62 protein-coding genes and 2 tRNA genes (1 of these 64 only partly in view) are annotated in these 54,680 nt (G+C 68.7%); 24 read left to right on the forward strand and 40 right to left on the reverse strand.

Going from position 1 to position 54,680, the window contains the following annotated elements:
* Window positions 1–18: 18 nt before the first annotated feature.
* The 11 genes from pth to NTM_RS12935 all read right to left on the reverse strand — a co-directional run bounded on the left by pth (window position 19) and on the right by NTM_RS12935 (window position 9,573).
* Window positions 19–597 carry an aminoacyl-tRNA hydrolase gene (gene pth, locus NTM_RS12885; protein WP_163766504.1) on the reverse strand — a complete coding sequence of 193 codons (579 nt, stop codon included), beginning with the start codon at window positions 595–597 and terminating at the stop codon, window positions 19–21.
* Window positions 598–609: 12 nt separating this feature from the next.
* Window positions 610–1,269, reverse strand: coding sequence for a 50S ribosomal protein L25/general stress protein Ctc (locus NTM_RS12890; RefSeq protein WP_163766505.1), 660 nt, complete (start codon window positions 1,267–1,269; stop codon window positions 610–612).
* 144 nt (window positions 1,270–1,413) lie between these two features.
* The gene (locus NTM_RS12895; protein WP_104864130.1) at window positions 1,414–2,280 is read right to left on the reverse strand and encodes an oxidoreductase; all 867 of its coding nucleotides are present in this window, start codon (window positions 2,278–2,280) and stop codon (window positions 1,414–1,416) included.
* 21 nt (window positions 2,281–2,301) lie between these two features.
* The gene (locus NTM_RS12900; RefSeq protein WP_163766506.1) at window positions 2,302–2,970 is read right to left on the reverse strand and encodes an LpqN/LpqT family lipoprotein; all 669 of its coding nucleotides are present in this window, start codon (window positions 2,968–2,970) and stop codon (window positions 2,302–2,304) included.
* Window positions 2,967–3,311, reverse strand: a complete 345-nt coding sequence (gene arsC, locus NTM_RS12905) for an arsenate reductase (glutaredoxin) (RefSeq protein WP_163766507.1) — start codon at window positions 3,309–3,311, stop codon at window positions 2,967–2,969. The genes NTM_RS12900 and arsC overlap by 4 nt, the downstream gene beginning before the upstream one ends.
* A complete protein-coding gene (locus NTM_RS12910) occupies window positions 3,312–4,292 on the reverse strand; it encodes a ribose-phosphate diphosphokinase (RefSeq protein ID WP_104864127.1) in 981 nt (326 codons plus the stop codon).
* Between the two features lie 102 nt (window positions 4,293–4,394).
* Window positions 4,395–5,846, reverse strand: coding sequence for a bifunctional UDP-N-acetylglucosamine diphosphorylase/glucosamine-1-phosphate N-acetyltransferase GlmU (glmU, locus tag NTM_RS12915; protein WP_104864126.1), 1,452 nt, complete (start codon window positions 5,844–5,846; stop codon window positions 4,395–4,397).
* Between the two features lie 104 nt (window positions 5,847–5,950).
* Window positions 5,951–6,022 (reverse strand) — tRNA-Gln (locus NTM_RS12920).
* An 85-nt stretch (window positions 6,023–6,107) separates the two neighbouring features.
* Window positions 6,108–6,557 (reverse strand): GreA/GreB family elongation factor, encoded by a 450-nt coding sequence (locus NTM_RS12925; RefSeq protein ID WP_104864125.1) that lies wholly within the window; start codon window positions 6,555–6,557, stop codon window positions 6,108–6,110.
* An 89-nt stretch (window positions 6,558–6,646) separates the two neighbouring features.
* Window positions 6,647–7,936 (reverse strand): NAD(P)/FAD-dependent oxidoreductase, encoded by a 1,290-nt coding sequence (locus NTM_RS12930; RefSeq protein ID WP_163766508.1) that lies wholly within the window; start codon window positions 7,934–7,936, stop codon window positions 6,647–6,649.
* Between the two features lie 125 nt (window positions 7,937–8,061).
* The gene (locus NTM_RS12935) at window positions 8,062–9,573 is read right to left on the reverse strand and encodes a PucR family transcriptional regulator (RefSeq protein WP_163766509.1); all 1,512 of its coding nucleotides are present in this window, start codon (window positions 9,571–9,573) and stop codon (window positions 8,062–8,064) included.
* A gap of 109 nt (window positions 9,574–9,682) precedes the next feature.
* On the opposite strand from NTM_RS12935, the gene NTM_RS12940 reads away from it, so the two are divergent.
* Window positions 9,683–10,276, forward strand: a complete 594-nt coding sequence (locus NTM_RS12940; RefSeq protein WP_083144176.1) for a TetR/AcrR family transcriptional regulator — start codon at window positions 9,683–9,685, stop codon at window positions 10,274–10,276.
* Between the two features lie 4 nt (window positions 10,277–10,280).
* On the opposite strand, the gene NTM_RS12945 is transcribed toward NTM_RS12940, so the two are convergent.
* Entirely contained in the window at window positions 10,281–10,787 is a 507-nt protein-coding gene (locus NTM_RS12945) for a hypothetical protein (RefSeq protein WP_163766510.1), read from the reverse strand.
* Window positions 10,788–10,897: 110 nt separating this feature from the next.
* On the opposite strand from NTM_RS12945, the gene mfd reads away from it, so the two are divergent.
* Together mfd and NTM_RS12955 are read left to right on the forward strand one after the other, a co-directional pair.
* Complete coding sequence (gene mfd, locus NTM_RS12950) at window positions 10,898–14,497, forward strand: transcription-repair coupling factor (protein ID WP_163766511.1); 3,600 nt, start codon at window positions 10,898–10,900, stop codon at window positions 14,495–14,497.
* 38 nt (window positions 14,498–14,535) lie between these two features.
* Window positions 14,536–15,474 (forward strand): nucleoside triphosphate pyrophosphohydrolase, encoded by a 939-nt coding sequence (locus NTM_RS12955; RefSeq protein ID WP_163766512.1) that lies wholly within the window; start codon window positions 14,536–14,538, stop codon window positions 15,472–15,474.
* Between the two features lie 69 nt (window positions 15,475–15,543).
* Here the strand turns inward: NTM_RS12955 and efeB are convergent, their stop codons facing one another.
* Genes efeB through efeU form a run of 3 tightly spaced genes read right to left on the reverse strand, consistent with a single transcriptional unit; the run spans window position 15,544 to window position 18,918 of the window.
* The gene (efeB, locus tag NTM_RS12960) at window positions 15,544–16,869 is read right to left on the reverse strand and encodes an iron uptake transporter deferrochelatase/peroxidase subunit (RefSeq protein WP_163766513.1); all 1,326 of its coding nucleotides are present in this window, start codon (window positions 16,867–16,869) and stop codon (window positions 15,544–15,546) included.
* Window positions 16,850–18,010: an iron uptake system protein EfeO gene (gene efeO, locus NTM_RS12965; RefSeq protein ID WP_163766514.1), complete on the reverse strand. Its 1,161-nt coding sequence runs from the start codon at window positions 18,008–18,010 to the stop codon at window positions 16,850–16,852. The genes efeB and efeO overlap by 20 nt, the downstream gene beginning before the upstream one ends.
* Window positions 18,007–18,918 carry an iron uptake transporter permease EfeU gene (gene efeU / locus NTM_RS12970; protein WP_163766515.1) on the reverse strand — a complete coding sequence of 304 codons (912 nt, stop codon included), beginning with the start codon at window positions 18,916–18,918 and terminating at the stop codon, window positions 18,007–18,009. The genes efeO and efeU overlap by 4 nt, the downstream gene beginning before the upstream one ends.
* 180 nt (window positions 18,919–19,098) lie before the next feature.
* Here efeU and NTM_RS12975 point away from each other — a divergent pair, with 180 nt between their 5' ends.
* The 5 genes from NTM_RS12975 to NTM_RS12995 all read left to right on the forward strand — a co-directional run bounded on the left by NTM_RS12975 (window position 19,099) and on the right by NTM_RS12995 (window position 23,369).
* A complete protein-coding gene (locus NTM_RS12975) occupies window positions 19,099–19,848 on the forward strand; it encodes a lytic transglycosylase domain-containing protein (RefSeq protein WP_163766516.1) in 750 nt (249 codons plus the stop codon).
* A 74-nt stretch (window positions 19,849–19,922) separates the two neighbouring features.
* Complete coding sequence (eno, locus tag NTM_RS12980; RefSeq protein ID WP_083144115.1) at window positions 19,923–21,212, forward strand: phosphopyruvate hydratase; 1,290 nt, start codon at window positions 19,923–19,925, stop codon at window positions 21,210–21,212.
* A 3-nt stretch (window positions 21,213–21,215) separates the two neighbouring features.
* Window positions 21,216–21,926 carry an FtsB family cell division protein gene (locus tag NTM_RS12985; RefSeq protein WP_163766517.1) on the forward strand — a complete coding sequence of 237 codons (711 nt, stop codon included), beginning with the start codon at window positions 21,216–21,218 and terminating at the stop codon, window positions 21,924–21,926.
* Window positions 21,919–22,413, forward strand: coding sequence for a DUF501 domain-containing protein (locus tag NTM_RS12990; RefSeq protein WP_163766518.1), 495 nt, complete (start codon window positions 21,919–21,921; stop codon window positions 22,411–22,413). The genes NTM_RS12985 and NTM_RS12990 overlap by 8 nt, the downstream gene beginning before the upstream one ends.
* Window positions 22,410–23,369 carry a Ppx/GppA phosphatase family protein gene (locus NTM_RS12995; protein ID WP_163766519.1) on the forward strand — a complete coding sequence of 320 codons (960 nt, stop codon included), beginning with the start codon at window positions 22,410–22,412 and terminating at the stop codon, window positions 23,367–23,369. Before NTM_RS12990 ends, NTM_RS12995 begins: the two co-directional genes overlap by 4 nt.
* Before the next feature lie 86 nt (window positions 23,370–23,455).
* Here NTM_RS12995 and NTM_RS13000 read toward each other — a convergent pair whose 3' ends face one another.
* Window positions 23,456–23,923: a DUF4383 domain-containing protein gene (locus NTM_RS13000; RefSeq protein ID WP_163766520.1), complete on the reverse strand. Its 468-nt coding sequence runs from the start codon at window positions 23,921–23,923 to the stop codon at window positions 23,456–23,458.
* Window positions 23,924–24,004: 81 nt separating this feature from the next.
* Entirely contained in the window at window positions 24,005–25,876 is a 1,872-nt protein-coding gene (locus NTM_RS13005) for a propionyl-CoA synthetase (RefSeq protein WP_163766521.1), read from the reverse strand.
* A 37-nt stretch (window positions 25,877–25,913) separates the two neighbouring features.
* Between NTM_RS13005 and NTM_RS13010 the strand changes: the two genes are divergently transcribed.
* On the forward strand, window positions 25,914–26,786 hold the full coding sequence (locus tag NTM_RS13010) for an alpha/beta fold hydrolase (protein ID WP_163766522.1): 873 nt from the start codon (window positions 25,914–25,916) through the stop codon (window positions 26,784–26,786).
* A 73-nt stretch (window positions 26,787–26,859) separates the two neighbouring features.
* On the opposite strand, the gene NTM_RS13015 is transcribed toward NTM_RS13010, so the two are convergent.
* Genes NTM_RS13015 through NTM_RS28960 form a run of 7 tightly spaced genes read right to left on the reverse strand, consistent with a single transcriptional unit; the run spans window position 26,860 to window position 34,927 of the window.
* Complete coding sequence (locus NTM_RS13015) at window positions 26,860–27,555, reverse strand: response regulator (RefSeq protein ID WP_163766523.1); 696 nt, start codon at window positions 27,553–27,555, stop codon at window positions 26,860–26,862.
* A complete protein-coding gene (locus tag NTM_RS13020) occupies window positions 27,552–30,113 on the reverse strand; it encodes a DUF4118 domain-containing protein (protein ID WP_170311976.1) in 2,562 nt (853 codons plus the stop codon). The genes NTM_RS13015 and NTM_RS13020 overlap by 4 nt, the downstream gene beginning before the upstream one ends.
* Window positions 30,070–30,936 carry a potassium-transporting ATPase subunit C gene (locus NTM_RS13025; RefSeq protein WP_163766525.1) on the reverse strand — a complete coding sequence of 289 codons (867 nt, stop codon included), beginning with the start codon at window positions 30,934–30,936 and terminating at the stop codon, window positions 30,070–30,072. Before NTM_RS13025 ends, NTM_RS13020 begins: the two co-directional genes overlap by 44 nt.
* 1 nt (window position 30,937) lies before the next feature.
* Entirely contained in the window at window positions 30,938–33,067 is a 2,130-nt protein-coding gene (gene kdpB, locus NTM_RS13030) for a potassium-transporting ATPase subunit KdpB (protein WP_163766526.1), read from the reverse strand.
* Complete coding sequence (kdpA, locus tag NTM_RS13035; RefSeq protein ID WP_163766527.1) at window positions 33,064–34,737, reverse strand: potassium-transporting ATPase subunit KdpA; 1,674 nt, start codon at window positions 34,735–34,737, stop codon at window positions 33,064–33,066. The genes kdpB and kdpA overlap by 4 nt, the downstream gene beginning before the upstream one ends.
* Complete coding sequence (locus NTM_RS28825; protein ID WP_110781761.1) at window positions 34,737–34,838, reverse strand: potassium-transporting ATPase subunit F; 102 nt, start codon at window positions 34,836–34,838, stop codon at window positions 34,737–34,739. The genes kdpA and NTM_RS28825 overlap by 1 nt, the downstream gene beginning before the upstream one ends.
* A complete protein-coding gene (locus NTM_RS28960; RefSeq protein WP_104864105.1) occupies window positions 34,820–34,927 on the reverse strand; it encodes a potassium-transporting ATPase in 108 nt (35 codons plus the stop codon). Before NTM_RS28960 ends, NTM_RS28825 begins: the two co-directional genes overlap by 19 nt.
* A gap of 212 nt (window positions 34,928–35,139) precedes the next feature.
* Here NTM_RS28960 and NTM_RS13045 point away from each other — a divergent pair, with 212 nt between their 5' ends.
* A complete protein-coding gene (locus NTM_RS13045) occupies window positions 35,140–35,811 on the forward strand; it encodes a type III PLP-dependent enzyme domain-containing protein (RefSeq protein WP_163766528.1) in 672 nt (223 codons plus the stop codon).
* A 9-nt stretch (window positions 35,812–35,820) separates the two neighbouring features.
* Here NTM_RS13045 and NTM_RS13050 read toward each other — a convergent pair whose 3' ends face one another.
* The gene (locus NTM_RS13050) at window positions 35,821–36,081 is read right to left on the reverse strand and encodes a hypothetical protein (RefSeq protein WP_104864244.1); all 261 of its coding nucleotides are present in this window, start codon (window positions 36,079–36,081) and stop codon (window positions 35,821–35,823) included.
* Between the two features lie 77 nt (window positions 36,082–36,158).
* Window positions 36,159–36,434 carry a DUF4235 domain-containing protein gene (locus NTM_RS13055; protein WP_104864243.1) on the reverse strand — a complete coding sequence of 92 codons (276 nt, stop codon included), beginning with the start codon at window positions 36,432–36,434 and terminating at the stop codon, window positions 36,159–36,161.
* Between the two features lie 104 nt (window positions 36,435–36,538).
* Here NTM_RS13055 and NTM_RS13060 point away from each other — a divergent pair, with 104 nt between their 5' ends.
* Complete coding sequence (locus NTM_RS13060) at window positions 36,539–37,030, forward strand: DUF6328 family protein (RefSeq protein WP_163766529.1); 492 nt, start codon at window positions 36,539–36,541, stop codon at window positions 37,028–37,030.
* Window positions 37,031–37,142: 112 nt separating this feature from the next.
* Window positions 37,143–37,940 carry an SDR family oxidoreductase gene (locus tag NTM_RS13065; protein WP_163769471.1) on the forward strand — a complete coding sequence of 266 codons (798 nt, stop codon included), beginning with the start codon at window positions 37,143–37,145 and terminating at the stop codon, window positions 37,938–37,940.
* Window positions 37,941–37,947: 7 nt separating this feature from the next.
* Here the strand turns inward: NTM_RS13065 and NTM_RS13070 are convergent, their stop codons facing one another.
* Entirely contained in the window at window positions 37,948–38,655 is a 708-nt protein-coding gene (locus tag NTM_RS13070) for a pyrimidine reductase family protein (protein WP_163766530.1), read from the reverse strand.
* Complete coding sequence (locus NTM_RS13075) at window positions 38,652–39,092, reverse strand: flavin reductase family protein (RefSeq protein WP_232079924.1); 441 nt, start codon at window positions 39,090–39,092, stop codon at window positions 38,652–38,654. The genes NTM_RS13070 and NTM_RS13075 overlap by 4 nt, the downstream gene beginning before the upstream one ends.
* A gap of 172 nt (window positions 39,093–39,264) precedes the next feature.
* Here NTM_RS13075 and NTM_RS13080 point away from each other — a divergent pair, with 172 nt between their 5' ends.
* The 3 genes from NTM_RS13080 to NTM_RS13090 all read left to right on the forward strand — a co-directional run bounded on the left by NTM_RS13080 (window position 39,265) and on the right by NTM_RS13090 (window position 41,870).
* A complete protein-coding gene (locus NTM_RS13080) occupies window positions 39,265–40,446 on the forward strand; it encodes a zinc-dependent alcohol dehydrogenase (protein WP_163766532.1) in 1,182 nt (393 codons plus the stop codon).
* Between the two features lie 77 nt (window positions 40,447–40,523).
* On the forward strand, window positions 40,524–41,546 hold the full coding sequence (locus NTM_RS13085; RefSeq protein ID WP_163766533.1) for a DNA topoisomerase IB: 1,023 nt from the start codon (window positions 40,524–40,526) through the stop codon (window positions 41,544–41,546).
* Between the two features lie 66 nt (window positions 41,547–41,612).
* Complete coding sequence (locus NTM_RS13090; protein ID WP_104864100.1) at window positions 41,613–41,870, forward strand: DUF7218 family protein; 258 nt, start codon at window positions 41,613–41,615, stop codon at window positions 41,868–41,870.
* A gap of 19 nt (window positions 41,871–41,889) precedes the next feature.
* Here the strand turns inward: NTM_RS13090 and NTM_RS13095 are convergent, their stop codons facing one another.
* Entirely contained in the window at window positions 41,890–42,069 is a 180-nt protein-coding gene (locus tag NTM_RS13095; protein ID WP_104864099.1) for a hypothetical protein, read from the reverse strand.
* A gap of 111 nt (window positions 42,070–42,180) precedes the next feature.
* Here NTM_RS13095 and NTM_RS13100 point away from each other — a divergent pair, with 111 nt between their 5' ends.
* The 6 genes from NTM_RS13100 (at window position 42,181) to NTM_RS13125 (ending at window position 44,922) form a co-directional block, all read left to right on the forward strand.
* Complete coding sequence (locus NTM_RS13100; RefSeq protein ID WP_104864098.1) at window positions 42,181–42,804, forward strand: flavodoxin family protein; 624 nt, start codon at window positions 42,181–42,183, stop codon at window positions 42,802–42,804.
* 27 nt (window positions 42,805–42,831) lie between these two features.
* Window positions 42,832–43,143 (forward strand): EGFR-like transmembrane domain-containing protein, encoded by a 312-nt coding sequence (locus NTM_RS13105; RefSeq protein WP_163766534.1) that lies wholly within the window; start codon window positions 42,832–42,834, stop codon window positions 43,141–43,143.
* Window positions 43,144–43,504: 361 nt separating this feature from the next.
* The gene (locus tag NTM_RS13110; protein ID WP_161499477.1) at window positions 43,505–43,648 is read left to right on the forward strand and encodes a hypothetical protein; all 144 of its coding nucleotides are present in this window, start codon (window positions 43,505–43,507) and stop codon (window positions 43,646–43,648) included.
* A gap of 217 nt (window positions 43,649–43,865) precedes the next feature.
* Window positions 43,866–43,939, forward strand: a tRNA-Leu gene (locus tag NTM_RS13115).
* 155 nt (window positions 43,940–44,094) lie between these two features.
* On the forward strand, window positions 44,095–44,316 hold the full coding sequence (locus NTM_RS13120; RefSeq protein ID WP_163766535.1) for a hypothetical protein: 222 nt from the start codon (window positions 44,095–44,097) through the stop codon (window positions 44,314–44,316).
* A 66-nt stretch (window positions 44,317–44,382) separates the two neighbouring features.
* Entirely contained in the window at window positions 44,383–44,922 is a 540-nt protein-coding gene (locus tag NTM_RS13125; protein WP_163766536.1) for a GvpU-like protein, read from the forward strand.
* Here NTM_RS13125 and NTM_RS13130 read toward each other — a convergent pair.
* The 7 genes from NTM_RS13130 to NTM_RS13160 form a co-directional block, all read right to left on the reverse strand.
* The gene (locus tag NTM_RS13130; RefSeq protein WP_163766537.1) at window positions 44,919–45,179 is read right to left on the reverse strand and encodes a hypothetical protein; all 261 of its coding nucleotides are present in this window, start codon (window positions 45,177–45,179) and stop codon (window positions 44,919–44,921) included. The genes NTM_RS13125 and NTM_RS13130 overlap by 4 nt on opposite strands.
* Complete coding sequence (locus NTM_RS13135) at window positions 45,179–45,481, reverse strand: hypothetical protein (protein WP_163766538.1); 303 nt, start codon at window positions 45,479–45,481, stop codon at window positions 45,179–45,181. Before NTM_RS13135 ends, NTM_RS13130 begins: the two co-directional genes overlap by 1 nt.
* A gap of 524 nt (window positions 45,482–46,005) precedes the next feature.
* Entirely contained in the window at window positions 46,006–46,143 is a 138-nt protein-coding gene (locus NTM_RS13140; RefSeq protein WP_163766539.1) for a hypothetical protein, read from the reverse strand.
* A 104-nt stretch (window positions 46,144–46,247) separates the two neighbouring features.
* Entirely contained in the window at window positions 46,248–47,105 is an 858-nt protein-coding gene (locus NTM_RS13145) for a hypothetical protein (protein WP_163766540.1), read from the reverse strand.
* A gap of 49 nt (window positions 47,106–47,154) precedes the next feature.
* Window positions 47,155–48,138, reverse strand: a complete 984-nt coding sequence (locus tag NTM_RS13150; protein ID WP_163766541.1) for a hypothetical protein — start codon at window positions 48,136–48,138, stop codon at window positions 47,155–47,157.
* A 322-nt stretch (window positions 48,139–48,460) separates the two neighbouring features.
* On the reverse strand, window positions 48,461–49,486 hold the full coding sequence (locus NTM_RS13155) for an NADPH:quinone reductase (protein ID WP_163766542.1): 1,026 nt from the start codon (window positions 49,484–49,486) through the stop codon (window positions 48,461–48,463).
* A gap of 52 nt (window positions 49,487–49,538) precedes the next feature.
* Window positions 49,539–50,438: an oxygenase MpaB family protein gene (locus NTM_RS13160; protein ID WP_179963929.1), complete on the reverse strand. Its 900-nt coding sequence runs from the start codon at window positions 50,436–50,438 to the stop codon at window positions 49,539–49,541.
* A 208-nt stretch (window positions 50,439–50,646) separates the two neighbouring features.
* Between NTM_RS13160 and NTM_RS13165 the strand changes: the two genes are divergently transcribed.
* The gene (locus tag NTM_RS13165) at window positions 50,647–51,042 is read left to right on the forward strand and encodes a nitroreductase family deazaflavin-dependent oxidoreductase (protein ID WP_163766543.1); all 396 of its coding nucleotides are present in this window, start codon (window positions 50,647–50,649) and stop codon (window positions 51,040–51,042) included.
* A gap of 14 nt (window positions 51,043–51,056) precedes the next feature.
* Here NTM_RS13165 and NTM_RS13170 read toward each other — a convergent pair whose 3' ends face one another.
* Window positions 51,057–51,851 (reverse strand): M15 family metallopeptidase, encoded by a 795-nt coding sequence (locus NTM_RS13170; RefSeq protein ID WP_163766544.1) that lies wholly within the window; start codon window positions 51,849–51,851, stop codon window positions 51,057–51,059.
* Between the two features lie 132 nt (window positions 51,852–51,983).
* On the opposite strand from NTM_RS13170, the gene NTM_RS13175 reads away from it, so the two are divergent.
* Entirely contained in the window at window positions 51,984–52,532 is a 549-nt protein-coding gene (locus NTM_RS13175) for a molybdopterin-binding protein (protein WP_163766545.1), read from the forward strand.
* A 91-nt stretch (window positions 52,533–52,623) separates the two neighbouring features.
* Window positions 52,624–52,848: a hypothetical protein gene (locus NTM_RS13180; RefSeq protein WP_163766546.1), complete on the forward strand. Its 225-nt coding sequence runs from the start codon at window positions 52,624–52,626 to the stop codon at window positions 52,846–52,848.
* A gap of 43 nt (window positions 52,849–52,891) precedes the next feature.
* Here NTM_RS13180 and NTM_RS13185 read toward each other — a convergent pair whose 3' ends face one another.
* The 3 genes in view from NTM_RS13185 to NTM_RS13195 are tightly spaced (at most 27 nt apart) and all read right to left on the reverse strand, a layout consistent with a single transcriptional unit that may run on beyond the window.
* Entirely contained in the window at window positions 52,892–53,434 is a 543-nt protein-coding gene (locus NTM_RS13185; protein ID WP_163766547.1) for a cupin domain-containing protein, read from the reverse strand.
* Between the two features lie 27 nt (window positions 53,435–53,461).
* A complete protein-coding gene (locus NTM_RS13190; RefSeq protein ID WP_163766548.1) occupies window positions 53,462–54,166 on the reverse strand; it encodes a nitroreductase family protein in 705 nt (234 codons plus the stop codon).
* A 16-nt stretch (window positions 54,167–54,182) separates the two neighbouring features.
* Window positions 54,183–54,680, reverse strand: the 3' portion of a protein-coding gene (locus NTM_RS13195) for an HD domain-containing protein (RefSeq protein ID WP_163766549.1). Its footprint extends 144 nt past the window's final position; the window shows 498 of its 642 coding nt (coding positions 145–642); the start codon falls outside the window, past its right edge; the stop codon is at window positions 54,183–54,185.

The raw sequence follows: 54,680 nt of genomic DNA on the forward strand, positions 1-54,680 counted from the left end.
GGCGAAACAGGGGGAGCGTCAGCCCCAGGCGTGCACGGTGTTCTGCGCCGGCTCCAGGCCGAGTTCGAGGAGCAACTCGGTGGCGTCGGCGGACTGCTCGATGATGGTGCCGAGTTCGGGACGCTCGCGGGAGTTGAACGGCTCCAGCACGAAGCTGGCACCGGACTTCTGTCCCGGGGGCCTGCCGATGCCGACCCGGATGCGCTGAAAGTCGTTGCTGCCCAGCGCTGAGCCGACCGAGCGCAGACCGTTGTGGCCCGCCACGCCGCCGCCTGCCTTGAGCCGGATTCGGCCGAAGTCGATGTCGAGTTCGTCGTGGATGATCACGACGTCGGTGACGGGGATCGAGTAGAACTTCGCGAGCGGACCGACCTGTCGACCGGACTCGTTCATGTACACCCGCGGTTTGGCCAGGACCACCGAGCGGCCGGCGAGCCGCCCGGTGGCCACTTCGGCACCGGATTTCTTGTGCACCTTGAACGTCTCGCCCATGCGGTCGGCGAGGACGTCGGCCACCATGAACCCGACGTTGTGCCGGGTGGTGGCGTACTGCGGTCCGGGGTTGCCCAGGCCGACCACCAGGATGGGTTCGGCCATGACCGGGTTCGCCTACTCGGCGGACTCGGCCGCGTCGCCCTCGGCCTCGCCCTCGGACTCGGCGCCCTCGGCAGCCTCGTCGCCCGCCTCGCCGGCACCCTCGCCCTCGAGCTCCTCGGAGGTCGGCGCCGCGACGACGTTGACGACCAGCACCTCGGGATCGGTGATCAGCGTGACGCCGGACGGCAGCTCGACCTGGCCGGCCAGGATCTGGGTGCCCTCCTCGGCGCCCTCCACCGACACGGTGAACTGCTCGGGGATGGACTGGACGTCGGCCTCGATCTCGATGGTGTTGGCGTCCTGGGTGACGAGCGTGCCGGGCGCGGCGTCGCCTTCGACGGCGACGGGGACCTCGACGGTCACCTTCTCGCCGCGGCGCACCACGAGCAGGTCGGCGTGCTGGATGTTGCGGCGGATCGGGTGGATCTCGATCGACTTGGTCAGCGCCAGCTGCTCGGTGCCGTCGATGTCGAGGGTCAGCACGGCGTTGGTGCCCGCGTGGCGCAGCACGGCGGCGAAGTCACGCGCGCTGAGCGCGAGGTGCTGCGGTTCGGTGCCGTGGCCGTACAGCACGACGGGGACGAGGCCCTCACGGCGGGCGCGACGCGAGGCGCCCTTGCCGGTGGCGGTGCGGACCTGTGCGGTCAGGTTGTTGGGGGCGTTCTTCGCCATTGGTCTGTGCTCCTGTGCCGGTGATTCGGTATCGGGCACGGCCAGGGTTGCACACCAGAAATGCTGGTTCCCGTCGATAACGGTGGTCCTGCAGAGCAAGCCACCCTCGCCGTGACGCGTCCGCAAGGGTAGCTCAGCGACGGCCTACAACGGAAATTCGGTGCCGGTGAGCTGCTCGGACAGCGTCCACAACCCCGCGGCCTTGGCCCGGTCGCGCGCCAGCGGACTGCGCCAGGTGGGGCCGGACGGCCCGCGGGTGGAGTACTTCGGCCCGATGAAGCTGTCCCCGGGCAGGTCCTGGGCCACGGCGAACAGGGTCTGCCGCGCGCCGAAGTCGGCGTCGGTGGCGATCAACCGGTTACCGAGGCCGGTGAGGCGGTCACCGAAGCCACCGGTCTGCCCCTGCAGGTTGGTCGCGGAATAGCCGGGGTGGGCCGCCAGCGCCCGCACCGGGGACCCGGCGGCGGTCAGCCGGCGCTGCAACTCGCTGGTGAACAGCAGGTTGGCGAGCTTCGACTGGCCGTAGGCGGGCCACGCCAGATACGGCCGTGCCTTCCAGTTCAGGTCCTTGAGGTTGACGCGGCCGAACAGGTGCATCGTCGACGACACCGTGACCACCCGGTCGGTGACCTTGGGCAGCAGCAGGTTGGTCAGCGCGAAGTGGCCGAGATGGTTGGTGCCGATCTGGCTCTCGAACCCGTCGGCCGTCTGCGCGTACGGCACGGCCATGATGCCCGCGTTGTTGATCAGCACGTCGACGTGTTCGACGCCGTCGGCGAATGCGCGCACCGACGCGAGGTTCTGCAGGTCGAGCTCGCGCACCTGCACATCGCCGGTCATGGTCGCGGCCGCGGTGCGGCCCTTGTCGGAGTTGCGCACGGCCAGGATCGTGGTGGCGCCGACCCGGGCCAGTTCCCGCGCGGTGACGAGCCCGAGACCGCTGTTGGCGCCGGTCACGATCACGGTGCGTCCGGCGAACGAGGGCAGGTCGGCGGCAGTCCAGTCGCTCATGCCCACCACAGTACGGGCGGGTCAGGGCAGTTTGACGGTGAAGCCCCGGATGATCGCCTCGATGTCGGAGGCTTCCTCGACGGCCTTGTCGGCGTAGCCGGTGACGGTGAACTGGATCAGGTAGCGCTGCTTGTCCGGGGGTGCGCCGGTGGCGAACACGATGCGGTTGTAGCTGTGCATGCGGCTGCCCGCGAGGTCGTAGCTGCCCTCGATCATCGACGACGGGAAACCGGCGAAGTCCTCGGTCGAGGAGTTCAGCTCGGTGAAGTTCTCCGAGGTCTTCGCGTCGGTGTTCGCGTACGAGAGCGCCTGCGCGACATCGAAATCCCCGATGAGTTCGAACACCATCAGCATCGCGGTCGGATAGGTGTCGCCCTTGGCGATCATCCGGGTGCCCGGCGCCAGGTTGGTGTTGCGGTACGGCTGCCAGCCCGGCGGCGTCGGGATCGTGACGATCAGGTCGGTCAGCTTGTCCGCGGCGACGGGCTCACCGACGACACCGGCCCGCTCGAGGAACGTGGCGATGTTGATCGGCGGTTCGTCGCCGTCCGCCGCGGCGGTGGTCGTCGACGTCGGCGGGGCGCTGCTGGTCGTCGACCAGACCGATTGGTAGTCAGGTGCTTCGGGGGCGCACCCGGATAGCGTCAAGGTCGCGGTGAGCGCGACGGCCAGCCGGAGGCGAGCCGTCACAGAATCTCGCGGACGTTGTCGATGGGCCGGGCCAGGCGGACGCCCTTATCGGTGACGACGAACGGGCGCTCGATCAGGATGGGGTGCTCGGCCATCGCGTCGAGAAGCTCGTCGTCGGACGCCGACGCCAGATTCAGCTCGGTGTAGAGGGATTCGCGCTTGCGCACGGCGGTGCGCACGTCGATACCGGCATCGGAGATCATCTTCGCCAGCTCCGCGCGGGTCGGCGGGTTCTTCAGGTACAGCACGATCTCGGGCTCGATGCCGTTGTCACGCAACAGGTCCAGCGTCTTACGCGAGGTCGAGCACTTCGGGTTGTGGTAGATGCGTTCTGGCGCCATCTACGCCGACCCGTCGAAAAGGCTTGTCACCGACCCGTTGTCGAACACGGCGCGGATCGTGTTGGCCAGCAGCGGTGCGATCGACAGCACGGTCAGCTGCGGGAAGCGCTTGTCGTCGCTGATCGGCAGGGTGTTGGTGACGATCACCTCGCACGCGCCGGACTCGGCCAGCCGCTCGCGGGCCGGGTCGGACAGCACACCGTGGGTGGCGGCGATGATCACGTCGCCCGCGCCGTCCTGCTTGAGCAGCTTGACCGCGCCGGCGATGGTGCCGCCGGTGTCGATCATGTCGTCGGTGAGCACGCAGGTCTTGCCCTTGACGTCGCCGACCACCCGGTTGGACTTGACCTGGTTGGGCACCAGCGGATCGCGGGTCTTGTGGATGAAGGCCAGCGGTACGCCGCCCAACGCGTCGGCCCACTTCTCGGCGACCCGGACGCGGCCGGAGTCGGGGGAGACGACCACCATGTCGCGGTCGGCGTAGTGCTCGGCGATGTAGCCGGTCAGCAGCTTCTGGGCCCGCATGTGGTCGACCGGGCCGTCGAAGAAGCCCTGGATCTGGTCGGTGTGCAGGTCGACGGTCACGATGCGGTCCGCGCCCGCGGTCTTGAGCAGGTCGGCGACCAGGCGTGCGGAGATGGGTTCGCGGCCGCGATGCTTCTTGTCCTGCCGGGCGTACGGATAGAACGGCAGGATCGCGGTGATGCGCTTGGCGCTGCCGCGCTTGAGCGCATCGATCATGATCAGCTGTTCCATCAGGTGCTGGTTCAGCGGCGCCGGATGGCTCTGCAGCACGAATGCGTCGCAGCCGCGCACGGATTCGTCGAAGCGGACGAAGATCTCACCGTTGGCGAAGTCGCGGGCGGTCTGCGCGGTCACCGGAACGTCGAGTTCCTTGGCGACCTGCTCGGCGAGTTCAGGGTGAGCCCGGCCCGAGAAGAGCATCAGGTTCTTGCGGTTGTCGGTCCAGTCGTGGCTCACGGGGCTGCCCTCGGCGTCGGCGATCGATACGGGGCCATCGTACGTAGCGCTTACACGCGCACGGTGGCGGGTTACAGAATGCCAAGAAACGGGCGCAAAAAGCTACTCGCTGGTAGCTTGCTCACCTTTTTCGGCCGCAGCGGCCGCCTCTGCGGCCGCGCTGCCCGGGCGCTTCTTCGCCACCCAGCCCTCGATGTTGCGCTGCGGGCCCGCCGACACCGCGAGCGCGCCGGGCGGCACGTCCTCGCGCACGACCGTGCCCGCGCCGGTGTAGGCGCCGTCGCCGACGGTCACCGGGGCGACGAACATGGTGTCCGAGCCGGTGCGCACATGCGACCCGATCGTGGTGCGGCTCTTGGCTTCTCCGTCGTAATTGACGAACACGCTCGACGCGCCGATGTTGCTGTGCTCGCCGATGTCGGCGTCGCCGACGTAGGTCAGGTGCGGCACCTTGGTGCCGGTGCCGATGGTCGCGTTCTTCGTCTCGACGAACGCGCCGAGCTTGCCCGCCTCACCCAGCGCTGTACCGGGCCGCAGGTAGGTGAACGGCCCGACGACGGCGTCGGCGCCGATCACCGACGAGCTGCCGTGGGTGCGGATCACCTGGGCGCCGTCGCCGACGGTCACATCGGTCAGCGTGGTGTCGGGTCCGATCTCGCAGCGGCCCCCGATCGCGGTCGCGCCGAGCAGCTGCGTGCCCGGCCGCACGACGGTGTCGCGGCCGATGGTCACGTCGACGTCGATCCACGTCGTGGCCGGGTCGACGACCGTCACCCCGGCCCGCTGGTGCGCCGCGACGACGCGGCGGTTGAGCACCGCGCCGAGGTCGGCCAGCTGCACCCGGTCGTTGACCCCGGCGACCAGCGCGGCGTCGTCGACGTGCACGGCCCGCACCACGCCGCCGTCGGCGCGCACCAAGGCGATCGCGTCGGTCAGGTACAGCTCGCCCTGGGCGTTGTCGGAGCGCAGCCGGCCCAGCGCCGAGCGCAGCGCGCCGATGCCGAACGCGTAGACGGCGGCGTTGACCTCGGTGATCGCCCGCTGGGACTCGGTGGCGTCGGCCTGCTCGACGATGCCGATCACCTCGCCGTCCTGGGTGCGCAGGATGCGCCCGTATCCGGTCGGGTCGGCCAGCGTGGTGGTCAGCAGGGTCGCGTCGGCGGCTTCGGCGTCGTGGGTCTCGATCAGGGTGCCGAGGGTGGCGGCGTCGAGCAGCGGCACGTCGCCCGCGGTGACCACGACGACGCCGTCGAAGTCCTCCGGCAGGGCGGTCAGGCCGCATTCCACGGCGTGGCCGGTGCCGCGCTGTTCCTCCTGGACGGCGATCTCGACGTCGTGGCCGAGGTCCGCACCGATCTGGCGGGCCGCGGGCGCCACGCGTTCGCGGTCCTTGCCGACCACCACGACGAAGTGCTTCGGCGCCACCCCGGCGACCGCGTGCAGGCTGTGCGCCAGCATGCTGCGTCCACCCAGGGTGTGCAGCACCTTCGGGGTGTCCGATTTCATCCGGGTGCCCGCACCCGCCGCCAGGATCACGACCGCGGCGTCTCGCATAGACGTCCTTCCCGAGCCGGCTCACCGCCCTGGCTGCGCGAGCGCGCGTGTCGGCACTCGACACGCCGCGCCTGGACGCCATCTCGCGCACGCTCGCTGTTGAGCTCCGTCGCCAGGACTCGAACCTGAACTATCTGAACCAAAATCAGAGGTGCTGCCGATTACACCACGACGGACCGGAACACCGGTTACGCGTGCGACTCTAACCCACCGCGTGGGGTGGGTCTGTGCTGCGGCGGACCCGCGGGAAGGCGGGGGCGGTTACGCCGGGATGCTGTCCGTGCCGAACGGTTTGGCCGACAGCAGCGTCACCGTCTGGGTGGCTCCGTTGGGCAGCTGATAGCTGCGCTGCTGACCCGGCGTCGCGCCCAGCAGCGCACCGCCGAGCGGCGAGTTCACCGTGTACACCTCGAGCTCGGCTTCGGTGGTGCCGCGGGTGCCGAGCAGGAAGGTCTCGGTGTCGCCGCTGTCGTCGAAGCGCACCGTCAGCACCATGCCCGGTTCGGCGACACCGTCGTCGGCGGGGGCGACGGCGTGGTCGGCGCGGCTGAGCAGTTCGTGGATCTCGCGGATGCGTTCCTTGCGGGCCAGCCACGCGTCGACGACCTCGTCGGTGCCACCCTCGTTCGGCACGGCCAGCAGTTCGGCCAGCTCCCGTTCGAGGCTCTCGCGGGTCTGCGGGGTCATCCAGACGCGTTCGACGGTGTGCATGAGTGTCCTTCCGATAGGTCGATAAGTAGGGAAGTCGTCGTCAGGGGCGGGATCGAAGTCCTCCGCCCCTGACGACCGGGCAGCCCTCGTCAGAGGGGAAGAGTGAGCGCGTCGGCGGGCCGGGCACCGCGACGTCCGCGAAGCGGATCGAAGGGGCGCGCGATCTCCGGCTGTTTGCCGGTGACGATGTGGTCGGCCAGCAGCCTGCCGCTGGCCGGGCCGTGCGCCAGACCCCACATGCCGTGTCCGCCGGCGACGTACACCGCGGCGCCGATCCGGCCGATCAGCGGTTTGCCGTCGTCGGTGACCGGGCGGGGGCCGACCCACAGGTCGGTGCGCTCGTCCCAGCGCACACCGTCGAGAAGTGGTGTCGCCGAGGCGATGATCGCGTCGATCCGGCGCGGCATCAGCGGTTCGGAGGGCCGGCGGAACTCCATCGTGCCCGCCACCCGGAGGCCGTCGCGGTACGGCGTGCACGCGACCCGCGCCTCGGGCAGATAGATCGGTCCGGGCAGCGCCCGGTCGACCGGCACCGTGAACGAGTAGCCGCGCCCGGCCTGCAGCCCGACCCGCACCCGCCGTCCGGTCAACGCAGGCAGCCACGCCCCGGTCGCGAGCACGACCGCGTCGGCGCGCAGCGAGCGGCCACCGCGCAGCATCACCCGGGCGCCGTTCGTGGTACCCGAGACTCCGCGCACCTCGTCGGCGTGCAACGCGGCGCCGCGGGCGAGCACCGCGTCGCCGAGCGCGTGGGTGAATCGGCCCGGATCGACGAAACGCTGGTCGGCGACGTTGACCACGGCCGCGACCTGTTCGGAGGCCAGCGGCACCCGGTCGTGCAGCTCCGCACCGGTCAGGACCTCGGAGACGACGGGACCGTCCATCGCGTCGAGCTCGCGCAGGAACTCGTCGGCGCGGCGGACGTCGCGGAACGCGACCGCGAGCGCGGTATCGGTGACCGGGGCCTCGACGCCGTTGGCGACCAGCACGTCGAACGTCTCGATGGCCTCGGCGTTGAGCGCGGCGTTCGCCGCGACGGCGTGCCGCCACGCCGAGGGGCGGCTGTGCGCGGCGAAGCGCAGCAGGAACCGGGCCAGGGACAGATCGGCTCGCAGCGGGATGTGCAGCGGCGCGGCGGGGTCGGCCAGCGCGTGCAGCCCCTCGCGCAGCACGGATGGCGAATTCAGGGGCGCGGTCAGCGCCGGGGACACCCAGCCGGCGTTGCCCCAGGAAGCCCCCGCCGCGACGCCGCCGCGGTCGATGACCGTCACCTCGACCCCGCGTTCCTGCAGGAACCAGGCCGTCGACAGACCGACGATGCCGGCGCCCACGACGATCACAGATCGGGGACCGCTGTCCATCCCTGACCCGCCCAACATCGCATGACCTCTCGTAAACCGGCACTGACGCCTTCATGGTGCGATGCGCGTACCGGCCCTGCGTTGTTGTGATCCGACAAACACTGGTGTGCAGAATGTGGCGCTGCGACAACGCGCCGGGCGGTTCAGTCCAGAACGGCCAGTTCGATGGTCATCGCGAACCGTTTGTTCGCGTCGTCGAGGTGCAGGTCGGTCAGCTCCGCCATCCGTTTCATCCGGTACCGGACGGTGTTCTCGTGCACCCCGAGGCGTGCGGCGGTGCGACCGGGATCGCCGCTTTCGTGCAGCCAGGCGCGCAGGGTCTCGACATACGCGGTGCCGTGCTGCCGGTCGTGGTCGCGCAGTTCGGCCACGGCGCCGCGGTGCGGGGTGCGCCCCGACCGGGCCGCGGTCTTGAGCCGGCGCAGCAGCAGGTCGTCCCAGGATTCGTCGTAGGCCGGCGGTTCGGAGACCCCGGTGCTCTCCTGCAGCGCCAGGCATTCGTCGGCCTCGGTGCGCGCGACGGACAGCTCGGTCACCGTCGCGGGTGCGCTGATGCCGGCCCGCACGGTCAGCGGGCCGGGCAGCGTCGTGACCAGTGCGCCGACCCAGTCGCGCGCGACGGCGGCGGCTTCGGCGGCCAGCACGGTGTACACCGTCCCGTCGGCCAGCGCACTGCGCGACGGGCGCGACCACCCGAACCCCGCGGTGGCGCGTTCGAAGATCTGCAGCAGCGCCGAATGCGGGTTCGCGTCGTCGCGGGCCCGCAGCGCCACCACCCGCAGCGCCGCGGGCGGCAGGCCGAGGCGGCTGGCCACCGGCTCGGCGTCGGCGGCGCTCTCCAGCAGCCGCAACACCAGGTCCGACTCGACCTGGCGTTCCAGGTCGGCGCTGGCGCGTGACCGCAGCAGGTGCAGCGCGACGGTGTGCGCGCCGTCGGCGAGCGCCTGCCCCCGCGTCCCGGTCAGCGGTACCGGTGACGCGACCCAGATGGAGCCCAGCAGCTCCCGTCCCGCCCGCGCGGCCACCACCATCCGCCCGGTGAGCCCGACGCTGTCGTCACCGGGGACGAACACCGGCTCGTCGGAGGCGCCCAGATGCGTGAACACGCCGTGCCGGTCGAACACCGCGCGTAGTTCTGGCGGCGCCTGACGGGAAAGGATGGTCGCCGCGCGCGCCGGATCGGCGTCCTGCTGCCCGCGGGAGAACGCCAGCACCTGCGATGCCCGGTCCTCGATGACGACCGCGCCGCCGACGGCGCCGGCCAGGCTGTCGGCCAGCGCGAACAGATCGGTCGGCCCACGGCCCGACTCGGTTTCGCGGCCCTCCATCACCAGGCCGTAGACGATCGCGGCGAACTCGCTCCACGGCAGGGCCGAATCGACGACCAGCACGGCCACCCCGGCGGTGTCGAGTTCGGGAGCCGGGCCGCCGCCGCGGGTGAGCACGACGGCCGCCCGCGCGGCCCGGGCCCACTCCAGCGCCTCGGCGCTCGAGGCGGCGCCGATGGCCAGCAGCACGTCGCCGGACACCGTGCGGCCGTCGACGGCCTCGGGCAGCACGACGCTGCGCAACTCGGTCTGTCGCTCCGCCGAACCGCCCTGCCAGCGCGCGCCGTAGCCGCCGAGGACGTTGATCAGGCGGTCCAGCGTGATCACGGGTTGACGCTACCTCGGATCGGTGACCTCAGCGTCTACCCTGAGACGCGTGGCCGTGCCGCATAAGTCCGACAGCCCCGAGGTCCATGTGCGTGCGCCGCGCGCACGGATGACCGGCACCGAACGGCGCCAGCAGCTGATCGAGATCGCCAAGTCGCTGTTCGCCGAGCGTGGCTTCGACGGCACGTCGATCGAAGAGATCGCGTTGCGCGCCAACGTGTCCAAACCGGTCGTCTACGAACACTTCGGCGGCAAGGAAGGGCTGTACGCCGTCGTCGTCGACCGGGAGATGTCGGCGCTGCTCGACGGCATCACGTCCTCGCTGGCCGACAACCGCTCCCGGGTGCGGGTCGAGCGGGTCGCGCTGGCGCTTTTGACCTACGTCGAGGAACGCACCGACGGATTCCGGATCCTGATCCGCGACTCGCCGGCCAGCATCACCCAGGGCACCTACTCGACGCTGCTCAACGATGCGGTCAGCCAGGTCGCCTCGATCCTGGCCGGTGATTTCTCCCGCCGCGGACTCGACCCCGACCTCGCGCCGCTCTACGCGCAGGCGCTGGTCGGTTCGGTGTCGATGGCCGCGCAGTGGTGGCTCGACGTGCGCGAACCGAAAAAGGAGGTCGTCGCCGCGCATCTGGTCAACCTGTGCTGGAACGGCCTGACGCACCTGGAGTCCGATCCGGTGCTGCACGAGGAATAGCCCCTCACGGGTCGGGGCTGGACGCCGGGGTCGACCAGTTGACGCCGAGTGCGTTCGCGGTCGCTTCGTCGACGTTGTCGAACTGGGTCAGCAGCGCGGTGAAGCAGTCCGTATAGCTCGCGCAGACGGCCGGGGTGAGCAGTTGCATCGTCCCGAACGGCCGCACCAGCGGGGCCACCGTGCCGTCGTCGTCGACCTTGCCGCCGAGCTTGATGACCTGGTCTCTCATCGGCAGGATCTGCTCGCGCAGCGCGGTCAGGTTCGCCCCGGCGCCGGCCAGCGCGCGCTGCATCGCGGTCAGCCGCGCGGACAGCGCCGTCAGCCGCGCGATACCGGTGTCGGCCGCCGTGCCCGCGGTGTCGGTCTCCGGCCATCCCGCGCGCAGCGCCGTCAGCGCCCGCCGCTGTGCGTCGACGGTGGAGGTGAGGGTGGTCGCCGCGGCGGCCAGCGAGGCGGCGGTGTCGGTGAGCCGCTGCGGTGCGCTGGCCTCGACGACCGAGATCGTGACCACCGGCAGCCTCCCCGCGCGAATGTCTGACGCTGCGAAGCTAACACCGCCGCGGACGGCCTCCGTGCACCAATTTCTGGCTGTGCCGGGCAGTGCCTACGATGGAAGACATCATGACCGCATCGGGGACCGTCGACGTCCACACCCCGATCGCGGGCCTCGTCGAGCTGGCGCTGCGTGATCCCTGCCTGCAGGAGATCGCCCGCCGTTCCGCCGACCGGCCCGCCGATCTCCACCTCGTCGGGCCGGCCAGCGCCCGTCTGTTCGCCGCGTCCGCGCTCGCCCAGTCCGGGCTGCTGCTGGTGGTCACCGCGACCGGCCGCGAAGCCGACGACCTGACCGCCGAACTGCGCGGCGTCTACGGCGACACCGTCGCGATGTTCCCGTCCTGGGAGACGCTGCCGCACGAGCGGCTGTCCCCGGGGGTGGACACCGTCGGTGCGCGGATGATGCTGCTGCGCCGGCTGGCCTTCCCGGACGACGCGCGCCTGGGCCCGCCGCTGCGGGTCGTGGTGACCACGGCGCGGTCGCTGCTGCAGCCGATGGCGCCCGATCTGGCCCAGATCGAGCCGGTGACGCTGACGGTCGGGCAGGAGGCCGAGTTCGACGCGATCGTCGCGCGGCTGGTCGACCTGGCCTACACGCGCGTCGACATGGTCGGCAAGCGTGGTGAATTCGCGGTGCGCGGAGGCATTCTCGACGTCTTCCCGCCGACCGCCGAACATCCGGTGCGCATCGAGTTCTGGGGCGACGAGGTCTCGGAGATGCGGATGTTCTCGATCGCCGACCAGCGCTCGATTCCGGAGATCGAGATCGACACGATGATCGCCGTCGCGTGCCGCGAGGTGCTGCTGACCCCTGACGTACGCGACCGTGCGGCCGCACTCGCCAAGGAGCACCCGGCCCAGGAGAACAACGTCGTCGGCAGCGTGCCCGACATGCTGGCCAAGCTGGCCGAGGGCATCCCGGTCGACGGGATGGAGGCGTTGCTTCCGCTGCTGCGACCGAGCGACTTCGCGACACTGCCCGATCTGCTGCCCGCGGGCACCCCGCTGTTGGTGTGCGACCCGGAGAAGGTGCGCACCAGGGCCGCCGACCTGATCAAGACCGGCCGGGAGTTCCTGGAGGCGTCGTGGTCGGTGGCCGCGGTCGGCGGGGACGCCCCGATCGACATCGAGGCGCTCGGCGCCTCCGGGTACGTCGGCTACGACGACGCCCGTGAGGCCGCCCGGGCGGGCGGGCACCCGTGGTGGACGCTGAGCCAGCTCGACAGCGGTTCGGACGAATCGACGGCCCTCGACATCAGGCCCGCGCCGTCGGCCCGCGGCCAGCAACACAATCTCGACGAGATCTTCGCGATGCTGCGCGCGCACGTCGCGACCGGCGGCTACGGCGCGGTCGTCGCCCCCGGTACGGGCACCTGCCAGCGCGTGGTCGAGCAGCTGGCCGAAAGTGACACGCCGGCAGCGATTCTGGAGCCCGGAGACACCCCGAAGGAGGGTGTGGTCGGGGTGATCAAGGGGCCGCTGCACGACGGCGTGGTGATCCCGGGTGCCAACCTCGTGGTGATCACCGAGACCGACCTGACCGGCAACCGGGCCGCCGCGACCGAAGGCAAGAAGCTTGCGGCCAAGCGGCGCAACGTCGTCGACCCGCTCGCATTGACCGCCGGAGACCTCGTCGTGCACGACCAGCACGGCATCGGGCGCTTCGTCGAGATGACCGAACGGGTGGTCGGCGGCGCGCGCCGCGAGTACCTGGTGCTGGAGTACGCCTCGAGCAAGCGCGGGGGCGGCACCGACAAGCTCTACGTGCCGATGGACTCGCTGGACCAGCTGTCGCGGTATGTCGGCGGTGAGGCGCCGACGCTGTCGCGGCTCGGCGGCAGCGACTGGGCGAACACGAAAACCAAAGCGCGCCGGGCGGTTCGGGAGATCGCCGCCGAACTGGTGACGCTGTACGCGAAGCGGCAGGCGTCGCCCGGGCACGCGTTCGCCCCCGATACGCCGTGGCAGACCGAGATGGAGGACGCGTTCGGGTTCACCGAGACCGTCGACCAGCTCACCGCGATCACCGAGGTCAAATCCGATATGGAGAAGCCGGTCCCGATGGACCGGGTGATCTGCGGTGACGTCGGCTACGGCAAGACCGAGATCGCGGTGCGCGCGGCGTTCAAGGCCGTGCAGGACGGTAAGCAGGTCGCGGTGCTGGTGCCCACCACGCTGCTGGCCGAACAGCATCTGCAGACGTTCACCGCGCGGATGGCCGGGTTCCCCGTCACCGTCAGGGGGCTGTCGCGGTTCACCGATCCGGCGCAGTCGCGCGCGACGATGGAGGGCATGAAGGACGGGTCGGTCGACATCGTCATCGGCACCCACCGCCTGCTGCAGACCGGGGTGACGTGGAAGGACCTCGGCCTGGTGATCGTCGACGAGGAGCAGCGTTTCGGCGTCGAGCACAAGGAGCACATCAAGTCGATGCGCACCCACGTCGACGTGCTGACGATGAGCGCCACCCCGATCCCGCGCACGCTGGAGATGAGCCTGGCCGGCATCCGGGAGATGTCGACGATCCTGACGCCGCCCGAGGAGCGCTACCCGGTGCTGACGTACGTCGGCCCGCACGACGACAAGCAGGTCGCGGCCGCGCTGCGGCGTGAGATGCTGCGCGACGGGCAGGCGTTCTACATCCACAACCGGGTCCGCACCATCGACTCGGCGGCGGCCAAGGTGCGCCAGCTGGTGCCCGAGGCGCGGGTGGTGGTCGCGCACGGCCAGATGCCGGAGGAGCAGCTGGAGAAGACCGTCGAGGGGTTCTGGAACCGCGAGTACGACATCCTGGTGTGCACCACGATCGTCGAGACGGGACTGGACATCTCGAACGCGAACACGTTGATCGTCGAACGCGCCGACACGTTCGGGCTGTCGCAGCTGCACCAGCTGCGCGGCCGGGTCGGTCGTTCGCGTGAGCGCGGGTACGCGTATTTCCTGTATCCGCCCGAGGTTCCGTTGACCGAGACCGCCTACGACCGGCTGGCCACGATCGCGCAGAACAACGAACTCGGCGCCGGTATGGCGGTCGCGATGAAGGACCTGGAGATCCGCGGCGCCGGAAACGTGCTGGGCGCCGAGCAATCCGGGCACGTCGCCGGCGTCGGTTTCGACCTGTACGTGCGGCTGGTCGGTGAGGCGGTGGAGGCCTACCGGGCCGCCGCGGACGGCAAAACCGTTGCGACACCGGAGGAACCGAAGGACGTCAGGATCGATCTGCCGGTCGACGCGCACTTCCCGCCGGATTACATCGGCAGCGACCGGCTGCGCCTGGAGGCGTACCGCCGGCTCGCCGCGGCACCGGACGACAAGAGCGTCGACTCGGTGATCGAGGAGCTGACCGACCGGTACGGCCCGCTGCCCGAATCTGCGCTGCTGCTGGTCGCGGTCGCCCGGTTGCGGCTGCTGGCCCGCGCGCACGGGATCACCGAGATCGGTGCGGTGTCGGCGGCGGCGTCGACGCTGCGGGTGTCGCCGCTGACGCTGCCGGATTCGGCGCAGCTGAGGCTCAAGAGGCTCTACGCCGGGGCGAACTACCGCGCGACCACCTCGACCGTGCAGGTGCCGATCCCGCGGGCGGGTTCGGGTGTCGGGTCCCCGCGGATCCGCGACCTGGAACTGGTGGACTTCGTCGCCGGGCTGATCAAGGTGCTGCACGAGTAGTGCCCTGCGCCCCGGCAAAGCTGATATAACCGACTGCGATGACCGTCGTTCTCGTCGACCCACGCCGCCCGTCGCTGGTGCCTGTCGACGCGATCGGACTGCTCGGCGGTGACGTCCAGTACACCGAGGAGATGCCGATCAAGGTGCCGTGGTCGTTGCCCGCGGCCCGGCCGGCCTACACCGGTGATCCGGCCGAGGTGCTGCTGTCGTCGGACCCGCAGCACCCGTCGGTGCGCGAGCGGATCGCCGCGGGGGAGCGGGTGATCTCGGCGCCGGCCGCGCAGCCCGGTGAACGCCTCGTCGACGCGGTGGCGATGATGGACAAGCTGCGCACCGCCGGGCCGTGGGAGAGCCAACAGACGCACGACTCGTTGCGGCGGTATCTGCTGGAAGAGACCTACGAGCTGTTCGACGCGGTGCACGGCGGAGACCTGACCGAGCTGCGTGACGAACTCGGCGACGTGCTGCTGCAGGTGCTGTTCCACGCCCGCATCGCCCAGGAGAGTCCCGCGGCGGCCTTCGACATCGACGACGTCGCCGACGCGCTGGTGCGCAAGCTCGGCAACAGGGTGCCGGCAGTGCTTGCCGGGGAAGCGATCTCGCTCGAGGACCAGTTGGCGCAGTGGGAGCAGCGCAAGGCACTGGAACGCTCGTCGCGGCAGTCCTGCATGGACGACATCCCGACCGCGCAGCCGTCGCTCGCGTTGGCGCAGAAGGTGCTCGCGCGCGCCGAGACGGCGGGGCTGCCGGCCGATCTGATCCCGGACGCGGTCACCAGGGTCACCGTGGCAGCCGACTTCGACGCCGAAAGCGCGTTACGCACAGCGGTTCTTGAGTTCATGGACGTGGTGCGCACCGCCGAGCGGGCCGCGGCCTCCGCTCGGCGACGAGACGATGTCGCCGAGGAGCTCGACGTGGCCCCGCACGGCGCGTTCACCGCCGACGAGTGGCGGGCGGCGTGGCCGCCGCGCCAGTAGCCCTCGGTGCCAGATCCACCTTTTGCAGGTCTGCACTCGCACTTCGTCTGCAAAAGGTGGATTTCAAGGTCAGTCGAACAGCGACGAACCCCAGAACGACGACGTGTCACCCTCGGAAAGCCCTGGCGGGCAGGCGAACACCGCTGAGCTCGTCGGGGTGACGTACTCGTTCATGGCGTCGTTGCGCGAGATCGCGTTCTGCATCGGGACGAACTGGGTGACCGGGTTGCGCACGAACGCGATGAAGAACAGCCCCGCGTCCAGGTGCCCGAACCCGTCGGACCCGTCGGTGAAGTTGTAACCGCGACGCAGGATCTCGATGCCGCCGAGGTTCTGCGGCGACGCCAGCCGCACATGGGCGAGCGTGTCGATCAGCGGCTCGTCCTTGTCGTTGGTGAGGTCGAAGTCCAGTTCCTCGAACTCGTCGGTGAGCCCCATCGGCGCCCCGCTGCCCTTCTGCCGCCCGACCACCCGTTCCTGCTCCAGCAGCGTCGTGCGGTCCCACTGCTCGATCCGCATCCGGATGCGGCGCGCGACCAGGTAGGACCCGCCGGTCAGCCAGGCCGGTCCGTCACCGTCGGCGACCCAGACGAACTTGTTCAGCTTGTCGGTCTCGTCGGAGCGCAGGTTCGCCGTTCCGTCCTTGAACCCGAACAGGTTTCGCGGGGTGGACTGCTCCCGGGTGGTCGACGACGTGCGCCCGAAACCCAGCTGGGAGTACCGCACCGCGACGGTGCCGAACCCGATGCGGGCCAGGTTGCGGATCGCGTGCACCGCGACCTGCGGGTCGTTGGAACAGGCCTGCACGACGATGTCGCCGCCGCTGCGGGCGGGGTCGATCTTCTCGTTGGGGAACTTCGGCAGGTCCACCAGCGCGTCGGGCTTCTTGTCCGCGATGCCGAACCGGTCGACGCCGTCCTTGACGAAGAACGACGGGCCGAAGCCGATGGTCAGCGTCAGCTGCGACGGGGGCAGGCCGAGCGCCTCACCGGTGTCCGTCGGTGGCGAGTACGGATTCTGGCCGGTGGCGCCGTTGGGGAACGCCTCCTTGCCCTGGGTCATCCGCTCGGCCATCTCGGTCCAGTCGGCGAGCATCTTGATCACGTCGTCGCGGCTGCGGGTCGTCACGTCGAACGTCGCGAAATGCATGCGGTCCTGGGCCTCGGTGACGATGCCCGCCTGGTGCGGCCCGCGGAACGGCACCGCGGCATGCAGGTGATCCGCCGACTGGGCCGCGGTCGCGCGCCCGGCGAACGCACCGGCACCGGCCGCGCCGACCACCGCGGCGGTCACCCCGGCCGCGCCGAACAGTTTGCGCCGGCTCAGCCCCGGCTTCTCGGGCTGGGGCTGAGCCTGGGCGTCCTCGTTATTGGGGTTATTGGGGTGCGATGACACCTTGCACCTGGCTGACCTCCTTGCTCAGCGCGTCGAGGGCGCGCGAAAGCTCCTGTCGCTCCGGCTCGGTCACCTTGTCATAGGTGACGAAGCCGTCGCCTTCCCGGTACTTCTCCAGCAGTGCCTCGACCTCTTCGAAGCGCTGATCGACGCGCGCGCCGAGATCGGGGTTGCGCTCGTCGAGGATCGGGCGCACCGAGGCGACCGCGGTCTGCGAGCCCTGCAGGTTCGCGCTGAAGTCCCACAGATCGGTGTGGCTGAAGATGTCCTCCTCGCCGGTGATCTTGCTGGTGGCGATCTCGTCGAGCAGACCCTGTGCGCCACCGGCGATCTGGGTGGAGTCGACGGTGAAGTCCGGTGCGCTGACCCCGGCCTGCAGTTCCTTGACGTCGGCGACCAGCTGATCGGCGATCGCGTTGGTGTCGGGCTGCGGGCCGGTCACCCAGAGGTCTTTCTCCAGCCGGTGGAAGCCGGTCCACTGCTGGCCCGGCTCGAGGTCGGCCTCGCGCAGGTCGATGCGCGGGTCCAGATCGTCGGGGAACGACTCCGCGACCGGCTCGATGCGTTCGTAGTACACCCGGCTGGTCGGGTACTGCGCCTTCGCGCCCTCGATGTCACCGGACTTGATCGCCGCGACGAACGCCTCGACCGCCGGGACGAGCGCCTCGACCTGGCTGTTGACGTAGCGCTTGTAGTTGTCCGCGGCTTCTTTGAACTTGCCCTCGGTGTCGACCTGGACCTCGTCGCCGGTGACGACGAAGTCGCCGCGGATGCCGTCGCCGATCATGCCCGGCTTGCACGCGGTCTGGTAGGTGCCGGGTTGGCTGAGCTGGACGATCAGCTTGCGCTGCAGCCCGGGGGAGATGTTCTCCACCTCGCCCATCACGCGCTCACCCTCGCCGTACACATAGAACTCGGTCACCTTGGAACCGTTGTTGGTGATCACGAACGTGTTGGCGCCGGTGTTGCCCTCGGTCACCGACAGCGCGCACGACGTGTCGGAGGCATCGACGGTGATCTCGGACGGTGCGGTGCCGCCGTCCTCGGACGCCGCGGGCGCCTCGTCCTTGGCCTGGCAGCCTGCGAGTGCGAATGCGGCCAGCGCGGCTGAGAGCACCGCGACGGAGGGATGCAACTTCACGTGGTGGACCTTTCGGGAGAGGGATTCGGTGGTGTCGGGGTCTTATCCCGCGCCGCACTCGGCGGGCGCAGGAACAGCGCCAGCACGACGACGAGGTAGGTCAGGTAGCCGGCGAGCTGAAGCACGGTCGGGGTCGGGGTGACGTTGAAGATGCCCTGGATCACCTCGCCGTACCAGGACGACCAGTTGAACGCGGTGCTGATGTCGAATGCCTTGTCGCCCAGCCCCGGAAGCCATCCGACGGTCTGCAGGGCGCCGACGCCGTAGGACAGGATGCCGGCGGCGACGACGATCAGGAACACCCCGGTGTATCTGAAGAACTTCGCCAGGTTGATGCTCAGCGCGCCGCGGTACATCCCGTAGGCGATCAGTCCGGCCACCGCCACCCCGGCGATGAGCCCGAGCAGCGGCCAATTCGACTGTGCCTCGGCGTAACCCACCATGAACAGCGCGGTTTCGACACCTTCGCGCCCGACGGCGAGGAACGCCAGCAGCGCGACGGCCGCGGGCCCGGTCTCCAGGGCGTGGGCCATCTCACTGCGCAACTGGCCCGACATCGACGCCGACGCCTTCTTCATCCAGAGCACCATGGTGGTGACGATCGCGACCGCGACCAGGGAGGCCACCCCGGCGATGGCTTCGGCGGCCAGCCCGCTGATGGTGTTCTCGCCGAACTGGATGGCCAGGAAGATGATCACCGTCATCGCGACGGCGGCGCCGACACCGAGCCAGACCCATCTGAGGGCGTCGCGGCGTTCGGATTTGACCAGGAATGCCACCAGGATCGACACCACGATCGCGGCTTCGAGACCTTCGCGTAATCCTATGAGTCCGCTGCCAAAAAGCTGTGAACTGAGGTTCGCCGCCGCGTAGTACGAGGTGACCCCGGGGTCTGTACCAGCGACCATCGAATTGTCCTTGCTACGGCGTGCGCGCGCTGTGCTTTGGCTGCCCAAAGGAAGGTGTGGCTCACCTCAGTTTTGGCAGCGCTTGATGAATGTACACCCGTCCCCGGCGGCCCGGGTTCAGTCGGTAGCCACACCTCGCGTGGCAGCATGGATGACAACCAGAGCGGGTTAGGGAGTCCGGTGACGCGGGTGCGTTGGCTACAGGCGATAACCGTGATCGGCGCGACAGCGCTGCTCATGGCGTCGAGCTGTTCCTGGCAACTCGGCACCCCGATTCCCGACGGGGTGCCGCCCCCGGCCGGGGATCCCGTCCCGCAGATCGACACCTATGCCAAGGGCCGGCCCGCCGATCAGCTGCACGAATGGGCGGCCGAGCGGGCGCCGGCACTCGGTATCCCGGTGACCGCGCTGGAGGCCTACGCGTACGCGGCGCGGGTCGCCGAGGTCGAGAACCCGAATTGCAAGCTGGCGTGGACGACGCTGGCCGGCATCGGGCAGGTGGAGAGCCACCACGGCACCTACCGCGGCGCCAAGATCGCCCGCAACGGCGAGGTCACCCCACCGATCCGCGGGGTGCTGCTCGACGGCACCGCGGGGAACCTGGAGATCCTGGACACCGATTCGATCAGCCACGACCCGGCCGTCGAGAACAAGGGCGACGTACCGTTCGCGCGCGCGATGGGACCGATGCAGTTCATCCCGGAGACCTGGCGGCTGTACGGGGTCGACGCCAACAACGACGGCGAGATCAGCGTGGACAACATCGACGACGCGGCGTTGTCGGCGGCGGGGTACCTGTGCTGGCGCGGCAAGGACCTGTCGAAGCCGCGCGGCTGGATGGAGGCGCTGCGGGCGTACAACCTTTCGGACGCCTACGCACGCAACGTGAGGGACTGGGCGACGGCGTATGCGAACGGACATCCGCTCTGAGGGCACCCGCCCGACGGGCACGTTCTAGGCTCAACAACGGAAACGTCTGAGCCCAAGACCCAGGAGGCGACAAAGTGCCCATCATCGAGCAGGTCGGAGCCCGCGAGATCCTCGATTCCCGGGGCAACCCGACCGTCGAGGTCGAGGTGGGCCTGTTGGACGGGACCGTGGCTCGCGCCGCCGTCCCCTCGGGTGCCTCCACCGGGGAGCACGAGGCGGTCGAGCTGCGTGACGGCGGTTCGCGCTACGGCGGCAAGGGTGTCGAGAAGGCGGTCGAGGCGGTGCTCGACGAGATCGCGCCCGCGGTGATCGGGCTCGGCGCCGACGAGCAGCGTCTCGTCGACCAGGCGCTGGTCGACCTGGACGGCACCCCGGACAAGTCGCGGCTGGGCGCCAACGCGATCCTCGGCGTCTCGCTGGCGGTGGCCAAGGCCGCCGCGCAGTCGGCCGAGCTGCCGCTGTTCCGCTACATCGGCGGACCGAACGCGCACATCCTGCCGGTGCCGATGATGAACATCATCAACGGCGGCGCGCACGCCGACACCGGCGTCGACGTCCAGGAGTTCATGATCGCCCCGATCGGCGCGCCGTCGTTCAAGGAGGCGCTGCGCTGGGGCGCCGAGGTGTACCACTCGCTGAAGTCGGTGCTCAAGAAGCAGGGCCTGTCCACCGGTCTGGGCGACGAGGGCGGTTTCGCCCCGGATCTGCCCGGCACCCGGGCCGCGCTGGACCTGATCGCGACCGCGATCGAGGGTGCGGGGTTCAAGGTCGGCAGCGATGTGGCGCTGGCGCTCGACGTCGCCGCGACGGAGTTCTACACCGAGGGCACCGGCTACGCGTTCGAGAAGGAGACCCGCAACGCCGAGCAGATGGCGCAGTTCTACGAGCAGCTGCTCGGCGCCTACCCGCTGGTGTCGATCGAGGATCCGCTGTCCGAAGACGACTGGGACGGCTGGGTCACCTTGACTTCGGCGATCGGCGACAAGATCCAGCTGGTCGGCGACGACCTGTTCGTCACCAACCCGGAGCGCCTCGAGGACGGCATCGAGAAGGGTGCCGCGAACGCGCTGCTGGTGAAGGTGAACCAGATCGGCACGCTGACCGAGACGCTGGACGCGGTGTCGCTGGCGCACAACGCCGGATACAAGACGATGATGAGCCACCGCAGCGGCGAGACCGAGGACACCACGATCGCCGATCTCGCCGTGGCCGTCGGCAGCGGCCAGATCAAGACCGGCGCGCCCGCGCGCAGCGAGCGGGTCGCGAAGTACAACCAGCTGTTGCGCATCGAGGAGGAGCTGGGCGACGCCGCGCGCTACGCCGGCGACCTCGCGTTCCCGCGCTTCAGTGTGGAGACGAAATAGCCCGTGCCCGAGGCGAAACGGCCCGATCCGAAACGCCGTGCCGGCGGGGACGCGCGAGCCAAGAAGGCTCCCGCGTCCCGGCCCGGTGCGGCCGGTCGGGCCAAGCCGCGGCCTGCCGCGACCGCGGCGCGCCGCGAACCCCGCGGCGCTGAGCCGCGAGCGCAGGCCGCAGTACCCGAGGACATCGAGATCGTCGAGGCCCCCGCCACGATCCGGGAATCGATCATCGCGTCGGCCGAGGCGGCCGCCGAGCAGCGGTTCGGTTCGGCGGCGCGACGCGCGGCGATCCTGGCCGCCGTCATCTGCGTGCTGACCCTGACGATCGCCGGGCCGGTGCGCACCTACTTCTCGCAGCGCACCGAGATGAAGCAACTGGAGGCCAGCGAAGCGCAACTGCGCGAACAGATCGCCGAACTCGAAGAGCAGAAGGCCAAGCTGGCCGACCCGGTGTTCATCGCGGCGCAGGCCCGCGAACGCCTCGGCTTCGTGATGCCCGGCGAGACGCCCTATCAGGTGCAGCTGCCTCCCGGTGCGGCCCAACCGAACACCCCGCAGGAGGAAGCTCTGCAAGCCACCAGTAACGACCCCTGGTACACGGCGCTGTGGCACACCATCGCCGATGCGCCACACGGCATCTCGCCGACTCCGCCGCCGCCCGGGGCGCCGGCCGCCCCTGGACCCGTCGCGCCTGTCGCGCCTGCGCCCGGTGGTTGAGCAGTCCGATCTCGACGCCGTCGCGCGGCAGCTGGGCCGTGAGCCGCGCGGTGTGCTGGAGATCGCCTACCGATGCCCCAACGGTGAGCCCGCCGTGGTGAAGACGGCGCCGAGACTTCCTGACGGAACACCGTTTCCGACGTTGTACTACCTGACCCACCCGGCGCTGACCGCCGCGGCGAGCCGGCTGGAGTCCTCGGGCTTGATGCGCGAGATGACCGAACGCCTCGCCCAGGACCCGGAATTGGCCGCGGCCTACCGCCGCGCGCATGAATCGTTTCTCGCCGAGCGCGACGCGATCGAGCCGTTGGGAACCACGTTCTCCGGCGGCGGGATGCCTGACCGGGTGAAGTGTCTGCACGTGGTGATCGCCCACTCGCTGGCCAAGGGGCCGGGGGTGAACCCGTTCGGCGACGAGGCGCTGGCCGTGCTGGCCGCCGAGCCGGAGATGGCCGGGATCCTGGACCGGAAGGTGTGGGCACAGTGACAAGCACGGGCAGAGTCGCCGCGGTGGACTGCGGAACGAACTCGATCCGCCTGCTGATCGCCGACCGCGACCCGGACAGCCAGAGCGGGCGGCTGCGTGACGTGCACCGCGAGATGCGCATCGTGCGGCTCGGGCAGGGCGTCGACGCGACCGGCGAATTCGCCCCGGACGCGTTGGCGCGCACCCGCGCCGCGCTCGTCGGTTATGCCGAGCTGATGCGCCGCCACGATGTCGGCGCGGTGCGGATGGTCGCGACCTCGGCGGCGCGCGACGTGTCCAACCGCGAGGAGTTCTTCGCGATGACCTCCGACGTGCTGGGCACCGTCGTGCCGGGCGCGGTCGCCGAGGTGATCACCGGCGCCGAGGAGGCCGAGCTGTCGTTCCGCGGCGCGGTCGGCGAACTCGACGCCGCGGCGGCGCCGTTCGTGGTCGTCGACCTCGGTGGCGGTTCGACCGAGGTGGTGGTCGGCTCCAGCGAGGTGGACGCCGCGCTGTCGGTGAACATCGGCTGCGTGCGGCTCACCGAGCGCTGCCTGCGGTCCGATCCGCCCACCGACGCGGAGATCGCCGACGCGCGTGCGGTGGTGCGCGACGCGCTGGGCCAGGTGCTCGAGGTGGTACCCGTCGAGCAGGCCCGCACGTGGGTGGGTGTCGCGGGAACCATGACGACGCTGGCGGCCCTGGCGCACGGCATGACCGTCTACGACTCCGACGCGATCCACCTGTCGCGGGTGCCGTTCGACGCGCTGCTGGCGGTGTGTGCCGAACTGCTGGCGATGACGCGTCAGCAGCGTGCGGTGCTGGGCCCGATGCACGAGGGCCGCGTCGACGTGATCGGTGGCGGTGCGCTGATCGTGCAGGAGCTGGCCGCGATGCTCGGCGAGCGGGCGGGCATCAGCGAGCTGGTGGTCAGCGAGCACGACATCCTCGACGGGATCGCGCTGTCGATCGTCTGAGCACCCCCGGTCAACATCCCCGCCGAAATGGCATTCCAGCAGAGGAATTGCGAGTGGGGGCCTGCCGGAATGCAGTTTCGGCGATCTCAGTGCGTCGCGGCGCGGCGCAGTCGAGGCCTGCGCTTGGTCGGGTCGTGCTGGCCGCCGAGCGTCAGGCCCAGTAGCACCATGATCGAACCCAGGATGACGTGCAGCCAGTTGGCGGCGGTGTTGAGCGGGATGACATGGGCATTGCTGCCGAACTCGACCAGCGCACCGTACAACCACAGCGCCAGGTAGATCGCTCCGCCGGCGAGCAGGTAGTTCCGTGCGCCGGCATAGCTGCGGGCGAACCAGAAGCCGGCCGCGCCGATCACCAGATGCACGATGTTGACCGCCGCGCAGACCGCGATGGTGCCGAACAGCAGGGCGCCGGAACGACTTCCGGCCCAGCCGAGTTGGTCGAAATTCGCCGTGATCCCGGGGATGAAGCCCAGGATGCCGATCACGATCAGTGCCGCCGCGACGAGCATCGCCGCGCCCTGCACCGCCATGATCTTGGGAGCCGGTGACATCGGGGGCCTCCCTCCCGGGTACTTATTGACGAACGTGTGGGGGGAGATACCCATACTGGGCGGTGCGTAACACCGTCGCGGTCAGGAACGCAGGATCGGGCCCAATGCCTCGAGCACGGCCGGGTCCTCGATCGTCGACGGCACCGGTTCGTCGCGGCCGGCGGCGATGCCGCGCATGGTCTTGCGCAGGATCTTCCCGGACCGCGTCTTCGGCAGCGCGGGCACCACGTCGACGAGCTTGAACGCCGCGACCGCGCCGATCTCGTCGCGCACCAGCTGCACCAGTTCCTCGGTCAGCCCCTCGGTGGACGCGCCGGACTTGACGACGACCAGGCCGCGCGGGGCCTGCCCCTTGATCTCGTCGGCGACGCCGATCACCGCGCACTCGGCCACCGCGGGATGGGTGGCCAGCACCTCCTCGATCGCGCCGGTGGACAACCGGTGCCCGGCGACGTTGATGACGTCGTCGATGCGGCCCATCACGTACAGGTAGCCGTCCTCGTCGAGGTGTCCCCCGTCGCCGGTGAGGTAGTAGCCCGGGTACTCGGTCAGATACGACACCCGGTAGCGGTCGTCGGCGTTCCACAGCGTCGGCAGGGTGCCGGGCGGCAGCGGGAGCTTGATCGCGATGGCCCCCTCCTTGCCGGCGGCGCAGTCGTGGCCCTGCTCGTCGAGGATGTGGACGTCGTAGCCGGGCATCGGCACGGTGGGGGAGCCGGCCTTGATCGGAAGTGCTTCGGTGCCCATCGGATTGGCCGCGATCGCCCAACCGGTCTCGGTCTGCCACCAGTGGTCGACGACCGGGATGCCGAGCTTGTCCGACGCCCAGTGGTAGGTGTCCGGGTCGAGTCGCTCACCGGCCAGGAACAGGTACTTCAGCCCCGACAGGTCGTAGTCCCCGACATAGGAGCCCTCCGGGTCCTCCTTGCGGATGGCGCGGATCGCCGTCGGCGCGGTGAACAGCGCCTTGACCCCGTGCTCGGCGGCCACCCGCCAGAACGCGCCCGGGTCGGGCGTGCCGACGGGTTTGCCCTCGTAGAGCACGGTGGTCGCGCCGAGCAGCAGCGGCGCGTACACGATGTAGGAGTGCCCGACGACCCAGCCGACGTCGGACGCCGCCCAGAACACGTCGCCGGGGGCGATGTCGTAGAGGTGGCGCATGCTCCACAGCAGCGCGACGGCGTGACCGCCGTTGTCGCGGACGATGCCCTTGGGCTTGCCGGTGGTGCCGGAGGTGTAGAGCACGTACAGCGGGTCGGTCGCGGCGACGGGCACCGGGTCGACGGGGTCGGCGCCCGCGACGACCTCGGCCCAGTCCAGGTCGCGTCCGTCGATCAGCTCGCAGCGCAGCCGATCACGTTGCACCACAACGCAATGCGTCGGCGGATGCTCGGTCATCGCGATCGCGGCGTCGAGCATCGGCTTGTACTCGACGGTGCGGGACGGCTCGATGCCGCACGACGCGGAGACGATCACCTTCGGCTGGACGTCGTCGATGCGCACGGCGAGTTCGTGCGGGGCGAATCCGCCGAACACCACCGAGTGGATCGCGCCGAGGCGCGCGCACGCGAGCATCGCGATCACGGCCTCGGGGATCATCGGCATGTAGATCACCACGCGGTCGCCCTTGCCGACACCGAGGCCGCGCAGCGCGCCGGCGAACCGGGCGGTCTGGTCGCGCAGCTCGGCATAGGTGTAGGTGCGCTTGGTGTCGGTGACCGCCGAGTCGTAGATCAGCGCGGGCTGATCACCGCGCCCGCCGTCGGCGTGCCGGTCCAGCGCGTTCGCGCAGGTGTTGAGCTCAGCGCCGGGGAACCAGCGGTAGAACGGCGGATTGCTGTCGTCGAGCACGCGGTCCGGCTCGCGGATCCACGTCACGGCGTCGGCCGCCTGGCCCCAGAAGGCGGCGGGGTCGGTGATGCTGGCATCGAAGAGGTCGCGGTACCCAGGCATAGGAGCACCGTAGACCCTTGGGTCTAGTCTCTGGACCATGACCATCCAACCCCCGCAAATCGCCGGTGCGCGCCGGCACCGGCTGACCGTCCGAGGGGTCGATTTCCACGTCACCGAGGCCGGCCCGCAGGACGGCAGGCCGGTGTTGGCGCTGCACGGTTGGCCACAGCACCACTGGGCCTACCGGGATCTGTTGGCCGACCCGCCCGCCGGGCTGCGGATCATCGCGCCCGATCTGCCCGGCTACGGATGGTCGGGACCGGCCCCGCACCGGTGGGCCAAGGAGGACGTCGTCACCGATCTGGTGGCGCTGGCCGACGCGTTGGACCTGGACCGGTTTCTGCTCGTCGGGCACGACTGGGGCGGCTACATCGGGCATCTGCTGACGCTGCGGATCCCGGACCGCATCGACGCGTATCTGCCGCTGAACATCGCGCACCCGTGGGTGCCGCCGAAGGTGATGGCCCCGCACCTGTGGCGGTTCCTGCTCTACCAGCCGGCGGTCGCGTCGGCGGGTGTGCCGCTGCAGCGACGCACCCGGTATCTGGAGAAGGTCATCTTCCGGGTCGCGGCTCCCACGCTCGACCCGCAGACCGTGCGGGTCTACTCGGAGCGGTTCCGCGACCCCGTCGTCGCCCGCACCGCCCGCGACACCTACCGGACGTTCCTGACCCGGGAGTTCCCGGCCGCGGCGCGTACCGGCGAGCGGCGCCGCTCGACCGTGCCGACCCGGGCGTTGTTCGGCCGGTCCGACACCGCCATCCACCCCGACCTCGCCGCGGCGGAGACCGCCCGCGCCGACGACTACACGCTTGAGGTCGTCGACGGCGGCCACTTCATCCTCGACGAGCAGCCGGAGTTGGTGCGGGCCAAGTTGATCGAGGTGGCCAAGGAGTTTTCGCCGAACTGAGGTTCCCGGTTGTGATCGCGCCGGAAATCACAGCCGGGAATCCCAGTTCGGCGCGCGGGGGGCGTGGCGGGCGCTAGGGCTGGAAGCGGTAGCCCATGCCCGCCTCGGTCAGCAGGTGCACGGGGTGCGACGGGTCGTCTTCGAGCTTGCGGCGCAGCTGCGCCAGGTACACGCGCAGATAGTGGGTTTCCTTCGCGTAACCGGGCCCCCACACCTCTTTGAGCAGTTCCTCGCGGCCGACGAGCTTGCCGCGGTTGCGGACCAGCATCTCGAGCATGCCCCATTCGGTCGGTGTCAGATGTACCTCGGTGCCGTTCTTGGTGACCTGTTTGGCGGCCAGGTCGACGGTGAACGACGACGTCTCGATCACCGGTTCGTCGGTGTCGGCGGCGGTGGCGCCGCGCCGGACCGCCGCCCGCAGCCGGGCCAGGAACTCGTCCATCCCAAAGGGTTTGGTGACGTAGTCGTCGGCGCCGGCGTCGAGGGCCTCGACCTTGTCCGCGGAATCGCTGCGCGCCGAGAGCACGATCACCGGCGCCGTGAGCCAACCACGCAGGCCTTCGAGCACCTCGATGCCCGGCATGTCCGGCAGGCCCAGGTCGAGGACGACGACGTCGGGTTTGCGCTCGGCGGCCGCCCGCAGTCCGTCATGTCCGGTGGCCGCGGTGGACACCTGGTAGCCGCGCACGGACAGGTTGATCCGCAGCGCACGCAAGATCTGCGGCTCGTCGTCGATGACGAGCACGCGGGTCTTCGGTGGGGCGGTCACGGTGCCGCCAGGTCGATCTCGACGGTCAGCCCGCCGCCGGGGGTGTCGGTGGCGGCGATGGTGCCCCCCATCGCCTCGACGAACCCCCGCGACACCGACAAGCCAAGCCCGACACCGCTTCTGGTGTCATGGTCGCCCAGCCTCTGGAATGGGGCGAACAACGCGGTTTCGGCCCCTTGCGGGATGCCCGGTCCCTCGTCGGCGACGGCGATCAGGACGCGATCGCCGATCCGGCCCGCCGTCACCCGCACCGGGCCGTCGGCCGCGTAGCGCAGCGCGTTGTCGATGACGTTGGCCAACACCCGCTCCAGCAGGCCGCTGTCGGCCAGCACCACCGCGCCGTCGACCTCGATCTTCACCCGGTCGAGCCCTGCGCGGTTGATGCCGAGCAGGGCCCGCGCCACCGCCTCCTCCAGGTAGACCGGGCCCAGTTCGGGCCTGACCACTCCCGCGGCCAGCCGGGATGAGTCGAGCAGGTTGCCGACGAGTCCGGTCAGCTGGTCGACGGACTCTTCGACGGTGGCGAGCAGTTCGGCGGTGTCCTCGGCGGAGAAGCTGACGTCGGCGCTGCGCAGGCTCGACACGGCGGCCTTCGCGCCGGCCAGCGGGGTGCGCAGGTCATGGCTGACCGCCGACAGCAGCGACCGGCGCAGTTCGTCGGCCTGGGCGAGCACTTCGGCCCTTCCGGCCGCCGCGGCGAGTTCGCGCTGCCGGACCAGTCCGGCGGCCTGGTTGGCCACCGCGGCGAGCACCCGGCGGTCGCGGGCGGGCAGTGTGCGCCCGGCCAGCAGCATCCATAACTCCTCGGAGTCGTTGTCGGAGCCGGCTTCGATGGCGGTGTCGGCGTCCTCGACCGAGACGCACGGGTCGGTGCCCGCGCATCCGAGTACCTCGCCGCCGTGGGCCGGCCCGCGGACGAGGCTCACCGACCGTTGTGAGTAGGCCTCGCGGACGCGCTCCAGCAGGGTGTCGAGGTCGGCGCCCTGCAGCACCGACCCGGCGAACAGTGCCAGCAGCTCGGCTTCGGCTGCGGCGCGGCGTGATTCGCGGGCGCGGTTGGCCACCCGGTCGACCAGGGCGGCGACCGCGACGGCCACGGCCAGCAGCACCACGATGGTCACGGCGCTGTCGGCGTCGTCGATGGTCAACGTGTGCAGCGGTTCGACGAGGAAGAAGTTCAGCAGCACACCCGACAGCACCGCCGAAAGTGCCGCCGGCGCAACGCCGCCCAGCAGCGAGACGACCAGCACGCCGATGAAGAAGATCGCGCTCTCACCGCCGATGCCCAGGAACGGCTGCAGGAACAGCACCGCGGCGGCGCAGATCGCCGAGGGCACGACGACGGCGGCCAGCCAGGCCGCGGCATGGCGTTGCCGCGGAGATACCCGCGCCCACAGCGAGGGCCCGCCGGCCTGCGAGTGGGTCACCATGTGGACGTCGATCGTGCCGGAGTTCTGCACCACGGCCGCGCCGATGCCCTCGTCGAAGATGCGCGCCCAGCGGGACCGCCGCGACGTCCCGATCACCAACTGGGTGGCGTTCATCTGGCGGGCGAACTCCAGCAGCGCGGACGGCACGTCGTCGCCGACGACGGTGTGCAGCGTGGCGCCAATGCTGGAGGCCAGTTCGCGCACGCGGTCGATCTGGCGGGGTGCGGCGCCGAACAGGCCGTCGCCGCGCACCACGTGGACGACCATCAGCTCGGCGCTGGACTTCGCCGCGATCCGGGATGCCCTGCGCACCAGGGTCTCCGACTCGGGTCCGCCGGTGATCGCGACGACCACCCGCTCGCGGGCCTCCCACGTGTCGGTGATCTTGTTGTCGGCGCGGTACTTCTCCAGCGCGGCGTCGACCTGGTCGGCCAGCCACAGCAGGGCCAGCTCCCGCAGCGCCGTGAGGTTACCGCGCCGGAAGTAGTTCGACAGTGCCGCGTCCACCCGCTCGGGGGCGTACACGTTGCCGTGAGCGAGCCTGCGCCGCAACGCTTCCGGGGTGATGTCGACGAGCTCGATCTGGTCGGCGGCACGCACCACCTCGTCGGGTACCTTCTCCTGCTGCTCGATGCCGGTGATCTGGGTGACCACGTCGTTGAGGCTTTCCAGGTGCTGGACGTTGACGGTGGTGACCACCGTGATGCCGGCGTCGAGCAGTTCCTCGATGTCCTGCCAGCGCTTCGGGTTTCTGCTGCCCGGGGTGTTGGTGTGGGCGAGCTCGTCGACGAGCACCACCTGCGGGCGCCGCCGCAGCACCGCGTCGACGTCGAGTTCGGCGAAGCTGTGCCCGCGGTACTCGATCATGTGTGGGGGCACGATCTCGATACCGTCGAGCAGCTGCGCGGTCTTTGCGCGGCCGTGGGTCTCCACCACCGCGGCGACCAGGTCGGTGCCGCGCTCCAGCCGCCGGTGCGCTTCGCCGAGCATCGCGTACGTCTTGCCCACGCCGGGAGCCGCACCCAGGTAGATGCGTAGCTCTCCGCGCTTGGGCCGCGTCGGGGCGGGCGAACTCACCTGCCCATCATCCACCCTGGCGATCCAAAGCGAGGTTGAGCTGCAACACATTCACCCGGGGCTCACCGAGGAACCCCAGCGTGCGTCCGTCGGTGTGCTGGGCCACCAGAGCGCGGACCTGCCCGGGGTCGATCCCGCGCGCGGCGGCGACGCGGTCGACCTGCAGATCGGCGTAGGCCGGCGAGATGTCGGGATCGAGTCCGCTGCCGCTGGCGGTCACCGCATCGGCGGGCACCGCCGGATCGGCCGGCGCCGCGCCGCGGATCGGCACGAGCTGCCCGGCGCTGTAATCACGCCCCGGATCCGCGCAGTCCACCTGCACGCCGAGATAGCTGTCCAGGAACGGTTCCGCAGTGGTGCCGCACGGTTCGTTCACGCTGACGACCTCGGTGGGCGTGGTGACGTTGCCCGAGCCGTCGCGCGGGCCGATCACCGACAGCACCGCACCGACCCCGCCGCCCGTGCAGTACGGCCGCCTGCCGTCGACGCCCTCGAGCTCTCCCACCGCGGCGCTGCGGGAACACACCAGGGTCAGCAGGCTGGGTGTGTCCGGCTGGTCGACGATGCTGTCCGGCCCCAGGTTGCTTGCGCTGGTCGCCATCGGGTCGTAGCCGTCACCGGCGGCCGAGGGGCGGCCCTGGAAGTACTGCGGTAGGGGATTGCCGTCGGCGTCGGTGTAGAGCTGGCCGATCCGGCTGCTGCCCACCGGTGTTCCGTCGACCTCGACGATCGCGCCGTCGGCGTTGTCGGATAGCGGCGGGGCCTGGGCGATCAGCCAGATCAGCGCCGGGTAGCCCAGCCCGAGTAAGGCGGTGAACAGCAGCAGGGCGCGCAGTGCCGCCCAGTGGCCGCGGATGAGGTTGGAGAACACCATGTCACATTCCTGGGAAGAGTTGGATGACGAGGTCGATGGCCTTGATGCCGAGGAACGGCGCGACGATGCCGCCGAGGCCGAAGACATAGAGGTTGCGGCTCAACAGTTTTGCCGCGCTGCTCGGTGTGTAGCGGACACCGCGCAGTGCCAGCGGGATCAGCGCGACGATGACGACGGCGTTGAAGATCACCGCGGACAGGATCGCCGACTGCGGGCTGTGCAACCGCATCACGTTGAGCAGTTCCAGCCCCGGGAACAGGCCGACGAACAGCGCCGGGATGATCGCGAAGTACTTCGCGATGTCGTTGGCGATGGAGAACGTCGTCAGCGCGCCGCGGGTGATCAGCAACTGCTTGCCGATCTCGACGATCTCGATGAGCTTGGTCGGGTCGGAGTCGAGATCGACCATGTTGCCGGCCTCTTTGGCCGCCGAGGTGCCGGTGTTCATCGCGACGCCGACGTCGGCCTGGGCCAGTGCGGGGGCGTCGTTGGTGCCGTCACCGGTCATCGCGACCAGGCGGCCGCCGGCCTGCTCCTTCTTGATCAGCGCCATCTTGTCCTCGGGCGTGGCCTCGGCGAGGAAGTCGTCGACGCCGGCCTCGTCGGCGATCGCCTTGGCGGTCAACGGGTTGTCGCCGGTGATCATCACCGTCCGGATGCCCATGCGGCGCATCTCGGCGAAACGTTCCCGCATGCCCTGCTTGACGACGTCCTTGAGATGGATGACCCCCAGCACCGTCGCGCGGCCGTCGCGCACCTCACCGACCGCCAGCGGGGTGCCGCCGGCGGCGGCGATAGCGTCGGCGATCTCGCCGAGTTCGCTTGGGACCGTGCCACCTTCGGCACGCACCCAGTCTGCGACCGCGCCGGTGGCACCCTTGCGTAGGCGCCGCCCGTCGACGTCGACACCCGACATCCGGGTGTTGGCACTGAACTCGATCCAGCTCGCGTGGTCGAGTTCGCCCGGGGTGCGGCCGCGAAACCCGAACTCCTGCTTGGCGAAGACGACGACCGACCGGCCCTCCGGGGTTTCGTCGGCGAGGCTGGACAGCTGGGCGGCGTCGGCGAGGGTTTCCGGCGGCACGCCGGCCAACGGCACGAATGCCGCCGCCTGGCGGTTGCCGAGGGTGATGGTGCCCGTCTTGTCCAGCAGCAGCGTGTTGACGTCGCCGGCCGCTTCGACGGCACGCCCGGACATGGCCAGCACGTTGCGCTGCACGAGGCGGTCCATGCCGGCGATGCCGATGGCGCTCAGCAGCGCACCGATGGTGGTCGGGATCAGGCACACCAGCAGCGAGACCATCACGATCCCGGAGATGCCGTCGACGTTGAGCGCCAAGCTGTTCGGCAACCCGGGGTTGTTCATCACCGAGTAGATCGCCAGCGGTTGCAGGGTCGCGACCGCGAACAGGAACACGATGGTCAGCGACGCCAGCAGGATGTTCAGCGCGATCTCGTTGGGGGTCTTCTGCCGGTTGGCGCCTTCGACGAGCGCGATCATCCGGTCGATGAAGCTCTCGCCGGGCTTCTGGGTGATCTTGACGACGATGCGGTCCGACAGCACGGTGGTGCCGCCGGTGACCGCGGACCGGTCGCCGCCGGATTCGCGGATGACGGGCGCGGATTCGCCGGTGATGGCCGACTCGTCGACCGACGCGATGCCGCCGATGACGTCGCCGTCGCCCGGGATGGTCTGCCCGGCCTCGACGACGACGATGTCGCCCAGCTGCAGCAGCGGCGCGGCGACCTGTTCCTCCCCGCCGGACGCGGTGAGCCTGCGCGCCAGCGTGTCGGTCTTGGCCTTGCGCAGCGAATCGGCCTGGGCCTTGCCGCGTCCCTCGGCGACCGCTTCGGCGAGGTTGGCGAACACGACGGTCAGCCACAGCCACACCACGATCAGCCACGCGAACCACGACGGGTCCAGCACGGCCAGCACGGTGCTCCAGGCCGCGCCGATCTCGACGATGAACATCACCGGGTTGCGCCACAGCGTGCGCGGGTTGAGCTTGGCGACCGCGTCGGGCAGCGACTTCCACAGCATGGCGGGTTCGAGCAGCCCGCCGCGGAGTTTGGTGGAACCTGCTGCGGCCGTGTGCTTTCGGTGGGCGTGTTCGACGGTGGTGAGGGTCATGAGTGGAGTCCTTCGGCGAGGGGCCCGAGGGCGAGCATGGGCAGGAAGGTCAGGGCGACCAGGATCAGCGTGACGCCGGCGACCATGCCGACGAACTGCGGGCGGTGCGTCGGCAGCGTGCCGACCGATTCCGGGGTCTTGCCCTGCCGGGCCAGCGCACCGGCCAGCGCCAGGGCGAAGATGATCGGCAGGAACCGGCCGAACAGCATCGCCAGCCCGAGAGCGGTGTTGTACCAGGGGGTGTTGACGGTGAGGCCGGCGAACGCCGACCCGTTGTTGTTGGCCGCCGAGGTGAACGCGTAGAGCACCTCGGAGAGCCCGTGTGGTCCGGTGTTGAGCATGCCGGCCCGCTGCTCGGGCAGCGCCATCGCCGCGGCGGTGCCGGTCAGCACGATCAGCGGGGTGATCAGGAAATACGTTGCGGCGAGCTTGATCTCGCGCGGGGTGATCTTCTTGCCCAGATATTCCGGGGTGCGTCCGACCATCAGGCCGGCGACGAAGACGGTGATGATCGCCAGGATCAGCATGCCGTAGAGGCCCGAACCCACCCCACCGGGCGCGACCTCGCCGAGCATCATGTTGAACATCGTCATCATGCCGCCGAGGCTGGTGTAGGAATCGTGGAACGAGTCCACCGCACCGGTCGAGGTGAGCGTGGTGGCCGCGGCGAACACCGCCGAATTGGCCACGCCGAAGCGCTGTTCCACACCTTCCATCGATGAGCCGACCGCCGTCGGGACGGTCCCGTGATGCTGGATCTGGAACGCCATCGTCAGGCTGACGCTGAGCACCGCGATGACCGACATCACGGCCACGATCGCGTAGCCCTGTTTCGGGCTGCCCACCATCCGGCCGAAGGTGCGCGGCAACGAGAACGCGATGACGGTGAGCAGAAAGATCTCCACCCAGTTGGTCCATGCGGTCGGGTTCTCGAACGGATGTGCCGAGTTGACGTTGAAGAAGCCGCCGCCGTTGGTGCCGAGCTCCTTGATCGCCTCCTGGCCGGCCACCGGCCCGCCGGGGATGGTCTGCGTGCCGCCGGCCAGTGTGGAGACGACCTGCTCGTGCAGGTGGAAGTTCTGGATGACGCCGCCGGCGATCAGGATGACGGCGCCGACGATCGCGATGGGCAGCAGGATCCGGAAGCTGCCGCGGATCAGGTCGACCCAGAAGTTGCCGAGCTCGGCACTGGTGTGGCGGGCGAGGCCGCGGACGAACGCGGCGGCGACCGCCATGCCGACGGCGGCGGAGACGAAGTTCTGCACCGTCAGCCCGGCCATCTGCACGAGATGGCCCTGTGTGGACTCCCCGGAGTAGGCCTGCCAGTTCGTGTTGGTCACGAAGCTCACGGCGGTGTTCCAGGCCAGCGCCGGGGTCATCTCGGTGCCGGGGTCCGGCAACGCCAGCGGCAGCCTGCCCTGCACCAGTTGCAGGACGAACAGGAACACCACGCTGACCGCCGAGAACGCGAGCACGCTGCGGGCGTAGCCACCCCAGGTCTGCTCGGCCTTCGGGTCGGCGCCGATCAGCCGGTACATCCCGCGCTCGACGCGCGAGTGACCCGGGGCGGTGTAGACGCGGTACATGTAATCGCCGAGTGGCACGTGCACCGCCGCCAGCGCGACGATGAGCGAGAGCACGAACAGTGTCCCCGCGACGTCGGCGCTCACTAGAACCTCTCCGGGAAGAACAGCGCCGCGAACAGGAACACGGCGATCAGGGCTGCCAGCGCGAGCCCGATCAGGTTCGGCGTCACAGGTTTTCCACCCACTTCTGGATGAGGCCGAACAGGGCGAAGATCGCCGCTGTCAGCACGAGGTAGATGACGGTCGTCACGTGGATCAGCTCTCCTGCGCTCATTGACACACCCGCCGGTGGTGGCGGGATGCGCAGGCCAACGTATGACCGGAAACAGGCGTGTGAGCAGGGCGTTGACGGTTTCTTGACGGTCGCCGGCACAGTTTTTACGGACCCCATGCGGGCGTCAGCGTGGCGTCAAAAGCTTGTAGGTGGCCGTGAAGGATCTGTATGGATCGACCCGCGTTGCCAGGGCACGCGCGTACACCGAATTCATGACGACTGTGGACGTTGCCCTGGCCCCCCGCCGGCTGGCGGCCTCGGTGCACGCGGTGCGCCGGATCCTGCCGATGGCGGGCTGCGCCATTCCGGCTGTGGCACTGCGTGATCCGATGGTGGCGGCGTGGGTGCGCGCGCACGGTCTTGCGGTGACCGCGTGCGGCCGCGAGGAACTGGAACTGGTGCGCGCGGCGGGGGTGCGCCCACTGCACGTCGTGCTGCGGTGCTGCCCGGTGTCGGAGACGATCCGCCGGGCGGCCGGGCTGGGTGTGGTGCGCTTCGTGGTGTCCAGCGACCGCCATGTCGATGCGCTGACCGCCTGCCCGCAGCCGTCGAAGTACGTCTACCTCGACGAGGCGGGACCGGCTGTGGCGGGGGAGCGACGCCTCGACATCGTCGGAATGCACTGCGACGTCGCCGATCCGGACGATCCGGAGCAGTGGGGGGTGGCGGCCGAGCGGCTGCTGGGCCGGATGGCGCAGATGCGGTCGTGGGGCGCGGAGCTGACCCGGATCAGTCTGGCGGGCGGGCCGGCGAGCGCGTGGTTGGCCGGTGACACGAGGGGACTCGGCGCGATCGCGGGCGCGGTCGACGATGCGCTCGACGACGGGTGCGCGCGGTGGCGGCTACCGCGACCGGCGGTGGTGCTGGCGCCGCTCGGCCGGTGACGTCGGCGGTCAGTCCTCGACGACGCCGGCTGCCTGCGCGCTGGTGACCATCTGTCCCCACGCGTGCTGGGCCGCGACGAACACGACCAGCGCGGTGATCAGCGCGAGGGACGAGACGGTCCAGTAGGCCCACGGGGCCACGTGGGCCGGCGAGGCCACCAGCATCATCGCCAGGCTCGCGGCGAACGCCAGCACGGCGGTCAGCCACGTTCGCTGCGTCTCGCGCGCAACAGCATCGCGGACCTGCGGGAACTCGACTGTGTGAGTCATGTTCATACGGTGAGCCGGGGTGCTGAAGACCTGCTCACCGTTGGCTGTGTGAATCCTTTGAAGTTCGGGTGGGAATGTTAAGCGGGCGGCAGCTCGTTGGTCATCGCCTGGTATCCGTGCGCGCTCGCGCGCTGTAGCCCGGCACGCACCAGCCCCATGATGAGCCCTTGGAGCGCCGCGGCCAGGATGACGGTCTTGGTCGACTGCGTCAGATCCTTCGGGTCCGGCGGCTCCGCGTCGTTGTCACCGATGCGTTTCCAGATCTGACCGAAGATCGCCCCGGCGAGCAGTCCTCCGCCCACCCCGGTGGCCACCGACAGCGGCGTGTACAGCGATCTGGCGATCTTGCTCATGGTCACTCCTTGGTCACTACACCGTGCGCGTCGGGAGATGCCTACCCGTGTCGCGCCTGGCCAAACGCGCCCCGGGGCGGACGCGCCGGTGGGAGGATCGGTCGATGGGCCCTGGTCAACCGCCCCGTCGCAACGAGACCGAGACCGAACGCCTGGACCGCAACTGGGCCAGCCTGCTGCAGGAACTGCGGGTCGTGCAGACCGGGGTGCAGCTGCTCACCGGCTTCTTGTTGACCCTGCCGTTCCAGCAGCGTTTCGACATCCTCGACGACGGCATGCAGGTGGTGTATCTGGTGACGGTGTGCGCCGCGGTCGGGTCCACCGTGCTGCTGATCGCGCCGGTGGCGATGCACCGGTTGCTGTTCCGCAGACATCGGCTGGCCGTGCTGGTGGCGGCTTCGCATCGGTGCGCGTACGCGGGGCTGCTGCTGCTTGCGGTGGCCCTGACCGGGATGACGGTGATCATCTTCGACGCGGTCGCGGGTCTGTGGGCGGCGGTGATCGCCGGCGGGTGCGCGCTGGTGCTGTTCGTGATGTTCTGGTGGGCGCTGCCGATCTCGATGCGCACCGGGCCTCAGCAGGCAGCCGCACCGTAGTTTCGCCGGGGGACCGCCGGGTACGCCGGACGCCGTGACTCACGAGCAAACCCCCGCAGCCCCCGACGTGACCCCTGACGGTGTGATCCCGTATCCGGGCGAGACCGACCAGATGTCCGACCGTCCGCGTGACGAGATGCGCGACTATCAGGGCACCGGCCTGCTCACCGGGAAGAAGGCGCTCATCACCGGCGGGGATTCTGGTATCGGCAGAGCCGTGGCCGTCGCGTTCGCCAAGGAGGGCGCCGACGTCTCCATCGCGTACCTGGAGGAGAAAACCGATGCCGCACATACGCTGTCGCTGATCGAGGCAGCCGGCCGGCGCGGCGTCGAATTCCCCGGTGACCTCGCCGACCCCGAACACTGCCGCCGCGTCGTCGACGAGACCGCCCAACAGCTCGGCGGGCTCGACATCGTCGTCAACAACGTCGCATTCCAGTCGCCGGCCACCGACCTCACCGAGATCTCGGACGCCCAGTGGCGACGCACCTTCGCGGTGAACATCGACAGCTTCTTCCACGTCACGAAAGCCGCGCTGCGTCACCTGCCCGACGGTGCCGCGATCATCAACACCGGGTCCATCAACGGGCTGCGCGGCAACAAGACCCTGATCGACTACTCGGCGACCAAGGGTGCGGTCATCGCGCTGACGTACTCGCTGGCGCAGTCACTGGCCGAGCGCGGGATCCGGGTCAACTGCGTCGCGCCGGGACCGGTGTGGACCCCGCTGATCCCGGCGACGATGGATGCGGAGAAGGTCGAGTCGTTCGGCGAGCAGGTGCCGATGGGCCGCGCCGCGCAGCCCGACGAGATCGCGCCGTCCTACGTGTTCTTCGCGGCGTCGCGGATGTCGTCGTACTACAGCGGTGAGGTGCTGGCCCCGATCGGTGGCGAGACGCTGCCGGGCTGAGGGTGTCTCACCCGCGGTGGTAGGTCAGGAACAGGTACCCGTCGGCGCCGACGAGCACCCGTCCCAACCGCAGCGCGGTCGGGGCGGCGATGGCCGACGGTGCGCCGCTGCCCACCGGTTGGCTGCCGGCCAGCCTCGGGGCGAGGGTCACGCAGAGTTCGTCGACGAGGTCGAGCGCGACGAGTTCGTCGAGCAGCGTCGGCCCGCCCTCGCACAGGATGCGCTGCAGGCCCTGTTCGCGGAGTTGGTGGATCGCACCGCCGACGTCGACGGTGTCGGTGCCGGAAACGATGACCCGGCAACCGGTTTCCCGCGCGGCGCTGGTGCTTGCGCTGCCGGTGATCAGGATCGGCGGGGTCGGCCCGCCGAACATGCTCTCGGGTAGCCGGCCGGACCGCGACACGACCGCCAGCGGCGGCGGGTCGTCACCCAGGCCCAGTTCGCGACGATGCGCGCGGTGTTCCGGACGCAGCCGCACCGGGCCGTAGCCTTCGGCGCGCGCGGTTCCGGCGCCGACGAGAACCACGTCGGCGTAGGCGCGCAACGCCAACAGCAGCGCATAGTCAGCCGGAGACGACAGCGGTCCTGCCCGCCCGGCGAACGCCGCGGCGCCGTCGGCGCTGAAGATCATGTTGACCCGCACCCCGGCGGGCGCCGGCCGGTAGCCGTGGTCCTCCACGGCGGCGCCGGCGGGCAGGGTCCGCACGTCGGTCATGCGTCGTGGCCCGGCTCGATGTCGCGGACGTCGGAGAACGTGATCAGGTCACCGAGCTCGTCGGGAGCGCTGCCGTCGACGGGCTCCAGAAGATGGGCGACGTGGTCGCCGACGTCGAACCGGCGGACCACCCGCCCGGCGAACCAGGCCGCCGCGTCGTCGAGGACGGGCAGGCCGTGCGGTCCTTCATGCCAGGCGCATTCGGCGAACTTATCCGTCGAGTCACCGGTGGTGCTGCCGAACAACCTCGCCACGGACAGCGCGTCGCGCGGCAGGACGTGCACGGCGAGGTGCTCGGTGTCCTGGGCCACGGTGTAGGTGTGGTTCTTGCGGGACAGGCCGACCAGGAAACGCGGCGGGTTGATGCTGGTCTGTGAGGTGAATCCGACCAGGCAGCCTGACCTGCGGTCGCCGACGGCGGTGGTCACCACGAACATCGGATAGTCGAGCAGGGACACCAGGCCTTCGAATGCGGCACTGCCGCCGTGTTGTTCGCCCACTGCGACCTCCTTCGACTCGACCTCCTTCGACCAAGTCCTCATTGCCGTTTCTGATCTTGACCAAACGGCGCGACGTTTGGGGGGCCTGTCACAGGGTAGTGACGGGCCCATGAAGGCTGTGACATGGCATGGGCGCAGGGATGTACGCGTCGACACTGTTCCGGATCCGAGGATCGAGGAGCCCACCGACGCGATCATCGAGGTCACGTCCACCAACATCTGCGGTTCGGACCTGCATCTGTACGAGGTTCTCGGCGCGTTCATGAACGAGGGGGACGTCCTCGGCCACGAGCCGATGGGCATCGTGCGTGAGGTGGGTTCGGAGGTGACGAACCTGTCGGTCGGCGACCGGGTGGTCATCCCGTTCCAGATCTCGTGCGGCCACTGCTTCATGTGCGACCAGTTGCTCTACACCCAGTGCGAGACGACCCAGGTGCGTGAGCAGGGGATGGGTGCGGCGCTGTTCGGCTATTCGGAGCTCTACGGTTCGGTGCCCGGCGGGCAGGCCCAGTACCTGCGGGTCCCGCAAGCTCAGTTCACCCACATCAAAGTGCCTGAGGGGCCGCCGGATTCGCGGTTCGTATACCTGTCTGATGTGCTGCCCACGGCGTGGCAGTCGGTGGTCTACGCCGACATCCCGAAGGGCGGCACCGTCACCGTCCTCGGTCTCGGCCCGATCGGGGACATGGCGGCCAGGATCGCCCAGCATCTCGGATATCAGGTGTTCGCCGTCGATCTCGTGCCGGAGCGGCTCGACCGGGCGACCGCACGCGGCATCCACACCATCGACGCGTCCAACGTCGACGGCTCGGTCGGCGACGAGGTGCGCAGGCTGACCGGCGGCCGCGGCAGCGACGCCGTGATCGACGCGGTCGGGATGGAGGCGCACGGGTCGCCGGTGACACACGCCGTTCAGGCGGCGACGGCGTTCCTGCCCGATGCGATCGCCAAGCCCATGATGCAGAAGGCCGGCATCGACCGCCTCGGCGCGCTGTACTCGGCGATCGACTGTGTGCGGCGCGGCGGAACGCTGTCGCTGATCGGTGTCTACGGCGGGATGGCCGACCCGATCCCGATGCTGACGTTGTTCGACAAGCAGATTCAGCTGCGGATGGGTCAGGCGAACGTCAAGCGGTGGGTCGACGACATCATGCCGCTGCTGACCGACTCGGATCCGCTCGGGGTGGACACGTTCGCCACGCACGTGCTGCCGCTGGACGAGGCGCCGCACGCCTACGACATCTTCCAGAAGAAGAAGGACGGTGCGGTGAAGGTGATCCTGCAGCCGTAAGGACCTCGTAATGGTGAGCGGCACAGCGGAACCGGGTATTCCACCGGCATCGTCCACGGTTCCGGAAGGTGCTCATCGTGCGGCTGACCCGAAGCAAACTGAATTCGCCGGGCATCGTCCGGAAGCGGCGCGGTAAGGGATTCGCGTACTACGGTCCCGACGGCGAACTGCTCGCCGACCCCGACACCGCGCAGCGGATCAAGGACCTCGTCATCCCGCCGGCGTGGAAGAACGTCTGGATCAGCCCGTCACCCAACGGACACATCCAGGCCGTCGGCACCGATGTCGCCGGACGGCGCCAGTACCTGTACCACGAGCGGTGGCAGCAGGAACGCGCCGAGGAGAAGTTCGACCGCGTGCTCGCGCTGTCGCAGCGGCTTCCGGAGTGGCGCAAGCAGATCGCGGCGGATCTGTCGCGGCGCGGACTCGAGCGCGAACGGGTGCTGGCCTTGGCGCTGCAGCTGCTCGACCGCGGTTACTTCCGGGCCGGGGGCGAGCAGTCGGCGGAAGAGTTCGAACACTACGGTCTGGCCACCTTGCTGTGCGAGCACGTGACGCTGCGCAACGGGGCGGTGGTGTTCGACTATCCCGCCAAGAGCGGCGTGCAGCGCAATGTGGAGATCGAGGATCCGGAAGTGGTGCGCGCGGTCCGCTCGTTGATGCGGCGGGGTGAGCGCACAGAACGGCTGCTGGTGTGCCGGGGTGGCGCGGACGGAAGTTGGGTGGACGTGCGCGCCGACGACCTCAACGCGCGATTCAAGGAACTCGTCGGTGAGGAGTTCACCGTCAAGGATCTGCGTACCTGGCACGGGACGGTGCTGGCGGCCGCCGCGTTCGCCGACGCGAAGGCGCCGACATCGAAGACACGGGTGAAGCGGGAGGTCTCCGCGGTCATGAAGGAGGTCTCGGCCGAGTTGGGGAACACCCCGGCGGTGGCGCGCACGTCGTACGTGGACCCGCGGGTGGTGGACGGTTACGCCAACGGGCTGACGATCGCGTCCGCTGTGCGACGCGCCACCAAGGTCGATGAGCCCGACGAGGCGCAGGCCATCCTGGAGAAGGCGACCCGGATGCTGATCCGGCGGGTCGCACGGGGCTGAGGCTGTTTGGTTGCCGGAGCACCGGGAAACCTCCTCCTACCGCATACGACAGGAGGTTGATGTTCTATGCCGAACTCGTCGATCAAGAACGAGAAGATGTACGAGGAGCTGCGTGATCAGGGCAACTCGAAGGAGAAAGCGGCGCGCATCTCGAACGCCGCGGCCGGGCAGGGCAAGTCGACGGTGGGTCGCCGCGGCGGCAAATCCGGGTCCTATGACGACTGGACGGTCGGCGACCTGAAGCAGCGCGCCAAGGAGCTCGGGATGTCGGGGTACTCGCACCTGACCAAGGACGAGTTGATCGACAAGCTGCGCAACCACTGAGGTTGCGCGGGCTGCGCGCTCAGTCGTCGCTGCGGGCCTCCGCGCCCGACTCGCCGGCATCGAAATCGTCGTCAGAGCTGGAACGTCCGACGTAGGGGCCGTCGGACGGATCGTCGTTACCCTCTGAAGCCCGTGATCCTGCGACCTTGGTGTCTTCTTCGGTATCGGCTTCGGCCTTCTCGTCACGGGGGTTGCTCATGGCCTGACAGATGCCCTCGCGGTGGACTTTCAAACGGTTCGTGCACATGACGGACGTATGACGTGACGGCGCTCCCAGTTTGGGTGGGTAGGGCCCGGGTATTTCGGCCCCATGGCTCAAGATTCGGAATCGCTGCGCGCGGTGGGTCTCGTCTGCAGCCTGAAGCCGAGCCCGGCGGAGTCCAGCAGCGCGCTGATGACTGACCACGTCTTCGAGCAGCTGCGTGCCCAAGGCGTCGAATGCGAGGCCGTTCGCTGCGCCGACTACGACATCGCGCCCGGGGTCGAGGCGGACATGGGATCAGGTGACCAGTGGCCGCAGATTCGCGAAAAGGTCCTTGCTGCAGACATTCTGGTGCTCAGCTCACCCATCTGGCTCGGGCATCCCGCGTCGGTCACCCAGCGGGTGCTGGAGCGCCTCGACGCCGAGTTGTCCAACACCGACGATGAGGGCCGGCCGGTGATGGTCGGAAAGGTCGCGTTGGTCAGCGTCGTCGGCAACGAGGACGGCGCGCACAAGGTGGTCGCCGACCTGTTCCAGGCGCTCAACGACGTCGGGTACAGCATTCCCGCGCAAGGGTGCACGTACTGGAACGGCCCGGCGATGGAATCGGGTGACTACAAAGACCTCGACCAGGTGCCCGAACAGATCGCGTCGGCGACCGCGGCCGCCGCCCGCAACGCCGCGCATCTGGCGCGGGTGCTCAAACGGTCGCAATACCAGCCCTATCAGTGATGACGACCCGTCAGCGAAAGGAGCATCATGCCTGACACGTCACATGACCCGGTCGACCACGCCCGGACCACCCGCCAGCATGCCGGCGAAACGATGAAGGCCGGGGTCAACGCCCCGGGCCTGATCGCCGTAGGCCTCGGTGTCCTGAGCCTCGTGCTCGGACTGTTTTCGTTCGCCAACGGCACCGCTGCGGCGGGGATCATCGGCGTCGTGCTGGCTGTGCTGCTCATCGGTGGTGGGCTGTTCTGGCTCAACCGCGCGCACCACAAGGTGCAGGAGAAGCAGGTGGAGTGGCACAGGGACAATCCCGACGCCACCTACGAACCGCCGACCAGCTAGCCCGGCACACAGACCGATCGGTAAGGAAGGGCCCCGCCCACGGCGGGGCCCTTCTGCTGTGGCTGGGGCGCGTCGGTCGGGCCGCCCCCGCCCGGCGGGGCGATCGGCCGTGTCCCGCAACGTCACCGAGGGCCGGGCGTCTCGGTTGAGGGGTGGCTCCACCTGGTGGGTCGTCGCCTTTCAGTGCCTGTCAAGCGGCAGCCTGGCAAAGTACCTGGGAGAATCGCCGGCAAGGGTAGTTTTGGCAAACGCAAAAAGTTCCGTTGCCAGACTGCTTACCAGGGGAAAGTGAGGGGGCGCGCTCGCTGGGGCTATGAAGAATCCGTGCCTCGTTGGGGCTCGGCCGGTATAGACTCGCGGAATGGCAGAGCCCTGGTATCAGGCACCCGAGACCCGCCGTGAGAATTCGATGGACCTGCGACGCAGAATTCAGGTCATCGGCGTCCTGGTGCTGATGGTGCTGACGTTCGTGTTGGTCGTCTACACGTTGCTGACCACGCCGTAGCGCTGGCGGTCGATCGCCCGGCTGGTAGTTCGAAAAGTGTTCGCGCGCAAAGGTGATGCTTAGGTGGGTCGCGACCCGCGGACGGTGCCCACAGCACGGCTCGGGCCGAGGGCGTGTAGAGGTAATCAGAGCAGGCCGTAGCGGGGACGACGCGCCACCGGTACGCCAGGTTTCGCCGTCGGGCTGAGGCACGCTAGATTCCTGCCCGGGTGTTCTCGCCCCCATAGCCCAATTGGCAGAGGCAGCGGACTTAAAATCCGCCAAGTGTGAGTTCGAGTCTCACTGGGGGCACCGAGAAACACCAGCTAGATGCGGTTTCCTGCCCTTAGGCTGTCTAACGTGTGAGTTCTGTTGTGCACTCGTTGTGCATAGATGGCGGGTCGGTCGCGCACGCATCGCTGCACAGCAAACAGGACATGTCACCCTGCGTCGATACGGTGCGCCGCATGTCGACAACCGTTGTTGTGCTCCTGGCGTTCTACGGGATTGCCGCCCTGCTTGAGATCGCGGGGATTGTCTTGACGGTCAGCACGTATATCGAATTTGAGAACGGATTGGGCAAGGTGCATCAACCCGAGACCCGCTGGCAGGCGGTACGCGGCCCGGTGCTGATCGGGGCGGGCGTGCTTGTCGGTCTCGGCGGCAACGTGGCGTCGCTGTTCGTCTAACCCGAGCGCGACGTGGCATGGTTGTGGTTCCGGGGACTTGTCAGAGGGTGCTGACACGATGTCGACATGAGCGAATCAGAGAGTTCCGACGAACAAGCCCCTGCCGATAGCAGCATTGAATTCTTCGAAAGCCTTCAGCAAGGGTTCGATTACTACGGCGCGCCCGACCGGCTGTTGCAGCAGCTCGTAGATTCCGCCAACGGCGGTGGGATGGGGACCGGCATACCCCTGACCCTGTATCTCCACGGCGCAACTATCGCTGGCTACCTTCAGAGCGAGCAGGATTTCCTGCGCGGGATCGCAGACGTGTACCGCGAAGGCTGGACGAACGCCACTGCGGACGGGGAGCTGCCCGAGGCTGCGGACGAATACGCCAAGAGCGTGTTCGAAAATCGAGCTGATGAAGCGGACGCCGAGATTGAAGCCGATAGTCGAGCTTTCGATGAGCACGGAACGAAGACCGCGCGTTGGGTCATCGCTCGTCAGATCCAGTTGAAGGACGTGTATTACACAGTCCCAGGCGCGGCCTCGATCAGGCACCCCCACGCGCGTGTTCGCATGGACCAAGTCGTCGGTTGGACACTCGGAGTGACGACCTGGACCTAGACCTTCGCCGCCAACTGTGCTTCCAGCTCGCGCACGCGTGCGACGAGCGCGCGGATGACGTCCTTCTCGCAGTAGTAGATCGGCCAGCCTGTCGCCGCGTCGCGCTCGTCGCCTGACATGAAGCTCAATAGCTGATTGAGGTTGTATTCGCCGCCGTCGCGAGTGGGGACGATCGCTACCAGCTTGCGGCCCTCACCCCGGCACGTATTAAGCGCGTGCTCCAGCGCCGTCAGCGTTAGGTCGTCAGTCGGAAACATCAACCGCCCTGCCCACTGTGCTGGGCGCTGCCGCTATCGCCGGGCGCACCCGGCAGTTCGCCTAGGCCGTGTTGCTGCGCATGGGCCTCGGCCAGCGCAGCGGCCTCGACGGCGCTCGGGTCGGTCTCGGGTCGGCGGGTCTGCACCATCGCCGCCGCGAGCCGCCGCGAGCGGAACTCCTGCACACTTTGCGTCGCCGCGTCGCGCCGGTCTGCCAGCGCTTGCCGTAGCCGTTTCTGCGTAACCGGATCGGCGCTGCGACGCCCAGTCACCGGATTGCGCCGGGCGGGACGCCGCTTCACTGGTCTTCGCCTTCGGTCGGCAGGCCGACTGCAGCACGGGCCGCTGCGATCTCCCGAGCCATCGACGCCATCGCGGTGTCGAGTGCGGCGTCGTGGCAGTGTTCGACATCTCCCAGATGTAGACGAACATGCCGACCTGCTGCGGGACCAGTAGCGTCCGACCGCCGCAGATCCGGGGCTTGCGCCGGAGGTCGCAGCGATCCAAGGCGACAGTGCCGAACCGGAAGCGGGCGAGGAACTGTTGTCCGATACTGGCGAGAGGGTCGGTGGGTTCGACGTATTGCGCGCCTTCGTTGGTGTGCACGAGCGCGTTCCAGAAGAGATCGGACAGTCGGACGACAGGCTTGCCGTCGCGCACGAACACGTCGGCGGGAAAGTCGGTCTCGATTGCGCCGTCTGTGTCCTGTGCCGGGATGTCGGACAGCACGTAGACCTCCGCCTCGCCTCGGTCACGTCCGATGCGAACACGACGACAACGTCGTCGGGCTTGCTCAAGTCGATGTGCGACGGCCCCTCGGTCGGCTTCAATCGAACAGGGCCGGTTGGGTATTGGCGACACGACCCGCCCGAACCCATGAGGGGTTGAAGGCGTTGTCGATGTGGCCGGTCAGTGCGTGCTCGAAATCGCGTATCGCCGTGCTGATCTGATCGGGATTGGGCATGTCTACTCGTGGCATTGGTTTTTCCTTTCAAGCGGGACAGCACCCGCACCGTTGCCCGCCCTGCCGACGACGGGCACGGTTATTCCGCTGCGGCAGCAGGCCAACTAGAGGTGTCGCGAAATCAATTCCGCAACAGTCTGATTAGTCCAATTGTCGTCGTCGGGCATTATCTCGCGCTTAGTCACGTACTTGGTCACGACGATTTCCACTGAGTTCGTAGCCTCGTCTAGATACTTCGTCCACTCGCTATCCGACGACAATACGTAGACCGCTCCTGTTTGTGCGCGACCGAACGTGAGTTCTTCTCGCGGTAGCCACATGCCAGAAGTAAGGACGAAGACGACACCAGCGGCCATCACCGCGAACAGGTAGACCGGCACGATTGCCTGGAAGAGCGTGGTAAATCGGTGCTTGCTATCGCCGCCCATGTAGAGACCTAGCCACGTAGTGCAGATGACAAGCGTGGTTACGAACAGGATTGAGGGCATCGTTGCGACGCTGAGCGCGGTGACGAGGAGCCCCAACGCAATTGCGCCGCCCAGACGGGTAAGCGCATTCGCGAGCGCAGGGTTCATCGGATCGTTCGCTCTCATTCGGCGGCAGCTCGATAATTCAGTCAGCGCGACTGATAGGCACAGAAACGCCAACACGACCAACGCGAATGGCAGAACCGTGGCGAGGAATATTGCCGTGATGTTCAAGTTCTGCACGAGCGAGCGCAGCGTGTTGGGGTCGCCCTTGGCAGCTATGAGGATCTGCAAGGCGACGAGCGATGCCGGGACCAGACCGAGCAACCAGTACATGCGCTCGGGTGTCCACGCCTTTGCGCTCTTGAGTTCGCGTTCGAACGCTTTCGCCTTGTATTCGGCGGCTTGGACGCGCATCGTCGCTTGGCCGGGCAGCTCTTTGAACGTTGCGTTCATCTTCGCGACGTCCTCGGTCGGCTGCGGCTTCCTGCGCATACGGCCACGGTATCGAATCTGTGTGACACAAGAATGGGCGTAGCGGCTATCAGGGGACGCGTGTCGTTATCGGTGTCCAAGGGTGCTCGCCGACTGTCGCGTTGCCGTCGCTGTCGACCGCGATGCCCCGGACTGAGGTGTGGCCGATCTCCGCTCGCTTAAGGCGGATCTTAGCCTTTCGCGTGCGCCTCCACCTCGGCGCGATCGTGGCCCAGTTCGCCGGAGGCTCGCCGCCATTTTGGAACCAGTCGGGTGCCAGAAACACGTCCTCCGCAAACGCGTTCAACTCTTCGCCGTGCGCCTTAATCTCGGCGCGTTCGGCGCGCATTGCGTCCTCCACCTGTAGCCAGAACCACTTGAAGAACTCCCGCACCGACACGGTGTACCGCTGATAGATCGGCAGCAAGTCAACGGAATCCCCTGCAGCCTTGAGGTATTCGCGAACAGGCGCAGAGAGCCGGTCCCATTCGAGTAATGGCTTGGTGGAGAGCATGAACCGCAGTTCGCCGAGCGGAATCTGGGTGGACCAGTAGGTCGTCGCGTCTAGCTTGGGCAGGAACTTGTGTTGCGCATAGTTCCGAAGGTCGACGATCAGCTTCGCCTCAATCTCAACGAAAAGCTCAAGCCGCTTCTCTGTGTACGGCCCTTGTTCGAACTCTGACGGGTCGCGGCCGACTTTGGGCCACACGTCGCGCAAGATGGCGCGCTGGCCGGAGATGAGCGCAGAGGCGGCACCTAGCGCATTCAGCAACAGCCGAGACAGTTCGACCGTGAACGGGTCGCCCACATCGGGATCCAGCGGGGGCTTCTGACCCGACTGGAATATCGCAGGATAGCGACTCAAGTGGTTCTGCAGTTCGGTGGTGTTCCCTCCGAACGCGTACGACGCGAAGTTGAGCATGCGCACCTGTTCCGCCAGCTCGTAGCCGCGCGTGGCCTTCAAGATCTGCTCGCGCTCCTTGAACTCGGCAATCCACGGGTTCTTCCACGTGAAGCCAGCGTCCGATTCAACCCCGTCGTCCGTCCCCTCCATGTGGACCATTCTCCCAGCCGCGCCCCTGCGGCACGACGCATTTTCGGTTTGGTGCCTGGGGCAGCAAACATCTGCTGCGGGTAGTTCCGTTGCGCATTCGTTGTGCAACCCTGAGGGGGTTAGCCCTGAAAGGGTGTCGCCTGGTCCGGTAGCTGAACGCGGCCAGATATGCGCTCTAGCTGGGGATCTGACCAGTCGTAGGGTTGCTTAGCCGCAGGTCGAAATAGCCGCCTGCAGGTTCTTAAAATCCGCCAAGTGTCGGTTCGAGTCCGACTGGGGGCACCGAAACAGTCTCTGTCGCCAGAATGCCCCGACGCGATCCCTACTCACTCACCCGAATGAGTACCTTGCCGGTCACCCCGTTCTCGACCGCGTCGTGGGCGGCCGCGGTGTCCTCGAGCGAAAAGTAGTGCACGGGAAGCCCGTTGCTCTCGCCGACACCCATCGCTCCGTCGCGGACCGCCGCGGCCACATCCTCGCGACCGTGCGCCAGCGCGTCGGCACCGACGGTGTAGAGGACCAGGAACTGATACCGGGCGTTGACCCACATGTTCGACATGACGTCGAGCTCCACACTCCCGCCACCGTCGTTGGCGTAGATCGCGATCGTCGCCCGGTTCGACACCACGGCCGCATCGAGTGCGGCGTTGGCCGCCGGTGCGACCTCGACGACGATGTCGACCCCGTCGGGCGCGATAGCGCGGATCGCCGCCACGGTGTCACCGGCTTTGTAGTTCACGATGTGGTCGGCACCCGCCGCGGCGGCCAGCGCCTCCTTCTCGGGCGTGCTGACCGTGGTGATCACGCGGGCACCAGCCCACCGAGCCAATTGGATGGCGGCATGACCGACCGCACCGGCACCACCGGCGACGAGCACCGTCGCTCCGGCCAGCGCTCCGGGCCGCAGCCGCGACGGCCACCCCTCCGCGACCGTCAGCGCCCGGTGCGCGGTGACCGCCGGCACCCCGAGGCTCGCCCCGACATCGAAGCCGACGTCGTCGGGCAGCCGGACCACCGAGGCGACGGGCAGCACGACGTACTCCTGCGCCGTACCGTCGGGCCGCTGGAGCTGGGCCATGAAAACCCACACCCGATCACCGACCGCCAGGTCGGAGACGCCGTCGCCGACGGCGTCCACCACTCCGGCGCCGTCGTGGTGGGGCACGATTTCGGGGAAGTCCAGTTCTTGGCCGGGGCCCGCACCCTTGCGGTGCTTCCAGTCGGTGGGATTGACCCCGGACACCACGATCCGCACTCGCACCTGGCCGGCCCCCGGCTCGGGAACCTCCCGGTCTCGCAGCTGCAGGACCGAACTGTCGCCGGTGCGGGAGTAGGTGATCGCCTTCATAGGACGGACAACGCGAGGCACGGCACCAGATGTTCCTGACGCCTCGACCGCATCACCGGGCGACCGGGGCTGGACTCCCGACAGACTGCTCTTCCTGACTGGCCGTCATCACCCACCGGATCCCGCCGACGAGCACCTGTCCGGCGGCCCGCACCGCCGTCGCCTCCAGGGGCGGGAAGTACGGCAGCCACAACGGTTTTCGTGCCCACACCGGCAGCATCGCGACCGCGGTCGCAGACAGCACTCCGTACGGTGCGCGTGCCGCCAACGGCAGCGGCGGCGTCAACAACAAAAACCGGGCGGCATCGCGGGCGGCTGCGGTACCGCGCAGCTCCGGCCGGTAGGCGGTGATCCGCTCGCGCAACTCGCCCTCGGTGCGGGGAGGATCAGGCACACCCAAAGCCGTTGCGACGCGGGCGGTGTCGGCGACGTACCCGTCCCGGCCGGCCTGGTCGAGAGGCTGTGCCCCGTACCGCTGGTGCGCCAGCAGGAAGCTGTCGATCTCGGCGATGTGCACCCATTCGAGAAGGTGGGGATCGCCGGCTTCATACGGTGTGCCGTCCGGCGCCACCCCGCGCACCCGGCGGTGGATGCCGCGCACCTTGTCGACGGCCCGCTGCGCCTCGGCGTCGGGCCCGAACGTCGTCACCGCGAGGAACGTACTGGTGCGCTGCAGACGTCCCCACGGGTCGGCGCGGTAGTCGGAGTGCTCGGCGACGCCGGCCATCGCCAACGGATGCAGGGATTGCAGCAGCAGCGCCCGAAGTCCTCCGACGAACATCGACGCGTCGCCGTGCACTCGGCGGATCGGTCGATCCTCGGCAAACCATCGAGGTCCCGGAGTGCCGTGGATACGTACTCGGTTGTCCGGCCCGTCGGGGCCGGCCACCATTCCGAACACCGCGCGGCCCAAGGCGCTCCTGATCGCCGCCACTTCCCGCGCCAACACCATGCTCTCGACGGTACGTGGCCCGCCGGAAAAGCGAGCGCGGGCGGGCTTGGTCGGCGTAAACACCACGGCGGCGGACGAGAAGACTCGGCACGCGCGGGTGGCTCCCGTGGTCGGCCAGGTCGTGAGGCGCGGGGCGGCCAACTCGTCGCGTCCTGTCACGATCGCCAAGAGGCCGGTGATGCCCTCGGCCGATACCTAGACTCCGAGAATGCGTATGCCACGCCGAATCGCCGAGTTCAACAAGCGGGTCACCAACCCGGCGGCGCGCGCGATCACGCCGTGGCTTCCGAACCTCGGGACGCTGGAGCACGTCGGGCGCAAGTCCGGCAAGCGATATCGGACACCTCTATTGGTGTTCGACACCCAGGACGGTTACGCCTTCCTCATCGGCTACGGCCCACAGACGAACTGGGTGAAGAACGTGCTGGCCGGCGGTCCGACGGTGCTGCACAAGCGGGGACAGGCCGTCGCGCTCGTCAACCCACGGGTGGTGAGCAAGGCCGAAGCCGCAGACCTCGTGATGCCCGGTTCCCGGGTGCTCTACCGCGCGTTTCCCTACAACGAGGCAGTCCTTCTGCTGACGACCGCTGATTCCGCGGGCTGAACCTCGCGACGCCTTCAGTCGCTCAGCGACGTCGGCGCGACGGGGAAATCGAAGTACGTGTCGGGAAATGTCTCGGGCTTGAAGGTGAAGTGCCACCACTCGTATTCGTAGTTCTGCAGGCCCTGCCGTTCGAGACCGTCCTTGAGTAGCAGCCGATTCTTCAACTGCTCGCCCTGCACCCGGGGGTCCAGGGTGTGCGAGAGGGTGTCGAAGCAGTCGTAGCCGGTGCCCATGTCGATGCTGTTGTCGGGGAAGCGTTCGGGCTGCGGTGCCGCACAGTCCACCAGCGGTTGGCCAGGCTCATAGGGTGCGGTGGGTGCCGCCGGCAGGCGGACCAGGGTCAGGTCCACGGTATCGCCTCGGCTGTGCCCGGACTTGTCGGCGATGTAGCCGTCGTCGAACAGCCGCGACTTGTCCACTCGCGGATAGAACTCTGCTTTCATTCGCTGATCGGTCAGATCAGCTGCCCAGGTGACGAATTCGTTCACGGCGCGCTGCGGGCGATAACAGTCGTAGATCTTCAGGGAATAGCCCTCTGCCAGGAACTGCTGCTGCGCGCGGTGCAGCGCCTCGGCGGCAGGACGGGTGAGAATGCACATCGGTGTCTGGTACCCGTCGACCGGTTCGCCGGTGAAGTTGTGGGGTGTGGCGTAGCGAATGTCCAGCAGGATCGTGGAATCGACATCGCTGAGCGAGACGAACTCCGGTGGTGCGGTCGGCTCCGGTTGCGCCGCGGCGCCCGGCCCGGTCGCAACGGTCGCCAGGAACGCAGCCGCGGCCACAGCGGCCGCCTTCAGCAGGAAAGGCATCCGTCTATTTCAACACCGACCCGTCGACGCCGCAGGATGACCCCGGCCATCGGGCCATGCAAACTCCTTGCCGGATAACCAGGCCGAATCTCAGCCACTGCGGCGCAGTGGCGCCGTCCCCATAATCGGGAGATGGCGACTCTCGGCCGCAGACTGGTTCTACTGACGGTGACCGCACTGCTGACAGTCGCAGCCCTCACCGGGGTGGACGCGCGCGCTGAGCAGCCCGGTGAGCCGTCGATACGGGTCACCGCCGCCGTCGACGTCGTGGGCGATGTCGACGTACCCAGGACATGGACGCTCGACGAACTGCGAACCCTGGCTCCCCACACCGAGACCGTGACGTTCCAGACCCACACCGGACCCGAGACACACACCTATGCCGGAGGCCTTCTCGACGCGGTGCTCGCCGCGTCCCGGCCGCGCGGCGACAACAGCCAGACCAACCCGCTGCTGTCGGTCGCGGTTCTGGTCACCGGCGCCGACGGATACACCGCGGCGCTGTCCTGGGGCGAGAGCAGTCCCACCGTGTCGCCGAGACCCGCGATGCTCGCCCTCGTCGAGGACGGCAACGTCCTGGACCGGCCACGGCTCGTCCTTCCTACCGACCTCGCCGGTGGCCGGCAGGTCAGGGACGTCGTGACACTGCGTGTTGTGAACCTCGCGGCACCGGTGGCCTGAATCCACAGATTCGTCTCAGCTACCGCGTCCGCCTCGGAGTTACCGTCGATGACCGTGGGGATTCAGGGCAGCGCGAGGTAACCGGCACATCATGTTCCGCCGCCAAAACTACTTCAGCGCCGCGGTCATCGGGGTCGCTGTCGGCGTCGTGGCGGCCGTCGCACTCGGTGTTTCCTTCTACTTGTTGACTGATTGGCTCGACGAGTCCATGCGCGCCGACTGCATCCGCGACATCGCCGAACCGTTCCCGGCTGTGAAACTCACCGACGAGGCACGCCTCGCCAAATACCTCACGCAGCTCGTGGGCATGGACTAGGAGACGGGCCAGACCGAAAGCAGCTGTGGTCCGTGGTCGCCGGTCAATGGGTCGCCGGTGACAACCCGTAACGGCGCACGACGTCGTCGAGCCAGTCGGGGGTGGCGTAGGTCAGCCCGTACTTCGCGGCGAGTTCGGCGAATTCGGCCGACTCGTGCAGCGGGCCACCCGGCCGGGACCCGGAGACACCGGAGGTGAGGAGCTCACCCAACTCCCGGAAGTAGTTCTCGAATCCGTTGCCGGGAGTGATGACTTCGAGGATCCGGCCCGGTTCGCGTCCCGCGTTCCACATCGCGTGAAGCTGGCCGCGCGGTTTGGTGATGACGCCGCCGGGTCCGAGCACGACCTCGTCGTCGTCGGATCGGAAGCCGATCTCCCCGGTAAGCACGTAGGAGTGCTCGTCCTCGCGGGTGTGTCGATGCGCCGCGGTGATCGCGCCGACCGGGAACGGGTGCTCGACAATCGACACCAGCCCGCCGGTCGTCATGCTGGTCAATTTCAGGATGGCGCCGAACCCGGGGATGGGCACGACGTCGCCCTCCCCGGGCGCGACGACGGTCAGCACCGCGTCAGGTGTGGTGGGCATGATTGTTCTGCCTTTCTGGGAACGGGGTCAGCCGGCCGCGGACAGCGCCGGCGCGGCGTCCTGTTGCGGGGGCCACAGCGGCTGAGGCACCTCGACGCCGAACGACCCGTCCCAGCGGTTGCGGGACGAGACCTCGTGCACGGGGCGGCGATTGGCCGCGACACCCCAGCTGCCCCTCGGATATCCCAGGGCCAGCATCGCCGACATCTTCCAACCCTCGGCGACCGGCACCCCGAGCAGTTCGTCGACCCGATCTTCGAAGTTGCGCAACACCATCGTCATCACCCCGCCGACGCCTTCGGCGCGGGCGGCGAGCAGCAGGCTCCAGATCGCCGGATAGATGTTGGCGCCGCCGAGATCGTCGATGGCGAAGACGAAGATCAACAGGGGCAGTTCGTCGAAGTGGTCGGCCAGGTAGTTCCCGGAGACCTTCATCCGGCGCATCGAATCGGCGTGAGCAGCCAGATCGGCGCCCGGGGCCGGAACCACCATGGGTCCGGAGCCGGTGGCGAACTTCTGGTACTCGAGTTCGCGGGCCTGCCGGAACAGGTGGGCGAACTCGTGGATCAGCGCGGGATCGTCCACGGCCACGAAGTGCCAGCGTTGGGTGTTGCCCCCGTTGGGTGCGCGCACAGCGGCGTCGAGGATGCGGGCCTGGGTGTCCAGCGGAATCGGGTCCGGCCGCAGCCGCCGCATCATCCTGGTGGTGTAGAGGGCTTCGTAGATGTTCATCGTCGGCTCCGCTGCGCTACTCGGGCCAGCTGTTGGTCTCGATGAGCTCGACGAAATCCGTGCGGCGGAAACCGGGGTCGAAATGCGCCAGCACGTCGTCGTTCATCGTCCCGAAGGTGGTGTCGGGCCGGTGCTTCATCCCGTCGTTGAACGCCGCCAGGATGCGCTTCTTGAAGTCGGGGCGCGGATGCGCGGCGGTCACCGCGGCGATCGCGTCGGGGGAGAGCTCGTCGCGGCCGAGGCCGATCACGTCGGTCTCCACACCGGCGTTGACCAGCGCGACCTCGGGATCAAGATGTTGGGGGACACCGGGAGTGGTGTGCAGGGCGATGCTCAGCCACACCGTGCGGGCGGCGACTGGGTCGACGCCGCGCTGCAGCAGGAAGTCCCGTGCCGCGTTGGCGCCGTCGACCTCGAAGCGCAACGCCGAGGTGCGGTAGCGCTCGGTGAGGCCGAGGTCGTGGAACATCGCCCCGACGTAGAGCAGTTCGAGGTCGGGTTGCAGCCCCGACCG

Source organism: Mycolicibacterium parafortuitum (genome assembly GCF_010725485.1).
Classification (GTDB): Bacteria; Actinomycetota; Actinomycetes; order Mycobacteriales; family Mycobacteriaceae; genus Mycobacterium.

Bases quoted from the DNA above. Each gene is read 5' to 3' on its own strand.
- pth (WP_163766504.1), bottom strand. From the start codon at position 597: ATGGCCGAACCCATCCTGGTGGTCGGCCTGGGCAACCCCGGACCGCAG.
- NTM_RS12890 (WP_163766505.1), bottom strand. From the start codon at position 1,269: ATGGCGAAGAACGCCCCCAACAACCTGACCGCACAGGTCCGCACCGCC.
- NTM_RS12895 (WP_104864130.1), bottom strand. From the start codon at position 2,280: ATGAGCGACTGGACTGCCGCCGACCTGCCCTCGTTCGCCGGACGCACC.
- arsC (WP_163766507.1), bottom strand. From the start codon at position 3,311: ATGGCGCCAGAACGCATCTACCACAACCCGAAGTGCTCGACCTCGCGT.
- glmU (WP_104864126.1), bottom strand. From the start codon at position 5,846: ATGCGAGACGCCGCGGTCGTGATCCTGGCGGCGGGTGCGGGCACCCGG.
- NTM_RS12925 (WP_104864125.1), bottom strand. From the start codon at position 6,557: ATGCACACCGTCGAACGCGTCTGGATGACCCCGCAGACCCGCGAGAGC.
- NTM_RS12930 (WP_163766508.1), bottom strand. From the start codon at position 7,936: ATGTTGGGCGGGTCAGGGATGGACAGCGGTCCCCGATCTGTGATCGTC.
- NTM_RS12940 (WP_083144176.1), top strand. From the start codon at position 9,683: ATGACCGGCACCGAACGGCGCCAGCAGCTGATCGAGATCGCCAAGTCG.
- mfd (WP_163766511.1), top strand. From the start codon at position 10,898: ATGACCGCATCGGGGACCGTCGACGTCCACACCCCGATCGCGGGCCTC.
- NTM_RS12955 (WP_163766512.1), top strand. From the start codon at position 14,536: ATGACCGTCGTTCTCGTCGACCCACGCCGCCCGTCGCTGGTGCCTGTC.
- efeU (WP_163766515.1), bottom strand. From the start codon at position 18,918: ATGGTCGCTGGTACAGACCCCGGGGTCACCTCGTACTACGCGGCGGCG.
- NTM_RS13000 (WP_163766520.1), bottom strand. From the start codon at position 23,923: ATGTCACCGGCTCCCAAGATCATGGCGGTGCAGGGCGCGGCGATGCTC.
- NTM_RS13005 (WP_163766521.1), bottom strand. From the start codon at position 25,876: ATGCCTGGGTACCGCGACCTCTTCGATGCCAGCATCACCGACCCCGCC.
- NTM_RS13010 (WP_163766522.1), top strand. From the start codon at position 25,914: ATGACCATCCAACCCCCGCAAATCGCCGGTGCGCGCCGGCACCGGCTG.
- NTM_RS13020 (WP_170311976.1), bottom strand. From the start codon at position 30,113: ATGTGTTGCAGCTCAACCTCGCTTTGGATCGCCAGGGTGGATGATGGG.
- NTM_RS13025 (WP_163766525.1), bottom strand. From the start codon at position 30,936: ATGGTGTTCTCCAACCTCATCCGCGGCCACTGGGCGGCACTGCGCGCC.
- kdpB (WP_163766526.1), bottom strand. From the start codon at position 33,067: ATGACCCTCACCACCGTCGAACACGCCCACCGAAAGCACACGGCCGCA.
- NTM_RS28960 (WP_104864105.1), bottom strand. From the start codon at position 34,927: ATGAGCGCAGGAGAGCTGATCCACGTGACGACCGTCATCTACCTCGTG.
- NTM_RS13045 (WP_163766528.1), top strand. From the start codon at position 35,140: ATGACGACTGTGGACGTTGCCCTGGCCCCCCGCCGGCTGGCGGCCTCG.
- NTM_RS13050 (WP_104864244.1), bottom strand. From the start codon at position 36,081: ATGACTCACACAGTCGAGTTCCCGCAGGTCCGCGATGCTGTTGCGCGC.
- NTM_RS13055 (WP_104864243.1), bottom strand. From the start codon at position 36,434: ATGAGCAAGATCGCCAGATCGCTGTACACGCCGCTGTCGGTGGCCACC.
- NTM_RS13060 (WP_163766529.1), top strand. From the start codon at position 36,539: ATGGGCCCTGGTCAACCGCCCCGTCGCAACGAGACCGAGACCGAACGC.
- NTM_RS13065 (WP_163769471.1), top strand. From the start codon at position 37,143: ATGTCCGACCGTCCGCGTGACGAGATGCGCGACTATCAGGGCACCGGC.
- NTM_RS13070 (WP_163766530.1), bottom strand. From the start codon at position 38,655: ATGACCGACGTGCGGACCCTGCCCGCCGGCGCCGCCGTGGAGGACCAC.
- NTM_RS13075 (WP_232079924.1), bottom strand. From the start codon at position 39,092: ATGTTCGTGGTGACCACCGCCGTCGGCGACCGCAGGTCAGGCTGCCTG.
- NTM_RS13080 (WP_163766532.1), top strand. From the start codon at position 39,265: ATGAAGGCTGTGACATGGCATGGGCGCAGGGATGTACGCGTCGACACT.
- NTM_RS13090 (WP_104864100.1), top strand. From the start codon at position 41,613: ATGCCGAACTCGTCGATCAAGAACGAGAAGATGTACGAGGAGCTGCGT.
- NTM_RS13095 (WP_104864099.1), bottom strand. From the start codon at position 42,069: ATGAGCAACCCCCGTGACGAGAAGGCCGAAGCCGATACCGAAGAAGAC.
- NTM_RS13100 (WP_104864098.1), top strand. From the start codon at position 42,181: ATGGCTCAAGATTCGGAATCGCTGCGCGCGGTGGGTCTCGTCTGCAGC.
- NTM_RS13105 (WP_163766534.1), top strand. From the start codon at position 42,832: ATGCCTGACACGTCACATGACCCGGTCGACCACGCCCGGACCACCCGC.
- NTM_RS13110 (WP_161499477.1), top strand. From the start codon at position 43,505: ATGGCAGAGCCCTGGTATCAGGCACCCGAGACCCGCCGTGAGAATTCG.
- NTM_RS13120 (WP_163766535.1), top strand. From the start codon at position 44,095: ATGTCGACAACCGTTGTTGTGCTCCTGGCGTTCTACGGGATTGCCGCC.
- NTM_RS13125 (WP_163766536.1), top strand. From the start codon at position 44,383: ATGAGCGAATCAGAGAGTTCCGACGAACAAGCCCCTGCCGATAGCAGC.
- NTM_RS13130 (WP_163766537.1), bottom strand. From the start codon at position 45,179: ATGTTTCCGACTGACGACCTAACGCTGACGGCGCTGGAGCACGCGCTT.
- NTM_RS13140 (WP_163766539.1), bottom strand. From the start codon at position 46,143: ATGCCCAATCCCGATCAGATCAGCACGGCGATACGCGATTTCGAGCAC.
- NTM_RS13145 (WP_163766540.1), bottom strand. From the start codon at position 47,105: ATGCGCAGGAAGCCGCAGCCGACCGAGGACGTCGCGAAGATGAACGCA.
- NTM_RS13150 (WP_163766541.1), bottom strand. From the start codon at position 48,138: ATGGAGGGGACGGACGACGGGGTTGAATCGGACGCTGGCTTCACGTGG.
- NTM_RS13155 (WP_163766542.1), bottom strand. From the start codon at position 49,486: ATGAAGGCGATCACCTACTCCCGCACCGGCGACAGTTCGGTCCTGCAG.
- NTM_RS13160 (WP_179963929.1), bottom strand. From the start codon at position 50,438: ATGGTGTTGGCGCGGGAAGTGGCGGCGATCAGGAGCGCCTTGGGCCGC.
- NTM_RS13165 (WP_163766543.1), top strand. From the start codon at position 50,647: ATGCGTATGCCACGCCGAATCGCCGAGTTCAACAAGCGGGTCACCAAC.
- NTM_RS13170 (WP_163766544.1), bottom strand. From the start codon at position 51,851: ATGCCTTTCCTGCTGAAGGCGGCCGCTGTGGCCGCGGCTGCGTTCCTG.
- NTM_RS13175 (WP_163766545.1), top strand. From the start codon at position 51,984: ATGGCGACTCTCGGCCGCAGACTGGTTCTACTGACGGTGACCGCACTG.
- NTM_RS13180 (WP_163766546.1), top strand. From the start codon at position 52,624: ATGTTCCGCCGCCAAAACTACTTCAGCGCCGCGGTCATCGGGGTCGCT.
- NTM_RS13185 (WP_163766547.1), bottom strand. From the start codon at position 53,434: ATGCCCACCACACCTGACGCGGTGCTGACCGTCGTCGCGCCCGGGGAG.
- NTM_RS13190 (WP_163766548.1), bottom strand. From the start codon at position 54,166: ATGAACATCTACGAAGCCCTCTACACCACCAGGATGATGCGGCGGCTG.